This window comes from Curtobacterium flaccumfaciens pv. betae, from assembly GCF_026241855.1.
Lineage (GTDB): Bacteria > Actinomycetota > Actinomycetes > Actinomycetales > Microbacteriaceae > Curtobacterium > Curtobacterium flaccumfaciens.
Map to the genome: position 1 here is coordinate 3,540,681 of NZ_JAPJDC010000001.1, position 55,439 is coordinate 3,596,119.

General features: G+C 72.0%; 60 protein-coding genes (2 of these 60 cut by a window edge). 16 read left to right on the top strand and 44 right to left on the bottom strand.

Translation table 11 applies throughout. The features are described 5' to 3' along the window. Together ORG17_RS16660 and ORG17_RS16665 are read left to right on the top strand one after the other, a co-directional pair. Positions 1-1,383: the 3' portion of an Lhr family ATP-dependent helicase gene (locus ORG17_RS16660; RefSeq protein ID WP_214526101.1), read on the top strand. It extends 3,375 nt beyond the left edge of the window; 1,383 of the gene's 4,758 nt are visible here — the last part of the coding sequence; its start codon lies off the left edge, out of view; the stop codon is at positions 1,381-1,383. Between the two features lie 92 nt (positions 1,384-1,475). Further along, on the top strand, positions 1,476-2,255 hold the full coding sequence (locus ORG17_RS16665) for an Fpg/Nei family DNA glycosylase (protein ID WP_214526100.1): 780 nt from the start codon (positions 1,476-1,478) through the stop codon (positions 2,253-2,255). Here ORG17_RS16665 and ORG17_RS16670 read toward each other — a convergent pair. Further along, complete coding sequence (locus tag ORG17_RS16670; RefSeq protein WP_176709524.1) at positions 2,246-3,160, bottom strand: LysR family transcriptional regulator ArgP; 915 nt, start codon at positions 3,158-3,160, stop codon at positions 2,246-2,248. The two genes, ORG17_RS16665 and ORG17_RS16670, sit on opposite strands and share 10 nt — an antisense overlap. Before the next feature lie 69 nt (positions 3,161-3,229). Between ORG17_RS16670 and ORG17_RS16675 the strand changes: the two genes are divergently transcribed. Continuing rightward, positions 3,230-3,961: a LysE/ArgO family amino acid transporter gene (locus tag ORG17_RS16675; protein ID WP_214526099.1), complete on the top strand. Its 732-nt coding sequence runs from the start codon at positions 3,230-3,232 to the stop codon at positions 3,959-3,961. A gap of 104 nt (positions 3,962-4,065) precedes the next feature. Here ORG17_RS16675 and ORG17_RS16680 read toward each other — a convergent pair whose 3' ends face one another. From ORG17_RS16680 to ORG17_RS16690, 3 genes are all read right to left on the bottom strand, one after another. Then, positions 4,066-5,541, bottom strand: a complete 1,476-nt coding sequence (locus ORG17_RS16680; protein ID WP_214526098.1) for an APC family permease — start codon at positions 5,539-5,541, stop codon at positions 4,066-4,068. A 193-nt stretch (positions 5,542-5,734) separates the two neighbouring features. Continuing rightward, positions 5,735-6,607 (bottom strand): HAD family hydrolase, encoded by an 873-nt coding sequence (locus ORG17_RS16685; protein WP_110859458.1) that lies wholly within the window; start codon positions 6,605-6,607, stop codon positions 5,735-5,737. 18 nt (positions 6,608-6,625) lie between these two features. Beyond that, positions 6,626-7,447 carry an alpha/beta fold hydrolase gene (locus tag ORG17_RS16690; protein WP_051597007.1) on the bottom strand — a complete coding sequence of 274 codons (822 nt, stop codon included), beginning with the start codon at positions 7,445-7,447 and terminating at the stop codon, positions 6,626-6,628. A gap of 211 nt (positions 7,448-7,658) precedes the next feature. On the opposite strand from ORG17_RS16690, the gene ORG17_RS16695 reads away from it, so the two are divergent. Then, positions 7,659-8,225: a hypothetical protein gene (locus ORG17_RS16695; RefSeq protein ID WP_214526097.1), complete on the top strand. Its 567-nt coding sequence runs from the start codon at positions 7,659-7,661 to the stop codon at positions 8,223-8,225. A 9-nt stretch (positions 8,226-8,234) separates the two neighbouring features. Continuing rightward, complete coding sequence (locus ORG17_RS16700; RefSeq protein ID WP_138802081.1) at positions 8,235-8,828, top strand: TetR/AcrR family transcriptional regulator; 594 nt, start codon at positions 8,235-8,237, stop codon at positions 8,826-8,828. Positions 8,829-8,846: 18 nt separating this feature from the next. Here the strand turns inward: ORG17_RS16700 and ORG17_RS16705 are convergent, their stop codons facing one another. From ORG17_RS16705 to ORG17_RS16720, 4 genes are read right to left on the bottom strand one after another with little or no spacing between them, the layout of a single operon-like run. Further along, on the bottom strand, positions 8,847-9,107 hold the full coding sequence (locus ORG17_RS16705) for a type II toxin-antitoxin system RelE family toxin (RefSeq protein ID WP_017885834.1): 261 nt from the start codon (positions 9,105-9,107) through the stop codon (positions 8,847-8,849). Continuing rightward, the gene (locus tag ORG17_RS16710) at positions 9,104-9,364 is read right to left on the bottom strand and encodes a type II toxin-antitoxin system Phd/YefM family antitoxin (RefSeq protein WP_027466775.1); all 261 of its coding nucleotides are present in this window, start codon (positions 9,362-9,364) and stop codon (positions 9,104-9,106) included. The genes ORG17_RS16705 and ORG17_RS16710 overlap by 4 nt, the downstream gene beginning before the upstream one ends. Before the next feature lie 28 nt (positions 9,365-9,392). Continuing rightward, positions 9,393-9,905, bottom strand: coding sequence for a methylated-DNA--[protein]-cysteine S-methyltransferase (locus ORG17_RS16715; protein ID WP_214526096.1), 513 nt, complete (start codon positions 9,903-9,905; stop codon positions 9,393-9,395). After that, positions 9,902-11,482, bottom strand: a complete 1,581-nt coding sequence (locus ORG17_RS16720) for an AlkA N-terminal domain-containing protein (RefSeq protein WP_214526095.1) — start codon at positions 11,480-11,482, stop codon at positions 9,902-9,904. Before ORG17_RS16720 ends, ORG17_RS16715 begins: the two co-directional genes overlap by 4 nt. Positions 11,483-11,571: 89 nt before the next feature. Here ORG17_RS16720 and ORG17_RS16725 point away from each other — a divergent pair, with 89 nt between their 5' ends. Beyond that, entirely contained in the window at positions 11,572-12,156 is a 585-nt protein-coding gene (locus ORG17_RS16725) for a molybdenum cofactor biosysynthesis protein (RefSeq protein ID WP_301565265.1), read from the top strand. 39 nt (positions 12,157-12,195) lie between these two features. On the opposite strand, the gene ORG17_RS16730 is transcribed toward ORG17_RS16725, so the two are convergent. The 5 genes from ORG17_RS16730 to folE form a co-directional block, all read right to left on the bottom strand. Continuing rightward, entirely contained in the window at positions 12,196-12,738 is a 543-nt protein-coding gene (locus ORG17_RS16730) for a type 1 glutamine amidotransferase domain-containing protein (RefSeq protein WP_027466778.1), read from the bottom strand. Positions 12,739-13,387: 649 nt separating this feature from the next. Beyond that, positions 13,388-14,041 (bottom strand): HAD-IA family hydrolase, encoded by a 654-nt coding sequence (locus ORG17_RS16735; protein ID WP_214526094.1) that lies wholly within the window; start codon positions 14,039-14,041, stop codon positions 13,388-13,390. 57 nt (positions 14,042-14,098) lie between these two features. After that, the gene (locus ORG17_RS16740; protein ID WP_301565266.1) at positions 14,099-14,848 is read right to left on the bottom strand and encodes a pyrimidine reductase family protein; all 750 of its coding nucleotides are present in this window, start codon (positions 14,846-14,848) and stop codon (positions 14,099-14,101) included. Beyond that, positions 14,845-15,825 carry a dihydropteroate synthase gene (folP, locus tag ORG17_RS16745; RefSeq protein ID WP_250892045.1) on the bottom strand — a complete coding sequence of 327 codons (981 nt, stop codon included), beginning with the start codon at positions 15,823-15,825 and terminating at the stop codon, positions 14,845-14,847. Before folP ends, ORG17_RS16740 begins: the two co-directional genes overlap by 4 nt. Beyond that, the gene (gene folE, locus ORG17_RS16750; protein ID WP_214526152.1) at positions 15,822-16,433 is read right to left on the bottom strand and encodes a GTP cyclohydrolase I; all 612 of its coding nucleotides are present in this window, start codon (positions 16,431-16,433) and stop codon (positions 15,822-15,824) included. Before folE ends, folP begins: the two co-directional genes overlap by 4 nt. A 157-nt stretch (positions 16,434-16,590) precedes the next feature. Between folE and ORG17_RS16755 the strand changes: the two genes are divergently transcribed. Further along, positions 16,591-18,066: an NCS2 family permease gene (locus tag ORG17_RS16755; RefSeq protein ID WP_027466783.1), complete on the top strand. Its 1,476-nt coding sequence runs from the start codon at positions 16,591-16,593 to the stop codon at positions 18,064-18,066. Positions 18,067-18,208: 142 nt separating this feature from the next. Here ORG17_RS16755 and ORG17_RS16760 read toward each other — a convergent pair whose 3' ends face one another. Genes ORG17_RS16760 through ORG17_RS16770 form a run of 3 tightly spaced genes read right to left on the bottom strand, consistent with a single transcriptional unit; the run spans position 18,209 to position 19,514 of the window. Then, complete coding sequence (locus tag ORG17_RS16760) at positions 18,209-18,661, bottom strand: hypothetical protein (RefSeq protein WP_152377013.1); 453 nt, start codon at positions 18,659-18,661, stop codon at positions 18,209-18,211. A gap of 39 nt (positions 18,662-18,700) precedes the next feature. Further along, positions 18,701-19,045 carry a hypothetical protein gene (locus ORG17_RS16765; protein ID WP_214526092.1) on the bottom strand — a complete coding sequence of 115 codons (345 nt, stop codon included), beginning with the start codon at positions 19,043-19,045 and terminating at the stop codon, positions 18,701-18,703. Between the two features lie 4 nt (positions 19,046-19,049). Beyond that, positions 19,050-19,514: a hypothetical protein gene (locus ORG17_RS16770; protein WP_027466785.1), complete on the bottom strand. Its 465-nt coding sequence runs from the start codon at positions 19,512-19,514 to the stop codon at positions 19,050-19,052. A gap of 100 nt (positions 19,515-19,614) precedes the next feature. Here ORG17_RS16770 and ORG17_RS16775 point away from each other — a divergent pair, with 100 nt between their 5' ends. Together ORG17_RS16775 and ORG17_RS16780 are read left to right on the top strand one after the other, a co-directional pair. Further along, a complete protein-coding gene (locus tag ORG17_RS16775) occupies positions 19,615-19,881 on the top strand; it encodes a hypothetical protein (RefSeq protein ID WP_035809269.1) in 267 nt (88 codons plus the stop codon). A gap of 26 nt (positions 19,882-19,907) precedes the next feature. After that, positions 19,908-20,423: a DUF1697 domain-containing protein gene (locus ORG17_RS16780; RefSeq protein WP_214526091.1), complete on the top strand. Its 516-nt coding sequence runs from the start codon at positions 19,908-19,910 to the stop codon at positions 20,421-20,423. Positions 20,424-20,579: 156 nt separating this feature from the next. Here the strand turns inward: ORG17_RS16780 and budC are convergent, their stop codons facing one another. The 3 genes from budC to ORG17_RS16795 form a co-directional block, all read right to left on the bottom strand. Further along, positions 20,580-21,347, bottom strand: a complete 768-nt coding sequence (gene budC, locus ORG17_RS16785; RefSeq protein ID WP_027466787.1) for a meso-2,3-butanediol dehydrogenase — start codon at positions 21,345-21,347, stop codon at positions 20,580-20,582. Positions 21,348-21,534: 187 nt separating this feature from the next. Further along, positions 21,535-24,045 (bottom strand): glycoside hydrolase family 65 protein, encoded by a 2,511-nt coding sequence (locus ORG17_RS16790; protein ID WP_027466788.1) that lies wholly within the window; start codon positions 24,043-24,045, stop codon positions 21,535-21,537. 73 nt (positions 24,046-24,118) lie between these two features. Next, positions 24,119-24,886, bottom strand: a complete 768-nt coding sequence (locus ORG17_RS16795; RefSeq protein WP_214526090.1) for an HAD family hydrolase — start codon at positions 24,884-24,886, stop codon at positions 24,119-24,121. Positions 24,887-25,087: 201 nt separating this feature from the next. On the opposite strand from ORG17_RS16795, the gene ORG17_RS16800 reads away from it, so the two are divergent. Then, positions 25,088-26,443 (top strand): APC family permease, encoded by a 1,356-nt coding sequence (locus tag ORG17_RS16800; protein WP_035809271.1) that lies wholly within the window; start codon positions 25,088-25,090, stop codon positions 26,441-26,443. Positions 26,444-26,514: 71 nt separating this feature from the next. On the opposite strand, the gene ORG17_RS16805 is transcribed toward ORG17_RS16800, so the two are convergent. The 3 genes from ORG17_RS16805 to hxlB all read right to left on the bottom strand — a co-directional run bounded on the left by ORG17_RS16805 (position 26,515) and on the right by hxlB (position 28,559). Next, on the bottom strand, positions 26,515-27,237 hold the full coding sequence (locus ORG17_RS16805; RefSeq protein ID WP_214526089.1) for an alpha/beta hydrolase: 723 nt from the start codon (positions 27,235-27,237) through the stop codon (positions 26,515-26,517). A 123-nt stretch (positions 27,238-27,360) separates the two neighbouring features. Further along, positions 27,361-27,984 (bottom strand): 3-hexulose-6-phosphate synthase, encoded by a 624-nt coding sequence (gene hxlA / locus ORG17_RS16810; protein WP_027466791.1) that lies wholly within the window; start codon positions 27,982-27,984, stop codon positions 27,361-27,363. 11 nt (positions 27,985-27,995) lie between these two features. Then, positions 27,996-28,559, bottom strand: coding sequence for a 6-phospho-3-hexuloisomerase (gene hxlB / locus ORG17_RS16815; protein ID WP_027466792.1), 564 nt, complete (start codon positions 28,557-28,559; stop codon positions 27,996-27,998). Between the two features lie 110 nt (positions 28,560-28,669). Here hxlB and ORG17_RS16820 point away from each other — a divergent pair, with 110 nt between their 5' ends. Further along, the gene (locus ORG17_RS16820; RefSeq protein ID WP_214526088.1) at positions 28,670-29,515 is read left to right on the top strand and encodes a helix-turn-helix transcriptional regulator; all 846 of its coding nucleotides are present in this window, start codon (positions 28,670-28,672) and stop codon (positions 29,513-29,515) included. On the opposite strand, the gene ORG17_RS16825 is transcribed toward ORG17_RS16820, so the two are convergent. The 9 genes from ORG17_RS16825 to ORG17_RS16865 form a co-directional block, all read right to left on the bottom strand. Next, positions 29,499-30,017 carry a helix-turn-helix domain-containing protein gene (locus ORG17_RS16825; protein WP_027466794.1) on the bottom strand — a complete coding sequence of 173 codons (519 nt, stop codon included), beginning with the start codon at positions 30,015-30,017 and terminating at the stop codon, positions 29,499-29,501. The genes ORG17_RS16820 and ORG17_RS16825 overlap by 17 nt on opposite strands. Before the next feature lie 96 nt (positions 30,018-30,113). Then, positions 30,114-30,797, bottom strand: a complete 684-nt coding sequence (locus tag ORG17_RS16830; RefSeq protein WP_027466795.1) for a response regulator — start codon at positions 30,795-30,797, stop codon at positions 30,114-30,116. Continuing rightward, positions 30,794-33,286 (bottom strand): ATP-binding protein, encoded by a 2,493-nt coding sequence (locus ORG17_RS16835; RefSeq protein WP_301565267.1) that lies wholly within the window; start codon positions 33,284-33,286, stop codon positions 30,794-30,796. The genes ORG17_RS16830 and ORG17_RS16835 overlap by 4 nt, the downstream gene beginning before the upstream one ends. A gap of 130 nt (positions 33,287-33,416) precedes the next feature. Further along, positions 33,417-34,016: a K(+)-transporting ATPase subunit C gene (gene kdpC / locus ORG17_RS16840; RefSeq protein ID WP_027466797.1), complete on the bottom strand. Its 600-nt coding sequence runs from the start codon at positions 34,014-34,016 to the stop codon at positions 33,417-33,419. A gap of 2 nt (positions 34,017-34,018) precedes the next feature. Then, positions 34,019-36,118: a potassium-transporting ATPase subunit KdpB gene (gene kdpB / locus ORG17_RS16845; protein ID WP_214526086.1), complete on the bottom strand. Its 2,100-nt coding sequence runs from the start codon at positions 36,116-36,118 to the stop codon at positions 34,019-34,021. After that, a complete protein-coding gene (gene kdpA, locus ORG17_RS16850; RefSeq protein ID WP_214526085.1) occupies positions 36,115-37,797 on the bottom strand; it encodes a potassium-transporting ATPase subunit KdpA in 1,683 nt (560 codons plus the stop codon). The genes kdpB and kdpA overlap by 4 nt, the downstream gene beginning before the upstream one ends. Further along, positions 37,797-37,886 (bottom strand): potassium-transporting ATPase subunit F, encoded by a 90-nt coding sequence (locus tag ORG17_RS18425; protein ID WP_017887940.1) that lies wholly within the window; start codon positions 37,884-37,886, stop codon positions 37,797-37,799. Before ORG17_RS18425 ends, kdpA begins: the two co-directional genes overlap by 1 nt. Next, positions 37,883-38,020 carry a hypothetical protein gene (locus ORG17_RS16860; protein ID WP_155896901.1) on the bottom strand — a complete coding sequence of 46 codons (138 nt, stop codon included), beginning with the start codon at positions 38,018-38,020 and terminating at the stop codon, positions 37,883-37,885. Before ORG17_RS16860 ends, ORG17_RS18425 begins: the two co-directional genes overlap by 4 nt. 117 nt (positions 38,021-38,137) lie before the next feature. Further along, the gene (locus ORG17_RS16865; protein ID WP_214526084.1) at positions 38,138-39,082 is read right to left on the bottom strand and encodes a helix-turn-helix transcriptional regulator; all 945 of its coding nucleotides are present in this window, start codon (positions 39,080-39,082) and stop codon (positions 38,138-38,140) included. Between the two features lie 62 nt (positions 39,083-39,144). Here ORG17_RS16865 and ORG17_RS16870 point away from each other — a divergent pair, with 62 nt between their 5' ends. Further along, positions 39,145-39,564, top strand: coding sequence for a VOC family protein (locus tag ORG17_RS16870; protein ID WP_214526083.1), 420 nt, complete (start codon positions 39,145-39,147; stop codon positions 39,562-39,564). 19 nt (positions 39,565-39,583) lie between these two features. On the opposite strand, the gene ORG17_RS16875 is transcribed toward ORG17_RS16870, so the two are convergent. Further along, entirely contained in the window at positions 39,584-40,459 is an 876-nt protein-coding gene (locus ORG17_RS16875; protein ID WP_214526082.1) for a putative RNA methyltransferase, read from the bottom strand. A gap of 34 nt (positions 40,460-40,493) precedes the next feature. Between ORG17_RS16875 and ORG17_RS16880 the strand changes: the two genes are divergently transcribed. From ORG17_RS16880 to ORG17_RS16895, 4 genes are read left to right on the top strand one after another with little or no spacing between them, the layout of a single operon-like run. Further along, on the top strand, positions 40,494-41,249 hold the full coding sequence (locus tag ORG17_RS16880) for an SDR family NAD(P)-dependent oxidoreductase (protein WP_214526081.1): 756 nt from the start codon (positions 40,494-40,496) through the stop codon (positions 41,247-41,249). Between the two features lie 49 nt (positions 41,250-41,298). Continuing rightward, positions 41,299-41,919, top strand: a complete 621-nt coding sequence (locus ORG17_RS16885; protein ID WP_214526080.1) for a CG0192-related protein — start codon at positions 41,299-41,301, stop codon at positions 41,917-41,919. Between the two features lie 51 nt (positions 41,920-41,970). Further along, the gene (locus ORG17_RS16890) at positions 41,971-42,909 is read left to right on the top strand and encodes an aldo/keto reductase (protein ID WP_214526079.1); all 939 of its coding nucleotides are present in this window, start codon (positions 41,971-41,973) and stop codon (positions 42,907-42,909) included. A 37-nt stretch (positions 42,910-42,946) separates the two neighbouring features. Beyond that, positions 42,947-43,492: a GNAT family N-acetyltransferase gene (locus ORG17_RS16895; RefSeq protein WP_214526078.1), complete on the top strand. Its 546-nt coding sequence runs from the start codon at positions 42,947-42,949 to the stop codon at positions 43,490-43,492. Between the two features lie 81 nt (positions 43,493-43,573). Here ORG17_RS16895 and ORG17_RS16900 read toward each other — a convergent pair whose 3' ends face one another. From ORG17_RS16900 to ORG17_RS16955, 12 genes are all read right to left on the bottom strand, one after another. Then, a complete protein-coding gene (locus ORG17_RS16900) occupies positions 43,574-44,119 on the bottom strand; it encodes a hypothetical protein (RefSeq protein ID WP_214526077.1) in 546 nt (181 codons plus the stop codon). Positions 44,120-44,191: 72 nt separating this feature from the next. After that, complete coding sequence (locus tag ORG17_RS16905) at positions 44,192-44,404, bottom strand: hypothetical protein (protein WP_155896902.1); 213 nt, start codon at positions 44,402-44,404, stop codon at positions 44,192-44,194. A gap of 64 nt (positions 44,405-44,468) precedes the next feature. Next, a complete protein-coding gene (locus ORG17_RS16910) occupies positions 44,469-44,699 on the bottom strand; it encodes a hypothetical protein (RefSeq protein WP_214526076.1) in 231 nt (76 codons plus the stop codon). 34 nt (positions 44,700-44,733) lie between these two features. Continuing rightward, complete coding sequence (locus ORG17_RS16915; RefSeq protein WP_301565268.1) at positions 44,734-47,886, bottom strand: GH92 family glycosyl hydrolase; 3,153 nt, start codon at positions 47,884-47,886, stop codon at positions 44,734-44,736. Positions 47,887-47,932: 46 nt separating this feature from the next. Continuing rightward, positions 47,933-49,528: a serine/threonine-protein kinase gene (locus tag ORG17_RS16920; protein ID WP_214526075.1), complete on the bottom strand. Its 1,596-nt coding sequence runs from the start codon at positions 49,526-49,528 to the stop codon at positions 47,933-47,935. Between the two features lie 134 nt (positions 49,529-49,662). Next, on the bottom strand, positions 49,663-50,481 hold the full coding sequence (locus ORG17_RS16925; protein ID WP_214526074.1) for a phosphatase PAP2 family protein: 819 nt from the start codon (positions 50,479-50,481) through the stop codon (positions 49,663-49,665). A gap of 43 nt (positions 50,482-50,524) precedes the next feature. Beyond that, positions 50,525-52,210 carry a bifunctional 3'-5' exonuclease/DNA polymerase gene (locus tag ORG17_RS16930; RefSeq protein ID WP_214526073.1) on the bottom strand — a complete coding sequence of 562 codons (1,686 nt, stop codon included), beginning with the start codon at positions 52,208-52,210 and terminating at the stop codon, positions 50,525-50,527. A gap of 54 nt (positions 52,211-52,264) precedes the next feature. Beyond that, positions 52,265-52,459 (bottom strand): hypothetical protein, encoded by a 195-nt coding sequence (locus tag ORG17_RS16935; protein ID WP_017887924.1) that lies wholly within the window; start codon positions 52,457-52,459, stop codon positions 52,265-52,267. A gap of 34 nt (positions 52,460-52,493) precedes the next feature. Next, positions 52,494-53,258 carry a hypothetical protein gene (locus ORG17_RS16940; RefSeq protein ID WP_214526072.1) on the bottom strand — a complete coding sequence of 255 codons (765 nt, stop codon included), beginning with the start codon at positions 53,256-53,258 and terminating at the stop codon, positions 52,494-52,496. Positions 53,259-53,263: 5 nt separating this feature from the next. Next, positions 53,264-54,124, bottom strand: a complete 861-nt coding sequence (locus ORG17_RS16945; RefSeq protein ID WP_071245605.1) for a carbohydrate ABC transporter permease — start codon at positions 54,122-54,124, stop codon at positions 53,264-53,266. Then, positions 54,121-55,098: a carbohydrate ABC transporter permease gene (locus ORG17_RS16950; protein ID WP_027466814.1), complete on the bottom strand. Its 978-nt coding sequence runs from the start codon at positions 55,096-55,098 to the stop codon at positions 54,121-54,123. Before ORG17_RS16950 ends, ORG17_RS16945 begins: the two co-directional genes overlap by 4 nt. 9 nt (positions 55,099-55,107) lie before the next feature. Further along, positions 55,108-55,439, bottom strand: partial view of an ABC transporter substrate-binding protein gene (locus tag ORG17_RS16955; RefSeq protein WP_214526071.1) — the 3' end only. 994 nt of this gene lie beyond the right edge of the window; only the last 332 of its 1,326 coding nucleotides appear in the window; its start codon lies beyond the right edge, outside the window; it ends in the stop codon at positions 55,108-55,110.

A 55,439-nucleotide genomic window follows, 5' to 3' on the forward strand; every position in this document is an offset into this window, starting at 1 on the left:
AAGTCCCTGGCAGCCCTGCGGCACGAGGTCGAACCGGTCTCGCCGGACACCCTCGCCCGGTTCCTGCCCGCGTGGCAGCACGTGCAGACCACCGGGACCCGCGGCGGGCTGCGTGGCGTCGACGGCGTCCTGCAGGTGATCGACCAGCTCGCCGGGGTCGCCCTGCCCGCCAGCGCCTGGGAGACCCTCGTGCTGCCGTCGCGCGTCACGGACTACTCGACGAGCATGCTCGACGAACTCACCGCCACCGGCGAGGTCCTGTGGTCCGGCGGGGGCACCCTGCCCGGCAACGACGGCTGGGTGCGCCTGCACCTGGCCGACACCGCGGCGACGACGCTCGCCGAGCCCTCCGGGGACGAGACGACCGAGCTGCAGCGGGACGTGCTCGGCGCCCTGGCCGGCGGTGGCGCGTACTTCTTCCGGCAGCTGGGGCAGGCCGTGGGCAGCAGCGACGACCAGGCGCTCACCACCGCGCTGTGGGACCTGGTGTGGGCCGGGCAGATCACGAACGACACGTTCGCCCCGCTGCGCTCGATGCTCGGCGGCAAGGCGAAGAGCTCGAGTGCTCCGCGGGCTCGGGCCTACCGCGGCCGTCGGCGTCCGACGATGCCGACGCAGTCCGGGCCGCCGTCCGTCGGGGGCCGGTGGTCCTTGCTGCCGCTGGCCGAGTCCGACTCGACGGTGCGGGCCGCGGCGACCGCCGAACAGCTGCTCGAACGCTACGGCGTCGTCACCCGCGGCGCCGTGCAGGTCGAGGGCGTCCGGGGTGGTTTCGCCGGGGTGTACCGGGTGCTCTCGCGCTTCGAGGAGTCCGGCCGGGCTCGTCGCGGGTACTTCGTCGAGGGGCTCGGTGCCGCCCAGTTCGCCACCGGCCCGACCGTCGACCGGCTGCGAACCTACGCCCGCGAACTCGGCGACGACGAACGCGACGATCCGGACCGGAAGCGCGAGGCGCTCACGCTCGCAGCGACCGACCCGGCGAACCCGTTCGGGGCCTCGTTGCCGTGGCCGACGGGCGACGCAGACCACGGTGTCGCAGCCGACGACGTCGAACCCGCCCCGTCGGGGACTGCGGTCGGCAGCGGCGCCAAGACCACGCGGGGCCACCGCCCGGGCCGGAAGGCGGGCGCACTGGTGACGACCGTCGACGGCAAGCTCACCGTGTACGTGGAACGCGGCGGCAAGTCGGTGCTCACCTTCACCGACGACGCCGCCGACCTCGCTGCCGCCGCCTCCTCGATCGCCGGCATCGTCCGGACCGGGCTGCGGAAGCTCTCGGTCGAGCGGGTCGACGGGGACTTCGTGCTCGAGACGCCGCTCGGTGGCGCGCTCCGGGCCGCGGGGTTCGCGGCGACCCCGCAGGGGCTGCGGCTCCGTGTGTGAGGCGAGCCGCGCCTCCCGGTGGTGCGGCGACCACGTGCCGGACGCGACCCGTGTCGTCCGGACTGCGCGTGCGCACCCGTCGGAGGTGACCCGTGCCTGAAGGCGACACCGTCTACCGGGCTGCCCGCCGCCTGCACACCGCGCTGGCGGGCAAGGTCCTGACGAAGAGCGACTTCCGGGTCCCCGCCTTCGCGACGCTCGACCTGGTCGGCCGCACCGTCGACGAGGTCGTCCCCCGCGGCAAGCACCTGCTGCACCGCATCGGCGACCTGACCGTGCACTCGCACCTGAAGATGGAGGGCCGGTGGGACGTCTACGCGCCCGGTGACCGCTGGCGACGCCCGGCGCACCAGGCCCGGGCGATCCTGGACGCCGAGGGGGTCTCCACCGTCGGTTTTGCCCTCGGGGTGCTCGAGGTTGTGCCGCGCGACCAGGAGTCCGAGGTCGTCGGACACCTGGGGCCCGATCTGCTCGGCCCGGACTGGGACGCCGACCTGGCGCTCGCCAACCTCACCGAGGACCCCGAGCGCCCGGTCGGGCTGGCGCTGCTCGACCAGCGGGTGCTCGCCGGGCTCGGCAACGTGTACCGGAACGAACTCTGCTTCCTGCGCGGTGTGCTGCCCACGCGTCCGGTCGGGCAGGTACCGGACCCGGCGCGGACGATCACGCTCGCGAGCCGACTGATCCTGGCGAACCGTGACCGCAGTGTCCGCGTCACCACCGGCGTCGACCGCCCGGGGCGACGCTTCTGGGTCTACGGTCGCGCCGGCAAGCCGTGTCTGCGGTGCGGGACCCCGATCCGGCACGGCGAACTCGGCGACTCGGAACTCACCCTGCGCGACACCTACTGGTGTCCGCGCTGTCAGACCTGACGCGCGGGGTGCAGGCGCGACGAGGCGGTCGCACGGACGGCGTCGGTGACCCGTTCGAGGAGCGGTGACGCCAGGTTCCAGCGCTGCCACCACAGCGCCACGTCGGCGTGCCGACCCGGGGCCAGCTCGACCAGGACGCCGCGGTCGATCGCCTCGAGGCACTGCGCTTCGGGCAGCAGCCCCCACCCGAACCCGAGCGTGACCGCACGGGCGAAGTCGGCAGAGGTCGGGACGAAGTGGCGCGGGCCTCCGGGAGCGTGGCCGAGGACCTGCCGCAGGTACCCCTGCTGCAGGTCGTCGTCGCGGTCGTAGTCGACGAGCGGGACCTCGTCGAGCCGCCGGAGCATCCGCCGCTCGGTGCCGGTGTCGCCGAGGTAGCGGGCGACGAACGCCGGGGACGCCACCGCCCGGTACCGGTCGATGCCGAGCGGCACCGACGAGCAGCCCTGCACCGGATCCGCCTCGGCCGTCACGGCACCCATCACCGTGCCGGCGCGGAGCAGTTCGGCGGTGCGGTCCTGGTCCTCGCGGTGCAGGTCGAAGACCACCTCGGTGTCGGCCCGGACGAGGGCGAGGGCGTCGAGGAACCACGTGCCGAGCGAGTCGGCGTTCACGGCCAGCGGGATCGACGGCACCACCGAGGAGCCGCCGCCGAGCGCTCGGGAGGTCTCCTCGTCGAGCAGCCGGACCTGCCGTGCGTGCCGGAGCACCACTGCGCCGTCGGCGGTCGGGCGCACCGGGGTGGTGCGCTGGAGCAGGACTCGACCGACCTGCTGCTCCATGGACTTGATCCGCTGCGAGACCGCCGACGGGGTGATCGTCAGCGCGCGCGCCGCCGCGTCGAGCGTGCCGTGGTCGACGGCGGCGAGCAGCGTCTCGAGGTGCTCGCGCTGGAACCGGGTCATGCAGTTGAGCTTACGGTGCTGCAGGAACGTGAGCTGTACTACACCGGTGTCGGACCCTAGCGTCGGACCGTGACCACGCTCCTGCCCCTGCTCTCCGGCCTCGGCACCGGCCTCGCACTGATCGTCGCGATCGGTGTGCAGAACACCTACCTGTTGCGCCTCGCCGTGAGCGCCGGGCTCCGGGTGGTGGCCGCTGCCGTCGTGGTGTGCGCCGCTTCGGATGCGCTGCTCATCGTCGCCGGGGTGCTCGGGGTCGGCGCCGTGGTCGAACGGTTCCCCGTGGCGCTCCTGGTGGTCCGGTTCGTCGGTGCCGCGTTCCTGCTCACCTACGGGGTGCTCGCGGCGCGGCGTGCGCTGCGGCCCTCGGGGGACGCGATGCGCGTGGCCGACGAGGCGGCCGACGACGGCGTGGTGGGCGCCAGCGCGGGCGCCGACGCGGGGGTCGACGCGACCACCGGCACGACGGTGGCGGCGGGGCGGACGCGCACCGCGCCTCCCGGCCAGGTGGTGACCATGCGGACGGCGGTGCTGACCATGCTCGTCTTCACGTGGGCGAACCCGCACGTCTACCTGGACACGCTGGTGTTCCTCGGGTCGGTGGCGAACCAGCAGGGCGCGGACGACCGGTGGCTCTGGACGATCGGTGCCGTCACGGCGAGCTGCCTGTGGTTCGGTGCGCTCGGGTTCGGCGGACGCCTGCTGCGGCCGCTGTTCGAGAAGCCGCTGACCTGGCGGGTGTTCGACGGGCTGGTCGCCGTCGTGATGCTCGCGTTCGGCGTGCTCCTGCTCGTCGGCGCGTAGTGGCGCGCGGCGGCGGCGGCGGGTTGCAAAACACCGGTGTCCACACGTCGAACCGCGTTGTGCGGGTGTGCAACGTGCGAACACCGGTGTCTTGCGGAACCGCCCTACTGCATGCGCTGGCCGACGCGGCTGTGGCGACGGCTGTAGCCGAAGTAGATGACGAAGCCGATGACCAGCCAGACGACGAACCGGAGCCAGGTCTCGACCTCGAGGTTCAGCATCAGCCAGAAGCACAGCACCGCCGAGATGATCGGCAGCACCGGCGACCACGGCATCCGGAAGGCCCGCGGGGCGTCGGGCCGCGAACGACGCAGCACCACGATGCCGATCGACACCAGGACGAACGCGGACAGCGTGCCGATGTTGATCATGCCCTCGAGCTTGTCGACCGCGGTGAACCCGGCCAGCAGCGCCACGACGACACCGGCGACGACCTGCACGCGGACCGGGGTCTGCGTCTTCGGGTTGGTCTTCGAGAACCAGCGGGGCAGCAGGCCGTCGCGGCTCATCGAGAAGACGATGCGGGACAGGCCGAGCAGCAGCACCATGACGACGGTGGTCAGACCGATCAGCGAGCCGATGGCGATGATGCCGGCGGCCCACGGCAGTCCGACGATGTTGAACGCCGAGGCCAGCGACGGCGTCTTCTCCTCCGCCAGGCGCTGGTACGACACCATGCCGGTGATGACGATGCTGACGCCGACGTAGAGCAGGGTCACGATGCCGAGGCCGATGAAGATGCCGCGCGGCAGCGTCTTCTGGGGGTTCTCGGTCTCCTCCGCGCTCGTGGCGACCACGTCGAAGCCGATGAAGGCGAAGAACACCAGGGACGCCGCGGCGAGCAGGCCGAAGACGCCGTACTGGGCGGGCTCGGCACCGGTGAACCAGGACACGAGCGACTGGGTCCAGACGCTGCCCTCGGCGCCCTTGGCGGGCTCGGCCGGCGGGATGAACGGGGTGAAGTTGGCGGCCTTGACGAAGAACGCACCGGCGACGATGACGAACACGACGATGGCGACCTTGATGACGGTGATGACCGCCGACACCCGCGAGGACAGGCGGGTGCCGAAGGCGAGGAGCACCGTGAAGATCCCGACGATGAGCACCGGACCCCAGGTGAACGGGATCGGACCGAGCTGGATCGTGCTCGGCAGGCCGACACCGAACACCTTGAACGCTTCGCTGAGGTAGATGCCCCAGTACTTCGCGATCACGGCACTGGCCGTGAGGGTCTCGAGGATGAGGTCCCAGCCCACGATCCAGGCGAGGAGCTCACCCATCGTGGCGTAGGTGAACGTGTACGCGGAGCCGGCGACGGGGATCGTCGACGCGAACTCGGCGTAGCACATGATCGCCAGGCCGCAGGTGACGGCGGCGAGCAGGAAGGAGATGATGACGCCGGGCCCGGCGAAGTTCGCGGCGGCGTTCGCGCCGACCGAGAAGATGCCGGCGCCGACGGCGACCGCGATCCCCATCGCGGCGATGTCGAACGTCTTCAGGGAGCGTTTCAGGGACCTGCCCTGCTCCTCGGAGTCGGCCAGGGAGGCCTCGATCGACTTGATGCGGAGCTTCGTTGCCATGGGGTGGATCCCGTCATCGGCTGGCGGCGGACCTCGGAAGGGTACTGGTGTACCACTGTGTCACGCAAAGCGTCCGCCCGGACGGTGGCCCGGTCCGGCGACGGCCAGGAGGCCCGGCACCGGTCCGGCACGCACCGCTCGGTCGGCCGACGGTGCGTCCAGGGCCGCGTCGCGGGGTGCGGTTGTGCTCGCGTCAGCGGCCCGCGCGCCAGTCCGCCAGGAACCGGGCGCCAGCCTCGTCGTGGATCACGCCGTCGGGGGCGGTGAGCACCGGGTACGGCGTGGCCGGCACCCCGTCGGCGGGACGGACGTCGACGTGGGCGACCTCGTGGCCGTGGGCGTGCAGCCAGTCCGCCATGGCGTAGTCGCTGCGGGAGTCCCCCACGGTGCGCCAGGTGACCGGGAGCTCGCCGTCCTGCCCGAGGAGCTCGAGCGAGCGCTCGGCCCCCAGGTCCTTGCCACTGCGGTCGGACTCGACGTCGGTCGAGATGATCGTGGGGTCGATGCGCCACTGCACGGCGCCGTCGGCGTCGGGTCGGACGTCGTCGAGTCGGCGGACACCGAGCCCGCGACGCTCGAGCGCGGCCATGGCCTTCGCGTCGAACTCCGGCTGGCGGGCCAGGTAGGTGGCGTTCGGCACCTCGACACGCTGCTCGATCGACACCATGGCGCGCTTCGTCTCGTCGAAGAACACCAGGTCGGCGTACTCGTCGCGGACCAGCTCGCGCATCTCGTCGGCGTAGTCCCGCGGCAGCGCGAGGTCCTCGGCGACCGTCAGTTCGCCCATGCCGCCGTCGTACTGCGGACCGATCGAGCACCACACGGCACCCTTCTCGCAGACGGCGTGGACCCGGCCACCTTCGGCGAGGCCACCGGCGAGCAGCGGGCCGACGACCTCGGAGCGGATGAACGCGTCGCTGCGCCCGGTGTTGAAGACGATCGGGATGCCCTCGGCGGCGAGCGCGACGAGGTCCGCGACGATGCTCGGGATCGCGATGGTGCGGGAGACCGGGCTGGCGATGGGCCCGTCGACGTCGAGCAGGAGACCGAGGCGGGGTGCGTTCACCCGCCCATCCTCTCGCAGTCAGCTGCTGGGCGAGACGATCCGGCTCCGGACGCGGTCGATCAGGGCTCCGAGGGCCGCCGGGGCGGGGACGTGTCCCTGCCCGGGCACCTCGGTGTACTCCGAACCGGGCACCGCGTCGACGAGGGCGCGGGCCGCACGACGCATCCACTCGAGTCCGTCGCCACCGGCGCCGACGAGCACCGGCACCCCCACGGCGGCAGCGACCCGCTCGGGCACGGCGAGGCCGTTCAGCACACGGACCTCGCGGCTGAGCACGTGGGCGTCGACGACCAGGGAGCGCCAGAGCGACCCCTTGAGCCGCAGTGCCGTGACCTGGCCCATCGGGACCCCGAGCACCTGGGTCAGGAACCCGCGGACGGCCTGGGCCCGGCGGCCGGCGCCGACGTGTTCATCGAGCAGGTCGGCGAACACGACGTCGTCGGCGTGGGGGTCGACCGAGGCGCGGTACGGCGGTTCCCACAGGACTGCACCGTCGACGGGCAGTCCGGTGGCGAGCCCGTGCAGGACGACGCCTGCGCCGACGCAGATGCCGACGGCGGTGGTCGGTGCGCCGATGCTCTCGACGACGGCGCGCAGGTCGTCGACCTCGCGCTCGATCGCCCACGTCGCGGAGTCACCGCTGGCACCACGGCCACGGCGGTCGTAGGTCACCACGCGGTGGGTCGAGCCGAGCTCGGCGACCACGCGGTCGAGGTACGGGGTCCCACGGTGGTCGAAGGCACCGCCCACGACGACGACCGCCGGCCCGTCCCCTGCCTCGGAGACGGCGATGGTGGTGCCGTCGGAGGAGACGACCGTTCGGTCGACTGGAGGGAGCATGGGGTCCTTTGCGAGCTGTCGACGGCGATGCGTCGGGCCTCGGAGGGGACCGTGCGGATTACCGGTCCTCCGAGTGTCGCAGGCGTGGGAGCCCGTGTCTCCCCCCGCTTCCAGGGGCAGAACCCCACCGATCGACACCGTGGCGGTCGCCGTGCCATGCTGTTTGAGTACACCTGTACTCACACGATCACCGCCACTGCAACGGGGAACCATGACACTCATCGCCATCGTCGCCTGCGAGATCGCCTTCTGGGTCGCGATCCTCGGCGGCCTGACCACCCGGTACCTGCTGCGACGGCCGAGGACGGGTGCGGCGATGCTCGTCGCGGCACCCGTGATCGACCTCGTGCTGCTCGCGGTCGTCACGGTCGACCTGCTCGGCGGTGGGACCGCGTCGTGGCACCACGGGCTCGCGGCGATCTACATCGGCTTCTCGGTCGCGTACGGGCACCGGATGATCGCGTGGGCGGACGTCCGGTTCACGCACCGGTTCGCCGGCGGTCCGGCACCAGAACGGCTGAGTGGACGGCGGTACACGGCCCGATGCTGGGGCGACGTGCTGCGGACCGGGCTCGCCGTGCTGATCGCCGGTGGGATCATCGGCGGACTCGTCCTCGTCGTCGGCGAGCCGGAGCGCACGGACGAACTGCAGGGCACGGTCGCACTGCTCGGGGTGGTCCTGGGCGTCGAACTGCTGTGGGCGATCAGTTACACGATCTGGCCGCGCCGAGTCACCACCGCAGCCGCGGACCCGGCCGGAGCGCCGAGCCGGCCGTAGGCTGACCCGGTGCCCCGCCGTGTCGACCTCGAGGAACGGGGATCCCTGGTGGCCGCGGCCTGCCTGCGGATCCTGGAGCGGGACGGCCTCAGCGCACTGTCCGTGCGGAACGTCGCGGACGAGGCCGGCATCGCCCCGGCGTCACTCCGCCGCGTGTTCCCGACGCAGGACGCCCTGCGCGAGCACTGCCTGACGATCATCGAGGAACGGGTCACCGCTCGGCTCGCCGCCCTGCGTTCGACGGGTCGTGCGCTCGCACTGGACGTCCTCGCCCAGGTGTTGCCGCTCGATGCCGAGCGCACGACCGAGATCCTGGCGCAGGTGCAGCTCGGCGTGCTCGCGCGCACCGACGAGCACCTGGCCGCGAGTGCCCGACGCCTGAACGACGGGGTCAGCCGGGTGTGCACCCGGGCGCTGGAGATCCTGCGCGAGGACGGCAGCTTCGGTGCCGATCGCGACCTGACCGATGAGGCGGACCGGCTGCACGCGCTGATCGACGGGCTGGCGATCGAGCACACGTGGGACCCGACGGCACGTGCGCCGGAGCGGGTCCTGGCGCTCGTCGAGCTGCACGTGGACAGCCTGCGCGGCGCGATCGGCTGACGGCTGACGGCTGCCGGCTCAGCGGTCCCGGTAGACCTCGCGCCGGTGCCCAGCGTCGACGACCACCACGACGAGCTTGCCGTCGTCGATCCGGTAGATCAGTCGGTAGTCCCCCGAGCGGACTCGCCACCCGGGCCGGTTCACGAGCTTGCGTGCGGCGGGTGGCCGGGGGTGCTCGGCGAGGATCGCGAGGAGCCCCTCGATCCGCCGCCGTCCGTCGAGCGGGAGCTTGCGGATGACGCGTTGCGCGGCCGGGATGACCTCGACCGAGTACGTCACCCGAGGCCGAGTTCGCGCTTGAGGTCGTCCCACTTGACGTTCTCGCCACCGATGCGGGCACTCTCGGCGACGGCTTCGTCGTAGGCGACCAGGTCGTCCAGGTCCTCCGCCGCCTCGAGCAACCGGTCGAGGACGGCCGCGTCGACCACGGCGGCGACGCGCTTGTTGCGCCGGGTCAGGTAGACGGGTTCGTGACGGGCGTCGTCGATGATCGACGCCAGACGGCCACGGGCTTCGGAGATCGACACTTCGCTCACCTGTACATTCTAGAGCGTTTTGTACAAATCAGACGAGTGCCGTGGTGCCGACCGACTCCCGTTCGAGCAGGGACCGCTTGACGTCGAGCCCCCACGCGAAGCCCCCGAGCGTGCCGTCCGAGCGCAGCACCCGGTGGCACGGGACGAAGAGCGCCGGGGCGTTCCGGGCGCACACGCTCGCCGCTGCCCGCACGGCGTCGGGCCGGCCCATCGCCGCCGCGAACTCGGTGTAGGTCAGGGTGCCGCCGGCGGGGATCCGGCGGAGCTGGCGCCACCCCTCGGTGAAGAGCTCGGTACCGAACTGCCGGACCGGTACCTGCATGGCGTGCTCGACCTCGCCCGAGTAGAAGGCGTCGACGGCGTCGGCCGAGGCGACCACGCCGTCGAGCACGCGGTCGGGGCGGTGGCGATCGGCCAAGCGGGCGAGGATCCGCTCGACGGAGTCGGTCCACCCGGAGGCGAGGACCCTGCCCTCGGCGTCTTCGAGCACGGTGAACGGCCCGTCGGGGGTGTCCAGGGTCTGGATGGTTGCGTCGGTCATCGGTCGTCCTTCCGGGGGTCCTCGGGGGCACGGGCTGCACGGGCGCCGGCGGTCGCGGTCATCGCGCGGTCGATGATCGGTCGCCAGCAGTGCATCGTGAGGTAGCTCCGCCAGGGGGCCACCTGCTCCGACCATAGGGAGAGCTCACGCGCCGTTCCGGGCAGCCCGAGTTCCTGTGCACCGTTCCGCACGGCGAGGTCGCTGTGGAGGAAGATGTCGGGGTGGTGCCGGACCCGCAGCGCGACGTAGTCGGCGGTCCACGGCCCGATGCCCTTCACCGCGAGGAGTCCGTCGCGCAGGTCACCGAGGGACTGCCCACCGTCCACCACCAGGGACGCGTCGGCGAGCGCGGCGGCCACCCGCAGGATCGTGTCGACGCGGGCGGCCGGACCGCGCAGGACCTCGTGCCCGCGTTCGGCGATCACCGCCGCGGACGGGAAGAGCAGCCCGCCGGGCCGGATGGCGTCCGGCACCGTCGCACCGAGTGCGGCCACGAGCCGGGTCTGCGCGGTACGCGCCGCGGCCACCGAGACCTGCTGCCCGATCAGGGTGCGGAACACGATCTCGTGCGCGTCCACCGCGCCGGGGAGCCGGAGACCGGGCACGCGGGTGACGGGTCCGGCGAGCTCGGGCACGGCCCCGAGGACGGCGTCGACGGCGACCGGGTCGGCGTCGAGGTCGAACAGTGCCCGGACACGCGCCACGAGGGCCGGCAGGTCGGAGAGGTCGGCGACCCGCACGCGCAGGTCGATCCCGGTGCCCCGCCCGGCCACGTCGGGGACGGCGGCCGACGCGCTGAACCAGCCCGGGCCTCCAGGCAGGTCGACCAGCCGCCCGTACGACGTGACCCGACCGGCGGGGTCGGTGTCCACCTGCTCCGCGCCCGGCAGGGCGTGCAGCGCGTGCCAGTCGAGCAGGCCCTGCGCGTCGAAGGGTGCCCGGGCCGGCAGGTGGACGCGGAGTGCGCCGTCGCCGCCGTCTACTCCCCCGGACCGGCGTGCGCGGAGCTCGGTCGGGGTGACGGCGAAGACCTCGCGCACGGTGTCGTTGAACTGTCGGACGCTGGCGAACCCCGCGGCGAACGCGACGTCGGCGACGGGCAGGTCGGACGAGGTGAGCAGGGTCCGCGCGGTCTGCGCCCGGTGCGCCCGGCTGAGCGCCTTCGGCCCGGCGCCCAGCTCGGCCGTCATGATGCGGTTGAGCTGCCGCTCCGAGTAGCCCACGCGCGCGGCGAGCCCGGGCACGCCGTCGCGCTCGACGACACCGTCGAGGACGAGCCGCATCGCCCGGCCGGCGACGTCCTCGCGCAGGTCCCACTCGGGGCTGCCGGGGGTCGCCTCGGGCAGGCAGCGCTTGCAGGCGCGGAAGCCGGCGAGGTGCGCTGCGGCGCTCGTGCGGTAGAAGGTGACGCCCGAGACCCTCGGCGTGCGGGCCGGGCAGCTGGGCCGGCAGTAGATGCCGGTGGAGTGCACGGCGGTGACGAACTGGCCGTCGAAGCGCGCGTCGCGCGAGGCGACGGCGCGGTGCCGTTCGGCGTGCAGCGCGTCGGGCTGCGCGTCGGTGTCCGGGCTGGTCATGGACTCAGCCTGACATGCGCCGCCGACGTCGACTGGCGGGAATCGGACGGAGCAGCGCACGGCCGGGAGGCCCGGCTAGCGTTGGCCGCGTGACTCCCGCAGACGACGTGGCCGGTCTCGACGACCTGCCGTTCCGGACCGAGGTCGAGGTCGCGCTGCTGCTCGTCGCGCCGCGGCACCGGTACGAGGGGCGCCCGGCCGACGGCGCGCTGCCGGTGGCCGCGGACGATCCGGACGAGTCACGCGACCGGATCGAGCTGCGGGCCGGGCTGGGCATCGTCGGCGACCGGTACTTCGCGGCCCGGGCGCACGTGCACGCCTCGGTCACGGTGATCGGCTTGGAGGGGCTCGAAGCCGTCGGTCACGCCATCGGTGCCACCGTCGACCCCGCTGCGACCCGGCGGAACGTGTTCCTGCGGGGCGCCGACGTCGAGGCGCTGCGGGGTGAGCCGTTCTCGCTGGAGAGCGTGACACCGGACGCGGATGGCGGACCGGTCCGGTTCCGTGGCTACCGCGCGGCGAACCCCTGCGCCTGGATGGACCACGAGGTGGCACCCGGGGCGTTCCGGGCGATGCGCGGCCGGGGCGGCGTGCGGTGCGACCCGGAGTCCGACGGTGTGCTCACCCTCGGACCCGCGGTGCTCCGCACGGCCCGCCCCGTGGCGCTCGGCTGACGCGGTCGCCGGGCGGCGAGACGCTCGTCAGCGCAGTGCTCAGGCGGTGAGGGCGCTCTCGATCGCGTCGACGAACGCCGGCAGGTCGTCCGGGGTGCGGGAGGTGATGAAGCCGCCGTCGACCTGGACCTCCTGGTCGACCCACTCGGCTCCGGCGTTGCGCAGGTCGGTCTGCAGCGAGGGGAACGACGTGACGGTCTTGCCCGACAGCACACCCGCCTCGACGAGGGTCCACGGGCCGTGGCAGATCGCCGCGACCGGCTTGCTCGCCTCGGCGAAGGCCTGCACGAGCGTCGCCGCGCGGGACTCCTGGCGCAGCGTGTCGGCGTTGATGGTGCCGCCGGGGATCACGAGGGCGTCGAAGTCCTTCGCGTCGACACCGGCGATGGTGGTGTCCGGCTCGAGCGTCTGCCCCGGGTCCTTGTCGCCGACCAGCGTCTGGATCGTGCCGGTCTCCTTCGCCGCCACGGTCACCGAGGCGCCGCGCTCCCGCAGCTGCTCGGTGGGGACGACGATCTCGTCCTGCTCCACGCCGTAGTTCGTCGTGATGACGAGGACCTTCTTGCCGTCGAGGGTTGCCATGATCGCTCCTTCCGCGGCCCGGTCGTTCCGGCCGCACACCCGAGGGTCGTCGGCGTCGGCTGGGCAGGCGTGCAGGGGCGGGTGGGGGGTCCGGTCGGGCGGTCGCAACACCCCGCTCACGTCCGCCGGACGGTCGCAAAACGTCGGCTGGCGGCGGCGCAGCCGACGGTTCCCGACCACTCAGCGCAGGCCGGGCGGGGTGTCCTGACCAGCGGGCGAGGCGCCGTGGACGCGCCCACAGTCGGCCTGGAGGCACGGCGCGGGCCCGCCATGGGCCTCCAGGCCGCGAGGTCGGCGGGTCGCAACACCCCGCTCACGTCCGCCGGGCGGTCGCGAACCGTCGACTGGCGGCGGCGCAGCCGACGGTTCCTGACCAATCGGCGCAGGACGGGCGGGGAGTCCTGACCAGCGGGCGAGGCGCCGTGGACGCGCCCACAGTCGGCCTGGAGGCACGGTGCAGGCCCGCCACGGGCCTCCAGGCCGCCACCCGGCCGGTCGCAACCCCCCGCTCACGTCCGCCGAGCGGTCGCGGACCGTCGACTGGCGGCGGCGCAGCCGACGGTTCCTGACCAATCGGCGCAGGCCGGGCGGAGTGTCCTGACCGGCCGGCGAGGCGCCGTGGACGCGCCGGGCAGGACGGGCGCCTCGCTCAGCCGCGGATGCGGAAGGCGGCGCCGTCGCGTTCGAAGGTCAGACCGTCGTACCCGTGGACCCGGTGCAGGCCGGCCGTCACCGGGTGCTCAAGGGGACCGACGACGACCGTGGTCGCGCCGGAGGCGATGGCGGAATCGAGTCCGGCGGGGGCGTCCTCGAACGCCACGCAGTCGGTCGGGTCGACGCCGAGCAGGGCAGCTCCGCGCAGGTAGCCGTCGGGGTGGGGCTTGCCGTGCTCGACGTCCTCCGAGGGCACGAAGGCCTCGGGCACGGCGAACCCGGCGGCCGCCATCCGGCCCGCGGCGAGGTCACGCGGGGCGCTCGTCACGAGGGCCACCGGGACACCGAGTTCGACGAGTCGCTGCACGAAGGCGACGGCTCCGGGGATCTCGAGGATGCCCTCGGTGCTCGCGGTCTCCTCGGCGACGAGTTCCGCCGCGATCCGCTGCAGCTCGGCCAGGGGCAGGTCGGGCAGGAAGCGCCGCAGGGTGTCGATCGCCTGCCGCCCGTGCGAGAACGCGAGGATCTCGTCGGGGTCGATGCCGTTCGCGTTCCCGAACCGGGTCCAGGTCGCCTCCACCACCGCGGTCGAGTCGACGAGGGTCCCGTCCATGTCGAAGAGGACCCCGGACGCCACGATGTCGATCACGCGCCCGACCCTAGCCCACGGGCGTCAGCGCGCCCCCCGACGCCCGCGCGGGCGGGGTCAGCGCGCCCGGACGTACCGGGTGAGCAGCACGCCGCCGGCGCCGAGCAGCACGTGCGCCGGTCGCATCGGCCGGAGTTCCGGCGAGGACCCCCGGGCGATGCGCGGCCCCGCCCCGCCCTCGAGCGACGGGTCGATCGTCAGGGTCAGCTCGTCGACGGCGTCCGCGGCGATGAGTGCTCCGAGGAACGACGGCCCGCCCTCGCAGTGGATCATCCCGAGGCCACGGTCGGCCAACAGCCCACGGATCCGTCCGGCGTCCACCGAGTCCGGGTCGTCGCCCGCGCTGCACGCCACGACGTCCGCGACCTCGGCGAGCGCCCGGGCCTTCGACGACGCAGCCGCCGTCGCCGAGGTCAGGACGATCGGGCGCACCGGCGCCTCGGTGAACACCCGCGACGTCGGGTCGAGCGACAACGACCCGGTGACGATGGCGAACACGGGGTGGTCCGGCATGCCGTGGGCCCGCCGCCAGACGACATCGGTGTCGTGCAGGACCATCGGCCCGTAGCCCTCGTCGCGGACCGTGCCGGCGGCGACGAGCACGACGTCGGCCACCCGCCGGAGCAGGTCGAAGACGCGCAGGTCGTCGTCGCCGCCGAGCGACCCGGACACACCGGCGGCCGAGGCCGAACCGTCCAGCGTGGCGACGAAGTTCACGCGGAGCCACGGGGCCCCGGCGTCGGCGGTGTAGAGGTCGAGCAGGTCATCGTCGGACAGGTCCGCGATCGACGGGGGCAGGACGTTCACGTGTTGTGCCTCGATTCCACGGGGGTGCGCCATCCGAGCGTGGCCTCGACCATGCGCATCGCGTCGACGCTCTCGGCGACGTCGTGCATGCGGACGATCCGGGCGCCGAGCATCGCGCTCACGGTCGCCACGGCGAGCGATCCGGAGAGCCGTTCACCGCGGGGGCGGCCGAGCGACTCCCCCACGAAGTCCTTGTTCGACACCGCGGCGAGGACCGGGTAGCCGAGCGCGACGACCTCGGGCAGTCGACGGGTGAGCTCGAGGGTGTGCACGGTGTTCTTGTGCAGGTCGTGGCCCGGGTCGACGATGATCCGCGACTCGGGGATGCCCGCGGCGAGTGCCCGGTCGACCCGTTCGCGCAGGAACGCGACGACCTCGCCCGCGATGTCGCCGTACTGCGGCGGCGCCGGCAGGGGCCGTCGGGGTTCGGCGAGAGAGTGCGTGATGACGACGGTGGCCTCGGAGTCGGCGACCACGGCGGCCATCCGCGGGTCGGACAGGCCGGTGGTGTCGTTGACGACGGTCGCCCCGGCCGCGATCGCCGCCGCGGCGACCTCGGGACGGAAGGTGTCGACGCTGATCACGACGTCGGACTGCTGGGCGAGCTGCTCGACGACGGGCACGACACGGTCGATCTCGTCGGAGGCGGGCAGCTCCGGGCCGGGGGCGAACTTCACGCCGCCGATGTCGACCCAGTCGGCGCCCTGCTCGGCGGCGCGCACCGAGGCGGCGACGGCCCGGTCGAGCTCGAAGGTGGCGCCGCGGTCGTGGAACGAGTCGGGGGTGCGGTTCACGATCGCCATCACGGCGATGCGGTGGTCGAAGTCGATGGTGCGGCGGCCGAACGTCCGGACCGGGTGGCGCAGGTCCGGCACGACCCAGCCGGGTCCGGCCGCGCCGGTCGGTGGGCCCACGACGCCGGTTCCGGCGCGACGCGCCAGCGGCGTGCCGGCCGTGCCGTCGGGGAGGCCCGTCATGCGTCCGCCCCGGCACTCGCGTCGTGCCCGGCGTCCGTCGCACGCCCCGCGCCGATGAGCGCGATCGCCTCGGCCCGTCCCGCCGTGTCGGCCAGCGAACCGGTCGCGGCCACCGTCACGGTCGTCGAACCGGTCTGGCGCTCCCCACGCGTCGTGACGCACTGGTGCTGGGCGTCGAGGACCACCAGGACGCCCTCGGCGCCGAGCCCCTCGGCGATGGTCGCGGCGACCTGTTCGCCGAGCCGCTCCTGCAGCTGCGGACGGGAGGCCACCGCGTCGAGCACCCGCGCCAGCGTGCCGAGCCCGATGAGGCGATCGCCCGGCGCGTACGCCAGGTGCGCGACCCCGAGGAACGGCAGCAGGTGGTGCTCGCAGACGGAGCGGAACTTGACGTCGCGGACGATGACGAGCCGACCGCGCTCACCGTCCTCGGCGTGCACGGTGCCGTCCCGGGCGATGGCGACCGCGTCGGTGCCGATCCCGGAGAAGAACTCGGCGTACGAGTCGGCGACACGGGAGGGGGTGCGGGTGAGTTCCGGGCGGTCGGGATCCTCGCCGATGGCGAGCAGCAGCTCGCGGACGGCGGCCTCGACACGGGCGCGGTCCATGGGTGACGTCACCCGCTCATCCAACACCAGCCATGGCCGGAGAACGCGGGCAGACGCCCAGCGCGAGGTGCGCGATCCGCGTGGAACGGGCCTCCCGGCTGTCACAACCTGTGAGACCGGTGTGACACGCCCGAAACCCAGCGTCCTTTAAACTCCCGTGGTGAGCGCCCCGCAGACCGACACCACGCCCCGGAACCGCTTCGCGACCGGCCTCGATCGATTCTTTTCCATCACGCAACGCGGATCGTCGATCCCCCGCGAGGTCCGCGGTGGCCTCGTCTCGTTCGTGACGATGGCGTACATCGTCATCCTGAACCCCCTCATCCTCGGCGGGTTCAGCGCCGACCAGGCCGCCAAGGACGTCAGCGGCGGATGGCTCGAGAACGCTCAGGTGGCCGCGGCGACCGGACTCGTCGCCGGCGTCATGACCATCGCGATGGGCATCATCGCGAACCTGCCGTTCGGCATCGCCGCGGGGCTCGGGATCAACTCGTTCCTCGCCGTCAGCGTCGTGCACCAGGTCACCTGGGCCGAGGCGATGGGGCTGGTCGTCATCAACGGTGTGATCATCGTGATCCTCGCGTTGACCGGCATCCGGACGATGATCTTCACCGCCGTCCCGGCACAGCTCAAGGCAGCCATCACGGTCGGCATCGGCCTGTTCATCGCGTTCATCGGGCTCGTCGACTCCGGCTTCGTGCGGTCCTCCGGGCTCGCGTCGCCGCCGCTGCAGCTCGGCGAGGACGGCTCCGTCGGCGCCCTGCCGACCATCGTGTTCCTGATCGGCCTGATCATCATCGGCACGCTCATGGCCCGCCGGGTCAAGGGTGCGCTGCTCATCGGCATCGTCGCGACCACGATCATCGCGATCATCCTGCAGGCGATCTTCCAGGTGCCGACGTCGGTCGACTCGAAGACCGGCTGGAACCTCAACGCCCCCGGCCTGCCGAGCGCACTGTTCGCCGTGCCGGACCTGTCGCTCGTCGGCCACGCCGACGTCTTCGGTGCCTTCACCCGCATCGGCCCGCTCGCCGCGTCGATGCTCGTCTTCACCCTCGTCTTCACGAACTTCTTCGACGCCATGGGCACCATGACCGGTCTCGCCAAGGCCGCCGGTGTCGCGAAGCCCGACGGCACGTTCCCCCGCCTGAAGTCGGCGCTCGTCGTCGAGGGCGTCGGCGCGATCGCCGGTGGTGGCGCGTCGGTGTCGTCGAACACGGTCTTCATCGACTCGGCTTCCGGCATCGGGGAGGGCGCCCGCACGGGCATGGCCTCGGTCGTCACCGGCCTGCTGTTCCTGGCGTCGATGTTCCTCACGCCGCTCACCCAGGTCGTCCCGCTCGAGGTCGCCGCCGCCGGGCTCGTCGTCGTCGGTGCGCTCATGGTCGCGCAGGTCGCGGACATCTCGTGGTCGGACTTCGGCTCGGCCCTGCCGGCGTTCCTGACGATCGTCGTCATGCCGCTGACCTACTCGATCGCGAACGGCATCGGCGCCGGCTTCATCAGCTGGGTGCTCATCAAGCTGCTGTCCGGCCGTGGCCGTGAGGTCTCGTGGCTGCTCTACGTCGTCGCCGCGGGCTTCCTGCTGTACTTCGCGCGGGGGCCGCTGGAGGCGCTGCTCGGCGTCGGCTGAGGCTTGCTCGGGCGGGGCCTGTCACAAGACGCCGTCGTGTCATCGAGACGCCGCCGATTCCGGCGGCGTCTCGACGTTTCTGGGGCGTCTCCGCAAGATGCCGGCGTCTTCCGCAGGCCGGCGTCGGCCTGGAGGCCCGTGGTCAGTCCGGCAGGTCGCTCGGCGTGGCCTCGTGGTGGCGCTGGTCCTGGGTGCGACGGTCTTCCTTCATGCCCGCCTCGAACAGGTGGCGACGGCCCTGCACGAGCTCGTCGCGCGCCGTGCGCTCGAGCTCCTTGGCGAGGGCGTAGTAGCCGTCGTCGTAGTCCTCGACGATCTGGAACGTCCAGCGGCCCGCGATGACGTTGCGGCCCACGAGTTCGGTGTCGATGCGTTCGGCGAGTTCGATGTGCCCGGCCTTCCGCAGCTGCTCGACCGCCTCACCGAGGTTCAGGTCAGCGGTGCCGGTCAGTCGGTGGAACCCGTAGAGCAGACCGCGGGCGTGCTCGATGACCTCGACCGCGGCGGACAGGCTGCCGAGCGCCTCGACCGTGGCCTCGGACACCCCCTCGGGAACCTGGTGCTGCGCGTCGGGGCCCTGTGCGTCGTTCGTCATGGGTCCCGTCTACACGACGGCTGCCGAGGCCGAGCGCAGTCACTTCGTCTGGTTGGGGTGGTGGGTGTGCACGTCGGTGATGCACACCACCCGGTCATCCACGTCGACCGTGAACCAGATCCGGGCGCCGCGCTTCAGCTCGAACTGACGACGCGTCCACTCCCGGCCGGAGTGTCGAACCACACCGAGTTCCCCGCGCAGGGCGTGGCAGGACAGGTCCTCGGTCAACGGATCCGTGGTCAGCCGATCCCACGCGGCAGCGACTGCGTTCCGCTGCACCCCCACCACGTCGCGCCACCCCTGTTCCGCGCCGCGCGTCCCGAAGACGATCGTGTACTCCGTCGAACGGATCGGCCGGGGGACCCCGCCGCGCCGGCCCGCCACCGCGTCAGGGCTTCTCGACGCGGATCGGCTCAGCGAGGATCTCCGGCTCTCCGGTGTCCCAGCCCGCTGCGATCGCCTCGGCGCTGTTGCGCCACGCCTGCATCTCGAGCAGGAGCCTGCGCGGCTGCCGGAGCGAGAACGAGCCACGGGCGACGTCGACGATCTCCCGGGCGAAGCGCTGCTGGTCTGCGGCGCTGAGGAGCTTGATCCACGGGTACGGGATCGCCAACCGATCGTGGAGTGGCAGTTGCTCGTTGAGCGTCACCGCTGCGATGAGCTGCGCCGCGATGTCCAGGACCGCGTCGTCGTCGTCGGACCGTTCCTTCGTGGTGAGGACGAGGGGCTTCCCGTCGCGACGGGTGACCTCGAGCGGGGCTTCTTCCGCGGCGGCGAACACCTGCTTGGCGTGGCGGGAGAGGTCAGAGGACTGCACCGACCGTCGGGATCGGGGCGGAGCAACGAGCGTCATGGATCGAGCCTATTCAGAACGTGTTCTGAACGCAACGGTCGGTTGCGACGTCGGAGGTCGACACCTACCATTCGAACACACGTTCGAACGAGGAGACCCGATGATGATCACCGACACGGCCGCCACGGTGTGGTGGGCCGAGGGCACGCCGACCCGGCTGGTGTGGGCCGGCCGGCGCTGGCGGGTGAGCGACACCCCCACCCGGCTGACCGTGACGCGCGCTGAACTGCCCACCGCGATCACCCATGCGCCCGAACGCACGGTGGGCTGGCGGTTCCAGGCGACCAGCGACGACGACGGCGAGGCCCTGGTGGTCGACATCGTGCCGCAGGGTGCCGGCTGGGGCGTGGCCCGGACGTGGACGTGAGCGGCCCGGACCGCTACCGTCCGGACATGGACAGGTGGGTGGCGCTGCTGCGCGGCGTCAACGTGAACGGCATCACGATCCGGAGCGCCGAGCTCGCGGAGCTCTTCCGAGGGCTCGGGTTCGACGACGTCCGCACCGTGCTCGCCTCGGGCAACGTCGTGTTCTCCGCCGACGTGCTCGCCGAGCAGCTCAAGACGTCGATCGAGCAGGGGCTGCGCGACCGGTTCGGGTACGACGCCTGGATCGTGCTCGTCCGGCACGACGCCCTCGCGGCCGTGATCGACGGTTTCCCCTTCGCGCGTTCCGACGAACGACACGACTACGTGGTGTTCGGGTCCGACGACGGTGCGCTCGACGCGTTGGTCGGGGACCTCGGACTCGACGAGTCGGTCGAGCGGGTCGCCCGCGGGAACGGGGTCGTCTACTGGTCCTGCCCGAAGGGTTCGAGCACCGACACGGTGTTCGCCAAGCGGGCCGGCGCCGCACGCTTCAAGCGCACGACGACGACCCGCAACACGAACACCCTGCGGAAGCTCCTGTGACGCTCGGCACCCTGCACCACGTCGAGCTCCGCACCGCCGACCTCGACGCCGCCGCCGGGTCCTGGGGCTGGCTGCTGGCGGCTCGGCCCGTTGTACGTCGTCCTCGAATCGGCGCCACTGGACGGCGATCACGACCGCCGCCGACGCCGGGGTGGCTCAGGCCTGCGGCGGCTGCCCGTTGCTCGCCATGGTGCCGCCGTCCACGGGTAGGACCGCACCCGTGATGAACGAGGCCGCGTCGCTGGCCAGGAACAGGATCGCCTCGGCGACCTCGGCAGAGCGACCCCCGCGGCCGAGGGCGATGCGCTCGGTGAACTTCGACTGCAGGGCCTCGTCCTCCGCCTGCTCCTGGGTCAGGTCGGTCCAGATGAGTCCCGGAGCGACGGCGTTCACGCGCACGCCGAACTGCCCGTTGTCGAGCGCAGCGGCCTTGGTGAAGTTCGTCACGCCACCCTTCGCCGCGTTGTAGGGGCTCATCCGCCAGTCGGCGTCCTCACCGGAGACCGACGACGTGTTGACGATCGACCCCTTCGTCTCGCGCAGGAACGGCAGGGCCGCCCGGGTGCCGTAGAACACACCGGACAGATCGGTCTCGATGACCCGGCGCCACTCGTCCGTGCTGATGTCGGTGATGTCGCCCGAGCTGAAGGTCCCGGCGTTGTTCACCAGGACGTCGAGGCGGTCGAAGCGGTCGATCGCCGCCGAGACGACGGTCTCCCAGTCCTCCGGGCTCGCCACGTCGGCGTGCAGGGCGACGACCCGGTGCGTCGGCAGGGAGTCACCCACCGCGCGGACCTTCTCCTCGACGCTGTCGGTCAGCACGACCGATGCGCCCTCGTCGATGAACGCCCGCACCGTCGCCTCACCGATGCCGGACCCCGCGCCCGTGACGATCGCGACCTTGCCCTCGAACCGGTTGCCCATGATGTCTCCTCTCGTTGCACGAACCGTGCCCGGGGAGACGCCATCGACCCGAGGGGCACGGCAGACCACGGTGCCCCGGGCCGACTGGACGCGTTCGGAGGCGCCGGGAACACCCCGGGGACGCAGGTCGCCCCGGCACCGCGAGGCGGAACCGGGGCGACGTGCGACTGCGGCGCAGGGACCGGCGTCAGCCGGTCGAGTCGTCGAGGTCGAAGTCGCGCTCCAGGGAGATCGTCGGGATCGACGCGGTGATGACCGAGCCGTCCGCCCGCAGCGTGCCCTGGATGTCGCTGGTGGTCGGGGCGTGCCCGGACATGCGCGGCCCGTGGTGCGGCAGCGGCACCACGGTGGGCTCCCCCGCCTCGATGTCCCACTGCTGGTTGTGCACCCACACCGTGAAGCCCGAACCGGTCTCGACCGTGAGGGTCATGGCTTCCTGCTCCAGGTCCACCCGGACCCGCGACCCGCGCACCGTCAGACGGTAGGACAGACGGTCCCAGTGCTTCGGCAACCGCGGGTTGAAGGTCATCCGACCGCCGTGGTCACGCATGCCACCGAAGCCGTTGACGAGCGCACCCCAGATGCCACCGGTCGACGCGATGTGCACGCCGTCCGAGGTGTTGCCGTGCAGGTCCGCCAGGTCGACGTAGAGCGCGGTCTGGAAGTACTGGTCGGCGAGGTCGTGGTACCCGACCTCGGCCGCCATGATCGACTGGACGACCGCGGACAGCGTCGAGTCACCGGTGGTGAGCGCGTCGTAGTAGTCGAAGTCGCGACGCTTCTCGGCCGCCGTGAACTCGTGCCCCTGCAGGAACAGCGCGAGCACGACGTCGGCCTGCTTGAGCACCTGGAACCGGTAGATCACCAGCGGGTGGTAGTGGAGCAGCAGCGGGCGCTTGGACTCCGGGGTGTTCTCGAGGTCCCAGAGTTCCTTGTCGAGGAACTGGGCGTCCTGCGGGTGGATGCCGCGGTGCGGGTCGAACGGGATCTCCATCGACTCGGCGGCGTGCTCCCACTCGACGAGCTCGTCCGGCTGCAGGCCGGTCCGGCGCACCATGCGGTCGTACTCTTCGGCGTCGTCGGCGGCGAGCTCGCGGCAGGCGTTGACGGCGAACCACAGGTTCGCCCGCGCCATGACGTTCGTGTACAGGTTGTCGTCGACGACGGTCGTGTACTCGTCCGGCCCGGTGACACCGTCGATGTGGAACTTCTTGTCGCCGTTGGACCGCCAGAACCCGAGGTCGGCCCAGAGCCGGGCGGTCTCCACGAGCACGTCGATGGCGCCGCGCTTCAGGAACTCGCGGTCGCCCGAGGCCCGGACGTACTGCATGAGCGCATGCGAGATGTCGGCATCGATGTGGTACTGCGCGGTGCCGGCGGCGTAGTACGCGCTGGACTCTTCCCCGTTGATCGTCCGCCACGGGAACAGGGCACCGCGCTGGTTCAGCTCGCGGGCCCGAGCCCGTGCCGCGTCGAGCATGTTGTAGCGGAAGCGCAGGGCGTTCCGGGCGACGATCGGCGCCGTGTACGACAGGAACGGCAGGACGTAGATCTCCATGTCCCAGAAGTAGTGGCCGCCGTAGCCGGAGCCGGTGACGCCCTTCGCGGCGATGCCGTGGCCGTCGGTGCGGGCGGTGGCCTGCGCCAGCTGGAAGAGGTTCCAGCGGACGGCCTGCTGGATCGCGGGCTGACCGGCGATCTCGACGTCGCTGCGGGCCCAGTAGTCGTCGAGCCAGTCGCGCTGCTTCGCGAAGGTCTCGTCGACGTTCTCGGCGTGCGCGCGGTCCAGCGTGCGGTCGCACCGGTCGGCGAGCTCGCGCACGGGCACCCCGCGGGAGGTGTGGTAGACCACGTGCTTCACGAGCCGGATGGGCTGCCCCGCGCGGGCCTGCACCCGGTAGACGTGCTTCGCCAGGTCGTCCTCGATCGACGACGACTCGTCCCAGCTGTTCTCGGTCTCGATGTGGTGCTCGACGCCGACGCAGATCGTCATGCCGGAGCTGGAGGCCTGGTACCCCAGGACCGAACGGCCCCCGGTGCTGCGCTTGAGCTTCGGCACGAGCACCCGCTCGGTGAACGACTCGGCCTTGCGCGGGTCGAAGGCGTTCGCCGCGGCCCGCATGCCGGCGTGGTACTCGTCCTGCACGTCCTGGCGGTTGAGGATCTGGCTGGACAGCAGGATCGAGGCGTCCGCGTCGAGCACGGTGACCTCGTAGTCGATGACGGCGAGGTGCCGGTCGGTGAACGACACGAGTCGACGTGCCCGGATGAGCACCCGCTTGCCGGACGGCGTCGACCACTCGGTCTCGCGGAACAGGTAGCCGCCGCGGAACTCCAGCCGACGCGTGTGCCGGAGGATGTCGGCTTCGGCCAGCACGAGCGGCTCGTCGTCGACGTAGAGGCGGATGACCTTGGCGTCGGGCGCGTTGATGATCGTCTGCCCGGTCTTCGCGAAGCCGAAGGCGTCTTCCGCGTGCCGGATCGGCCAGGTCTCGTGGAACCCGTTGATGTACGTGCCGTACTGCACGCCGCCACGGCCTTCGTCGAGGTTGCCGCGCAAGCCGAGGTACCCGTTGCCGACGGCGAAGTTCGTCTCGGCGACGCCCTGCTCGTCGGGGGTGTACTCGGTCTCGACGAGGGCCCACTCGTCGATCGGGTAGCGGACGCGGTCGAGGGGGTCCGAGGTGATGGGGTTCATGCTGCTCCGTGGGAAGGGAGGGAGATGGGTGCGTCGGTGCGGCCGGCAGGCAAGGAGTGCCCGGCCGGGTGGCCTACGTCGTGCTGGTGGCCGGTGTGGGCAGCTCGTCGATGAGTTCGGCGAGGTCGGACACCACGACGTCGGCACCGTGCTCGCGCAGGGCGTCCGCCCCGGCGCCGCGGTCGACACCGACGACGAGACCGAACGAACCGTTGCGGCCGGCTTCGACCCCGCTGGTGGCGTCCTCGACCACGACGCACTCGGCGGCGGTGAGCCCGAACCGTGTCGCCGCGTCGAGGTAGGTGTCGGGCGCGGGCTTGCCGGTCAGGCCGTCCTGGCGCGCGACGAGCCCGTCGACGACCACCGGGAACCGGTCGAGGATGCCCGCCGTCCGGAGCACCGAGGTGGCGTTCGCCGAGCTCGAGACGACCGCGACGGACAGTCCGGCGGCGATCGCGGCGGTCAGGAACCGCAGCGAACCCGGGTAGGGCTCGACGCCGTGCTCGTCGAGCTCGGCGGTGAACTCCGCGTTCTTCCGGTTGCCGAGCCCGCACACCGTGTCGGTGTCGGGCGCGTCGTCGGGGGTGCCCTGCGGCAGGTCGATGCCGCGCGACTCGAGCAGCGAGCGCACGCCGTCGTAGCGGGGCTTGCCGTCGATGGAGGTGAAGTAGTCCTGCTCGGTGTACGGCGCGACCCCGTGCGCTTCGAGGTACGGCGTGAACAGTCGACTCCAGGCCCGCATGTGGACGTCGGCGGTCGGGGTGAGCACGCCGTCGAGGTCGAACAGGAGCGCCCGCTGGTCACTGAGTCGAGCGGGCGTGCGGTGGTCCTGCGTCGTCATCTGCGGTCCTCCGGGGACTGGTGGTGGACGTGTGGCTCCCGACGAGTCTAGGACCGCTCCAGTCCGGACGTTCCGACGCGCCGCACCCTGTGGAGAGAGTTCCCCGACCGCTCCGCTGTGCAGGGAGGACCCCGGCCACGGCGCACCTGTGAGGCCTCTGATACACACCCCGGCACGCTGACCCGGACGAAAGGCACCACCATGACCAGCGACACCACGGCCGCACCCCACGACGGCACGCAGTCGAAGCTCCGCCAGGCGATCACCGGCCCGCTGCTGTTCCTCTTCATCCTCGGCGACGTGCTCGGCGCCGGCATCTACGCCCTGATGGGGACGCTGGCGAAGGACGTCGGCGGTGCACTCTGGGCACCGCTGGTGCTCGCGCTCCTGCTGGCACTGCTCACGGCGGGCTCCTACGCCGAACTCGTGACGAAGTACCCGAAGGCCGGCGGTGCCGCGGTCTTCGCCGAACGCGCCTACAAGGCGCCCATCGTCTCGTTCCTGGTCGGGTTCAGCATGCTCGCCGCCGGCGTCACGAGCGCCGCCGGCCTGTCGCTCGCCTTCGCCGGCGACTACCTCGGCACGTTCGTCGACCTGCCGCCCGTGCCCACCGCGATCGTCTTCCTCGCCCTGATCGCCTGCCTGAACGCCCGCGGCATCTCCGACTCGCTCAAGAGCAACGTCGTGATGACGATCATCGAGGTCTCCGGTCTCGTCATCGTGATCGTCGTCGTGGCCGTGATGCTCGGCGGTGGCGGCGGTGACGTCTCCCGGATCGGCGCGTTCCCGTCCGAGGCCAACCCGGCCCTGGCGACCCTGAGCGCCGCGATCGTCGCCTACTACTCGTTCGTCGGCTTCGAGACGTCCGCCAACATCGCGGAGGAGGTCCGCGACCCCCGCCGCGTCTACCCGAAGGCCCTGTTCGGCGCCCTCGCCACGGCCGGCGTCGTCTACGTCCTCGTCGCCCTCGCCAGCGCGATCGCCCTGCCCGCTTCGGAGCTGTCCGAGTCCAGCGGCCCGCTGCTCGCGGTCGTCTCCGCCACGGGCGTCCCGATCCCCGACTGGGTCTTCAGCCTCATCGCCCTGGTCGCCGTCGCGAACGGCGCGCTGCTCACGATGATCATGTCGAGCCGCGTGACCTACGGCATGGCCGAGCAGCGGCTCCTGCCCGCCCTGCTCGCGAAGGTCCTGCCGAACCGGAAGACCCCGTGGACCGCCATCGTCGCCACCACGATCGTCGCGATGCTCCTGACCCTGGTGGGTGACGTGGGCGTGCTGGCCGAGACCGTCGTGCTCCTGCTGCTCTTCGTGTTCATCAGCACCAACGTCGCCGTCCTGGTGCTCCGCCGCGACCACGTCGAGCACGACCACTTCCGGGTCTGGACGTTCGTCCCGGTGCTCGGGGTGCTGTCGTGCATCCTGCTGCTGACGCAGCAGAGCGGTCAGGTCTGGCTCTACGCCGCGATCCTGCTCGCCGTCGGCGTGGTCCTGTACTTCGTCGCCCGGTTCACCGGGCGCCGTTCCGGACGCGACCACGAGGCGGGCGTGATCCACTGACGGCACGTCCCACGGGCCTCCAGGCAGACCGTCTGGAGGCCCGTGGTGCGTCCGCCGGTCCGCCCGCGTGGTCAGCGCAGGTCGCGCACCCAGGCCTCGATCGCGTCCGAGATCTGCTGGCGGGCATCAGCACGGCTGATGGTCGCCGTGCGGTCGCCCGGCTGGTCGCCGTAGGCGCCGAAGTCGGCGTGGTTCGACCCCTGGATCTCGGTCATGGTGGCGGTCGACGGCAGCTTGTCCCGCGCGGCGTCGACCTTGGCCGGGGTCGACAGGCCGTCACGCGAACCGGAGACGCTCAGCACGTCGATGTACGAACGGCTGATGTCGTTCGCGCAGTAGCTGCCGAGCAGCAGCAGGCCGTCGGCGTCCTGGGCGAGCTGGCACGCGCGGACCCCGCCGAGGGAGTGCCCGCCGACCGCCCAGCGGGTCACCGAGGGTGCGTGGGCCTCGAACGTGGCGAGCGGCCGGGTGTCGAAGAACGCGAGGTTCAGCGTCGGCTTCGTGACGACCACCGTCGTGCCGTTGGCGACCACCTGCCGGAACGTGGCCATGTAGGCGTACGGATCGACCTTCGCGCCGGGGATGAAGACGATCCCGACCCCGTCGGCCTGGCCGGTCGGGGTCATCACCACCGAGTCACCGGCGTCCCGGACCGCGATCCGGTCGTCGCGCCAAACCTGCAGGGCGGCGCTGCGGGTGCCCTGCATCACGATGTGCGCCCAGACGAGGAACACCACCGCGATCAGCACGACGACGGCGACGATCCAGGTTGTCCAGCGCAGCGCTCGGTTCATGTGGCCACCGTACGGCGCATCCGGACGGCGGCGTTCGCTTCGTGAGCAGGAATGGTCGGGTGCGACGTGCACACCCGACCATTCCTGCTCACGATGTCGCCCGGGAAGGGCGACCGGGACGCGCTACTTGATGGCGGCGCGAATCTCGGCGGCTGCTGCGCCGACGTCCGAGGCGCTGTAGATCGCGCTGCCGGCGACGGCGATGCGGGCACCGGCCTCCTGCACCGAGGCGACCGAGGACGCGTTCACGCCACCCGCGATCGAGAACGGGACGCCCGACTCCTTGCCGGCGTCGAGCAGCGTCGAGAACGTGAAGCCCTCTTCGGCCTGCTCGTCGAGCCCGGCGTGGACCTCGACGAACTCGGCGCCGAGTGCGACGACCTCGCGGGCACGGGCGGCCTTGTCGGAGACGCCGATCAGGTCGACGACGATGCCCTTGCCGTGCTTCTTCGCGGCCTTGACGGCGCCGACGATCGTCGAGTCGCCGGCGACACCGAGGACGGTGACCAGGTCGGCACCGGCCGAGAAGGCGATGTCGGCCTCGAGCTCACCGGCGTCCATGGTCTTGAGGTCGGCGAACACGATCTTGTCGGGGTGTGCTTCCTTGATCGCGGTGACGGCGGACAGGCCGGCGCTCTTGATCAGGGGCGTGCCGAGCTCGAGGACGTCGACGTGCGGCGCGGCCGCGGCGGCGAGCTCGAGGGCGGCTTCGGTGGTCAGGGTGTCCATGGCGAACTGGAGCTGCATGGGTGTGCCTTTCATTCGAGGTTGGCGTGACGGGGCCAGAGGTCGTCGGCGGACTGCCCGCCTCGGGCCCACAGGGCGTGGAACACGGCGTCGCCCACCAGGGCGACGGCCTGTTCGAAGAGGCCACCGGCGTACTGGGCCGAGGCGGTGCCGGAGCGGTCGGTCTTCGTCGCGGCGGGCAGCACGATCGTGACGTCCGCCAGCTCGGAGAGCGGGGAGTCGTCGGTGGTCGAGAGCGCCACGACGGATGCGCCGACCTCGTGCGCGGTGCGCGCGGCCTGCACGATGCCGGTGGTCGTACCGGAGCCGCTCGCCACGAGGAGCAGGTCACCCGGTCTGATGGCCGGGGTGGTGACCTCGCCGACGACGTGCGCGTCGAGGCCCAGGTGCATGAGGCGCATCGCGGTCATGCGGAGGGCGAGTCCGGAGCGACCGGCGCCGTGGACGAACACCCGGTCGGCGCCCTCGATGAGGTCGAGTGCGCGCTGGGCCGGGGCGTCGTCGAGGCGGGCCGCCAGGTCGCCGACCTCGCGGACGACCAGGTCGAGCGCTGCGGAGACGGTGGTTGCTGCCATGCCCTCGATCCTTCCGTCGCGCGCCTCGGCACGCCGCTACCCGCCCCGGCAGGGACCCCATCCCATCGGGTGGGCCCGTCCGCTCGGGTGGGACGGGTACGGTCGCGTCCATGGACGCATCGGTCGACACCCTGGAGGCCCGGGGCGGCTCCGCCATCCGGCTCGCGGCCGCCGAGCACGCCCGCGCGGTCGCCGAGCAGGCGGATCGGCACGCGCTGACCCTCGAGTCCGTCCTCGCCGTGCTCCGGTCGTCGCGGGTCACCGACGCGGCCGCCCGGGCCGAGGCCGTCGAGATCGCCTCGGCCGCCCTCGTCGACCTGCGCACCGTGACCGATCAGCAGCGGAGCACCCTGCTCGAACCCGTCACCGGCGCGTTCTCGCGGTTGCGCGCCGACCTGCGGCCGCTCGTGCGCTTCGGGGACCTCGACGTGCAGTTCGTCGAGCCGCCGGCCACCGGCCGTGCGCTCCCGGGTGACGTCGCCCACGCGGCCCGGGCGATCGTCCGGACCGCGGTGCTCGCCCTGGTCGACGACGGTGCGGCGAAGCGGGTGCGCATCCAGTGGGACTGCGACGGCCGGAACCTGCTCATGCAGCTCCGCGACGACGGCTCCGGGACGCTCGACGTGCACGACGACGCCATGCGGCCGATCGCGGAGCGGGTCGTCACGCTCGACGGGCGGGTGCAGGTCGCGAGCACGCCCGGCTGGGGGTCCGTGCTCGACATCTCACTGCCGCTCGACCCGCGGCCGACCGAGGTGGACGCGGTCGACGACGGCGACCTGACCCCGCGGGAGCGCGACGTCCTGCGGCTCGTCGCGACCGGTGTCGGCAACCGGGAGATCGCCGAGGGACTCGGCATCAGCGTCAACACCGTGAAGTACCACGTGGCGAACCTGCTCCGGAAGCACGGCGCCCGGACCCGGGCCGAGCTCGCGGCGTTCAGCTCCCGGGCGTGAACCGACGGGATCGCGACGAGGCGTCCCGACGAGACCGCGACAACGGGTACCGACGGTCGAGCGCGGGCTCGACGACGGTCGCCATCAGGAACTGGGAGAGCAGCCGCCCACCCGCCCAGTAGATGGGGATGACGAAGATCGCGGCACCCGGCCAGATGCGCGAACCGATGAGCGCCAGGGTGCCGAGCGTCACGACGATGCCGACGCCGGAGTACAGGTACTGCCAGCCGCGCGAAGCAGCGTCGCGCTGCGCCTGCTCGCGCTCGGCGCGCTCGTCGAGACCGCGCACCCCGGGGTCGAGCGACGCCGGCTCCTCGGTGGCGAACAGGTCGCGCACGGGGACCTCGAGGGCCGTGGCCACCGCGGACAGCGACTCCAGGCTCGCGTCGTTGCCGCTCTCCATCCGTTGCACCGTCCGCACGGCGATGCCGCTCGTCTCGGCCAGTCGTTCCTGGGTCCAGCCCCGCAGTCGTCGGAGTTCACCGATCCGCATCTCGTTCATGTCCTGAACAGTAGGGAACCGCGGAACGGCACACCACGACAGGGACCCGCCACCGACACGACAGCTTCCCGCCAGTTCCCCGACAGCGGTGGTCCCCTACGCTCCGGGGGCGAAGCGGTACCCCATGCCGGACTCCGTCACCAGGTACCGCGGGTGCGCGGGGTCGGGCTCGAGCTTCCGCCGCAGCTGCGCCATATACAGCCGCAGGTACCCGGAGTCGTTGCCGTGCGTCGGCCCCCAGACCTCGGTCAGCAGCATCTCGCGGGTCATCAGGCGGTCGGGGTTCGTGACCAGGACCTCGAGCAGGCGCCACTCGGTGGGCGTCAGGCGGATCGCCGGACCCTCGGCCGGGGTGACCTGCTTCGCCACGAGGTCCACGAGCAGCGGTCCGATCGCGATCGTCGGGGTCTCCTCCGACGCCACCACCCGTCGCCGTCCGAGTGCCCGCAGCCGGGCGAGGAGCTCGTCCATCTGGAACGGCTTCGTCACGTAGTCGTCGGCACCGGCGTCGAGCGCGTCGACCTTGTCGGACGAGTCGGTGCGCCCGGAGAGCACGAGGACCGGCACCTGCGACCAGGCCCGGACGCCCTCGAGCACGCCGATGCCGTCGAGCCGGGGCATGCCGAGGTCGAGCAGCACCAGGTCGGGGCGCTCGGTGATGACGGCGTCGATCGCCTCGCGCCCGTCCCGAGCCGTGACGACGTCGTACCCGCGCGCCGAGAGCGTCACCGAGAGCGCGCGGACGAGCTGCGCGTCGTCGTCAGCGATCAGGACCTTCATCGGATCTCCACTCCCACGTGCCCGGCGATCGGCAGCCGCACCACGACGGTGAGCCCACCGCCCGGGGTGTCGTCGACCTCGATCGTGCCGCCCATGCCCTCGGTGAACCCACGCGCCAGGGCCAGGCCGAGCCCGAGGCCGGTCTCGTTGTCGGTGTCACCGAGTCGCTGGAACGGCTGGAACACCTCGTCGCGGCGGTCCTCGGGGATGCCTGGGCCGTGGTCGGCCACGCGGAGTTCCACCCCGCCGGCGAACGCGCTCGCGGCGACCCGGACGTGGGTGCCGTCCGGGGCGTACCGGGCGGCGTTGGCGAGCAGGTTCACGACGACGCGCTGCAGCAGGACCGGGTCGGCGAGCACCGGTGGCAGATCCGCGGGCAGGTCGAGGTCGACGTCGTCCGGGCCGAGCTCCAGCTCGTCGAGCGCGGGGGCGACCACCGTCTCGAGCGCGATCGCCGCCGGGGTGACCGCGAGGACACCGGCTTGGACCCGACTGACGTCCAACAGGTCTGCCAACAGCACCGCCAGCTGACCGAGGCTCTCGTCGGCGGTCGCGAGCAGCGCCTCCCGGTCGGCCCCGGACAGGTCGATGTCGGGCGCACGCAGCGTCTGCACGGCGGCGGAGGCCGCGGCGATGGGGCGGCGCACGTCGTGGCCGACGGCCGCGAGCAGCGCGCTCCGGACCCGGTCGGCGGCGGCGATGCGCTCGGCACCGACGGCGGTGCGTGTCAGTTCGCGGTGCTCGACGGCGGCGTCGAGCTGCTGCTCGACGACACGCAGCAGCCGGCGCTGGGTCGGGTCGTCGGGCGCACCGGCGAACTCGAGCACGGCACCGGACGCCAGCGTCGTCGACGCGTCCGGCGTCGCACCGAACTCGCCGGAGGTCGCCGGCACCTCGTCGCCCTGGCGGATCCGGACGCCGGCGAAGCCGAACGCCTCCCGTGTGCGGTCGAGCAGTGCCTGCAGGGCGTCGTCGCCGCGGAGCACGCTGCCGGCGATGCCCATCAGGAGCCCGGACTCAGCCGAGGCCCGACGGGCAGCACGCGACCGCCGGGCGGACCGGTCGACCACGAAGCTGACCAGCACCGCACTGATCACGTACATGACCAGGGCGAACAGGTGCCACGGCTGCTGGACGGTGACCATGTAGAGGGGTTGCACGAAGAAGTAGTCGAGGCTCAGCCCGGACAGCACGGCCGTGAAGACCGCCGGCCACATCCCGCCCACGAGCGCCACGACCAGGACGAGCAGCTGGTACGCCAGTACGTCCACCGTGATGGCGTCCGGGTCGCTGCCGATCGACAGCACCCAGGTGAGCAGCGGCCCGACCAGGACCGACAGCACGAACCCGGCGACCACCCGGCCGCGGGACAGGCTGCCGCCGAGCTTGGGCAGGGTGATCCCGCCGCCGGCGCGCTCGTGCGTGACGACGTGCACGTCGATGTCGCCGGACTCGCGGATCACGGTGTTGCCGATCCCCGGACCGGTCATGGCGGCCGCGAGCCGGCTGCGGCGGCTGACCCCGATCACGATCTGGGTGGCGTCGATCGACCGCGCGAACCGCACCAGCGTGCTCGGCACGTCGTCGCCGACGACCTGGTGGTACGTGCCACCGAGCTGCTCGAGCAGGGTCCGCTGCTTGCCGAGTGCGCCGGGGTGCCGGACGCGCAGGCCGTCGTTCGTCGTCACGTGCACGGCGGCGAGTTCCCCACCGGCGCTGCGGGCGGCGATGCGGGCGCCGCGGCGCAGCAGGGTCTCACCCTCGGGGCCGCCGGTCAGGGCGACGAGCACGCGCTCCCGGGTCTCCCACCGGTGCTCGATGCCGTGCTCGGCGCGGTAGGCCTTGAGCGCGTCGTCGACCTCGTCGGCGAGCCAGAGCAGGGCGATCTCGCGCAGTGCGGTGAGGTTGCCGAGGCGGAAGTAGTTCGACAGCGCGGCGTCGATCCGGGCCGCCGGGTAGACGAGCCCGTCGGAGAGCCGTTCGCGCAGCGCTGCCGGGGCCAGGTCGACGACCTCGATCTGGTCGGCCGCACGCACCACGGCGTCGGGGACGGTCTCGCGCTGCACGGTTCCGGTGATCTCGCGGACCACGTCGCCGAGGGACTGCATGTGCTGCACGTTGACGGTCGAGATGACGTCGATGCCGGCGTCCCGCAGCGCTTCGACGTCCTGCCAGCGCTTCTCGTTCGGGCTCCCCGGGGCGTTCGTGTGCGCGAGTTCGTCGACCAGCGCGACCTCGGGTGCCCGGGCGATGACGGCGTCGAGGTCGAGGTCGTCGAGGTCGACACCCCGGTGCGAGACGGTGCGGCGGGGCACGACCACGAGCCCGTTCACCAGTGCTGCGGTGGCGGCGCGCTCGTGCGTCTCGACGACGGCGACGACCACGTCGCGACCCTCGTCGAGCAACCGACGCCCCTCTTCGAGCATCGTGTAGGTCTTGCCGACACCGGGCGCCGCACCGAGCAGGACCCGCAGCTTCCCGCGCTTCACGTGCTCATCCTCTCGCGTGCGGGGGTCGGCGCGGGGGCTGCGCACAACCAAAGTGACCTCGCGCCGCGCGATTCCGCGGTTCCGCGCGACTTCGGTTGTGCGCAGCGCACTCGCGCCGGGCCGCCCACGCTCAGGACGCCTTCGCCAGCGCCAGGTTCAGCGCGAGCACGTTCACCACGGGCTCACCGAGGAACCCGAGCTGCCGCGACTCGGTGTGCGACGCCACCAGCTGCCGCACGGTGTCCGCTGACAGGCCGCGCGCCGAGGCCACACGGGCCACCTGCTGCGACGCGTAGGCGGGGCTGATGTCCGGGTCGAGCCCCGAACCGGAAGCGGTCACGGCGTCGGCAGGCACCTGCGCGGCGGAGACCCCGTCGGCCTTCGCCAGCGCCGCACGACGCTCCTCGACGGCCTTGAGCAGGTCGGCGTTGTTCGGCCCGAGGTTCGAGCCGGAGGACGCTCCCGCGTCGTAGCCGTCCCCGGCGGCGGACGGCCGCGACTGGAACCAGCGGTCGGCCTGCTTGCCCGTGAACGACTGCCCGATCAACGAGGAACCGACGACCTTGCCGGACGAGTCCGTGACCATCGAACCGTTGGCCTGGTCGTGGAACGCCGCCTGGCCGACGCCCCAGACGGCGAGCGGGTACCCGACGCCCAGGACGACGGTGGCGACGAGGGTGAGGCGGATGGCCACACCGGCGGAACGGAAGGTGGAACGTGCAGATGCCATGACTAGAACCCCGGGATGAGACCGACCACGAGGTCGATCAGTTTGATGCCGATGAAGGGGACGACCACGCCGCCCAGCCCGTAGACGAGCAGGTTGCGGCCGAGGATCGACGACGCTGCGGCTGCGCGGTACTTGACGCCACGCAGGGACAGCGGGATGAGCGCCACGATGACGAGCGCGTTGAAGACGACCGCCGACAGGATCGCGGACGACGGGCTGTGCAGCCCCATGATGTTGAGCGCCGCGAGCCCCGGGAACGCGGCCTGGAACATCGCCGGGATGATCGCGAAGTACTTCGCGACGTCGTTGGCGATGGAGAAGGTGGTCAGGGCGCCGCGGGTGATGAGCAGCTGCTTGCCGATGCGGACGACGTCGATGAGCTTGGTCGGGTCGGAGTCGAGGTCGACCATGTTGCCCGCCTCCTTCGCCGCCGTCGTGCCGGTGTTCATCGCGACGCCGACGTCCGCCTGCGCCAGGGCCGGGGCGTCGTTGGTGCCGTCACCGGTCATGGCGACGAGGTTGCCGCCCTCCTGCTCGCGCTTGATGTACGCGAGCTTGTCCTCCGGGGTGGCCTCGGCGAGGAAGTCGTCGACGCCGGCCTCGTGGGCGATGGCGGCCGCGGTGCGCGGGTTGTCGCCCGTGATCATGACCGTGCGGATGCCCATCGACCGGAGCTCGGCGAACCGCGACGCCATGCCGTCCTTGACGACGTCCTTCAGGTGCACGACACCGAGCAGCGTGACCGCGCCCGTCGACGAGCGGCGACCGACGACGAGCGGGGTGCCGCCCTGGTCGGAGATCTCCGCGACGGTCGCGTCGATGGCCGACACCACACCGGCTTCGGTGGTGTCCGCCCAGGCGAGCACTGCCGCAGCAGCGCCCTTTCGGATCTGCGAGCCGTCCGGCAGGTCGAGACCCGACATGCGCGTCTGCGCCGTGAACGGCACCTCGACGGCGCCGTCGGGCAGACCGACGGCGGCGCCGTCCTCGCGCGCCAGGTCGACGATCGAGCGCCCCTCAGGGGTCGAGTCCGCAGCACTCGACAGGGCTGCCGCTTCCATCAGCGAAGCCTCGCTCACGCCCGGCACGGGCACCACGCGGGATGCCCGTCGGTTGCCGTAGGTGATCGTGCCGGTCTTGTCGAGCAGCAGCGTCGTGATGTCACCGGCGGCCTCGACCGCGCGGCCCGACATCGCCAGCACGTTGTGCTGCACGAGCCGGTCCATGCCGGCGATGCCGATCGCGGAGAGCAGGGCTCCGATGGTGGTCGGGATGAGGCAGACGAGCAGGGCGATGAGCACCGGCACGCTGACCGTCGCACCGACGAGCCCCGCGATGGGCTGCATCGTCAGGCAGACGATCACGAAGACGATCGACAACGAGGCGAGCAGGATGTTCAGCGCGATCTCGTTCGGCGTCTTCTGCCGTGCCGCACCCTCGACCAGGCGGATCATCCGGTCGATGAAGGTCTCACCCGGCGTCGAGGTGATGCGCACGACGATCCGGTCCGACAGCACCCGGGTGCCGCCGGTGACGGCACTGCGGTCACCGCCGGACTCGCGGATGACCGGCGCGGACTCACCCGTGACGGCCGACTCGTCGACCGACGCGATGCCGTCGATGACGTCCCCGTCGCCCGGGATGACCTCGCCGGCGACGACCACGACCACGTCGCCCTTGGCCAGGTCGACGGACGCGACCTCCTCGGTCTGGTTGCCGGTCGCGGCCGCGTCGGTCGTCGCGTACCCGAGCACCCGGCGGGCGCTCGTGGTCGAACGGGTCTTCCGCAGGGTGTCGGCCTGCGCCTTGCCGCGACCCTCGGCCACCGACTCCGCCAGGTTGGCGAAGACGACGGTGAGCCAGAGCCAGACGGCGATGGCGATCGTGAACGCGGACGGCTCGGCGACGGCGGCCGCCGTCGTCAGCGCTGCGCCGACCTCGACGATGAACATGACGGGGTTCCGCCACATGAGTCGCGGATCGAGTTTCCGCAGGGCGCCCGGGAGGCCCGCCACCAGTTGGCGGGGTCCGAATGCGGACGAGCGGGTGGCCGGTTCCACGGCGGTGCGCGGTTCCGACTCCGTGGTCACGGGGGTGGTCATGACAGTCCTTCTGCGAGCGGACCCAGTGCGAGCACCGGGAAGTAGGTGAGTGCGGTGACGATGACGGCGACGCCGCCGAGCAGCCCGATGAACAGCGGGCGGTGGGTGGGCAGCGTGCCGGCGGTCTCCGGCACCCGGTCCTGCGCGGCGAGGGACCCGGCGAGCGCCAGGACGAACACCATCGGCACGAAGCGGCCGAGCAGCATCACGACGCCGAGCGAGGAGTTCATCCACGTGGTGTTCGCGGTGAGCCCGCCGAAGGCCGAGCCGTTGTTGTTCGCACCCGAGGTGAAGGCGTAGAGCAGCTCGGTCAGCCCGTGGTTGCCGGGGTTGAAGATCGACGTCCCGAGCACCTGTTCGCGGACCCCGGGGATCACGAGCGAGAGTCCGGTGGCCAGGAGCACGAGCGTCGGCGTGACGAGGATGTACAGCGCCGCGAAGGTCATCTCCTTGGCGCGGATCTTCTTGCCGAGGTACTCCGGGGTGCGACCGACGAGCAGGCCGCCGATGAACACCGTGATGACGGCGAGCACGAGCATGCCGTACAGGCCGGATCCGACGCCGCCGGGGGTGACCTCGCCGAGCATCATGTTGACGAGCGCCATCATCCCGCCGATCGGGGTGTAGCTGTCGTGCATCGCGTTGACCGCCCCGGTGGACGTCGAGGTGGTCGCGGTCGAGAAGAGCGTCGAACCGAGGATGCCGAAGCGGCTCTCCTTGCCCTCCATCGCGGCCCCGGCAGCGTGTGTGGCGACACCGCCGCCGCCGAGCTCGGCGATCGACATGACCGACAGCGACACGAGGAAGATCGCACCCATCACGGCGAGGATCGCGTACCCCTGGCGGTCGTCGCCGACCAGTCGCCCGAACGTGCGCGGGAGCGAGAACGGGATGACGAGCATCAGGAAGATCTCGACGAGGTTCGTCCATGCCTGCGGGTTCTCGAACGGGTGCGCCGAGTTGGCGTTGAAGTAGCCGCCACCGTTCGTGCCGAGTTCCTTGATCGCCTCCTGCGAGGCGACGAACCCGTCGGGGATGTGCTGCGTGCCACCGATGAGCGTGGTGACGTCGGTACCGCTCCCCCACGACTGGACGACCCCACCGGCGACGAGGATGATCGCGAAGACGAACGCGCCGGGCAGCAGCAGACGGCCGAGGCCGCGCACGACGTCCACCCACACGTTGCCGAGGGTGCCGGACTTGCGACGGGCGAACCCACGCACCAGGGCCACGGCGACCGAGAGACCGACGGCCGCGGACAGGAAGTTCTGCACCGCCAGGCCGGCCATCTGCACCGAGTAGCCGAGGGTGACCTCGGGCGAGTACGACTGCCAGTTCGTGTTCGACACGAACGACGCCGCGGTGTTGAACGCGAGCGAGGGTCCGACAGCGGGCAGCCCGAGGTCGCCGGGCAGGACGACCTGGATGCGCTGCAGCAGGTAGACGAGCAGGAGCCCGGTGACGCTGAACAGCAGCACGCCGCGCAGGTAGACGGGCCAGGACTGCTCGGCGTCCGGGTCGACCCCGATCAGCCGGTAGACCCCGCGCTCGACCCGGTTGTGCCGGACGGGCGTGAAGACCTTCGCCATCCAGTCACCGAGCGGGCGGTACGCGACGACGAGCAGCAGGACGAGGGTGGCGACCTGGGCGATGCCCGCCCAGAGGTCCGCGGCGCCCACTAGAAGCGCTCCGGACGCACGAGCGCCCAGACGAGGTACACGACTGCGGCGATGCCGAGGACGGCGGCCGCGATGGTGATGCCGATCACAGCCGTTCCACCCCCTTGGCGATCAGTGCCACCACGCCGAACACGGCGAGGACACCGGCGACGACGAACACGTCGAACACGAGGGACTCCAGAAGATCTGCGGTGTCCGCGCCGGGTGACGCGGACGGCACCATGTGTGGTGCCGAGACCGATGCTGGGTCCTGCGCTGCGCCTCCAGGCCGCTCCTAACGGATCCCTGACGCCGCCCTGGCGGACGCATGCACGCTCCTAACGCGCGTGACCGAGGTGGCTCAGTCGGCCGCGGTCGCGAGTCGAGTCGACAGGTCACGAACGGCTCGGCGCAGCGCGTCCGGCCCCTCGACCCGGATCGGCACGGCCAGCCCGGCGATGACTCCGGCGAGCCCGTCCCACGACCACGATCCGAGGGTGACGCTGGCCCGGTCGTCCTCGAGCTGCTCGACCACGGCGTCCTCGGGCAGGTACGGCGCGATCCGCCGCGCATCGCCCGCCGTCGTGGTCACCGAACCGGTGCACGGCCACACGTCGTCGACCGCCGACCCCTTGAACCGCGCGGACACGAACGCGGCCGCATCGCCACCGGGGATCGGTCGCGGCGTGAAGGGGACGCGGGTGCGCATCCGGGGCGTGATCCGGTCGATGCGGTGCGTGCGCCAGTCGTCGCGGTCGACATCCCGGTCGAGCAGGTACCAGCGACCGTTCCGGGCGACGACGGCGTGCGGTTCCACCCGGTGCGGGGTCTCGTCGTCGCCGTACCCGAAGCGGAAGACCTCCTGCAGGTGGACGGCCTCGCTCACCGCCACCAGGACCTCCGGGTCGGTGGTGGTCCGGCTCGCCGCGGTCACGGCCTGCACCGCGTCGACCCGGGACCGCAGCCGCGCGGGCATCACCTGCCGAACGGTCGCCAGGGCGCGGGCCGCCGACTCGGCGACGTCCGCCCCCGAGGCCGGCGCCACGGCGAGCGCCAGGGCGATCGCCACCGCCTGGTCGTCGTCGAAGAGCAGCGGGGGCAGGTCGGATCCGGCCTCGAGCCGGTAGCCGCCGGCCGGTCCGCGGAGCGCCTCGACCCGGTACCCGAGCCCGCGGAGCCGATCGACGTCGCGGCGGACGGTGCGGGCACTGACGTCGAGCCGCCCGGCGAGCTCGTCGCCCGGCCAGTCGCGGTGCACCTGGAGCAGGGAGAGCAGCGCGAGCATCCGTGCGGAGGGTCCGGCCATGACGTCCATCTTCGTCCGAGAAGCGGACACGATCTGACCGCATTGCCCGACATCCTCGTCCCATGAGCATCGAGACGACTACCCACCTCAACTTCGACGGCGACGCCCGCGCGGCGCTCGACTTCTACGCATCGGTCTTCGGCGGCGAGGTCGCCGCCGCCACCTACGGCCAGATGGGTGCCCTGGACGACCCGGCCTGGGCGGACCGGATCGTGTTCGGTCAGGTCTCCACGGCCGCCGGCTTCCGCGTCATGGCCTTCGACGTCTGGCCCGGGCAGCCCTACGACCAGGGATCGAACGCCTTCTACGTGTTCGTGCACAGCGACGACACCGCCGAGATCCAGCGGTACTGGGCCGCACTGTCCGACGGCGCCGAGGTCCGGCAGCCCCTGGAACCCTCGGCCTGGGCACCGTTGGCCGGGCAGCTGCGCGACCGCTTCGGCGTGGTCTGGCAGCTCGACGTCGCCCCCGCTGGCGACTAGTCGGTCCTCACGGTCGCGGTCAGCGCGTCGGCGTCCACGTCGACACGGTGACCGCGGCCGTCACCGTCGCCGGCTCGAACACGGTGTCCGCCGCGACGTGGTGGTGACTCGGCCCCATGTGCACCACGTCGTGGACGTCCTCCGCCGACAGCTCCATGGTCCACGTCAGGTCCTCGGAGGACCGCAGCGCGAACGACGGCGTCAGGGAGTCGTGCAGCCGGCGCTCCTTCTCCGGGTCCACGCTGATCGTCGCCTCGGCGAGCTCCGCCAGGTGGCCGGTTCGCGGGGTCACCACCGCGAGCACGCCGTCGGCGTGCAGGACGCGGGCGTACTCGGTCTGGTTGCGGGGTGCGAAGACGTCGAGCAGGACGGCGGCAGCGCCGTCGACGACCGGGAGGCGCTCGGTCACGTCCCCGACGACGGCCCCCGCCCGCGCGTGGGCGCGTGCCGCACGCCGGATCGCGACGGCCGACAAGTCCAACGCGACCCCGAGACGTGGACCAGGCCGACCGCCGGCCGGAGCAGACGCGTCCGGCGCGGCCACGGGCCTCCCGTCCGGAACGTGCGCCGCGTCCAGCGCGTGCGCCAGGTAGGTGCCCGGGCCCGAACCGACGTCGAGCACGACGCCGGGCGCGGTGGCGTCCGCGACGATCGCGGCGAGCGCCCGCTCGACGGGCGCATAGTGGCCGCGCCCCAGGAACCGCAGCCGCGCGTCCACCATCTCCGGGGTGTCCGCGGTGAGTGCGCGGCGCTTCGCGGGCAGGAGGGTCAGGTGGCCCTGCTTCGCCTCGTCGAACCGGTGCCCGTTCGGGCAGCCGACCTGGCCGCCGTCGACGCGACCGAGGGGCTCGGCGCACACGGGGCAGGCGAGCATCGGCAGCAGGTCGTCACGCACCGGCCCAGCGTACGGGCCTCGGTAGCCTGACCGGATGTCGCTGCAGCAGCTCTTCGGCCTCGACGGCCGCACCGCACTCGTGACGGGAGGCAGCTCCGGCATCGGCCGAGCGATCGCCGCCGCACTCGCCGACGCGGGTGCCCACGTCCTCGTCGCCGCCCGGACGCCCGCGACCATCGACGCCACCGTCGCCGGCATCCGCCAGGCGGGCCGCTCGGCCGACGGCATCGTCGCGGACCTGGCCTCCCGCGCCGGAGCCCACGCACTCGCGGACTCTGCTGGTGACGTGGACGTCCTGGTGAACTCCGCCGGGATCAACCTGCGGCCGCCGATGCCCGAACTCGACGAGGCCACCTGGGACGCCACGATGGCCGTCAACCTCGACGCGCCGTTCGTGCTCGGGCAGCGGCTCGCACCCGGGATGGCGGCCCGCGGGTACGGACGGATCGTGTCGATCAGTTCGCAGCAGGCCCACCGCCCCTTCGCCGCCAGCGGCGCGTACGGGGTCTCCAAGGCCGGCCTGGAGGCGCTGGCCCGGTCCCAGGCAGAGGCCTGGTCCGTGCAGGGGGTCACCTCCAACGTCCTCGTCCCCGGTTTCGTGCGCACCCCGCTCAACGAGCGGCTCGGTTCCGACCCGGCGACGGTGGCGGCCCTCGCCGCACGGACGCTGGTCGGCCGGAACGGGCTGGCGTCGGACTTCGCCGCGGCGGCGGTGTTCCTCGCCGGGCCCGGGTCGGCCTACGTCACCGGGCAGTCCATCGCGGTGGACGGCGGGTTCTCCGTCCACTGACCCCGAGGTGCGCCGACGGCAGTGTGCTGCGCGGCAGTACGGTCAGGACATGGCAGTCATCGAGCAGGCAACGCTCCGCCCCTCCAAGGCCGAGGCGCTCGCCGCCTGGCTCCCCGACCAGGCGTGGAGCGGCGTCGTCGAGGGATCGCCGCTCCAGGTCGTCGGGCAGTTCCGGTTCGACGACCCCGCTGGCCAGGTCGGCATCGAGGTGCTCCTCGTCCGCACCGACGACGGCCGGGTCCTGCAGGCGCCACTGACCTACCGGGATGCACCACTGCCCGGCGCCGACGCGTTCCTGGTCACCGAGATGGACCACTCCGTGCTCGGGCGACGGTGGGTGTACGACGCCGTGGGCGATCCGGTCCATGCCGACGTCCTGCGCCGGGCGATCGTCACCGGCGGGCACGAAGCCTCGCTCGAGTTGGCCAACGGTGCCGGACAGCGGCCGAAGGACGCCTGGGCCCGCGGGAGCGGCTCGGCATCCGACTCCCCCACGATCACCTCGGTGCGAGCGACCACTGCGGACGCCCTGACGTCGATCGCGACCGACCACGGCACGATCGTCATCGCTCGGGTCGTCGGCACGGACCTGCCCGAGGGCGAGACGCTGACCGGGACGTGGACGGACGGCTCCGAGGTGCTCGCCGTCCTGCTGCCCGAACGCGCCTGAGGTACTGGCAGGGCCTGCCTGCACCGGGGACCGACTGGCAGGATCGAGGGCGTGAAGACACTGGAGTTGCCACAGACAGACCTCACCGCCTCCGACGTCGTCGTCGGACTGATGCGGATCAACGACATGAGCGACGAGGACATCCGTTCGCTCTACAGCGCCTCGCGCGACGCGGGCGTCAACATGTTCGACCACGCCGCGGTGTACGGCGAATGGCACGGCTGCGAGCAGCGGTTCGGCGCGGCGGTCACGCTGTCGCCCGCGGAACGCGCCGAGATCGTGCTGCAGACCAAGGTCGGCATCCGACCGGCGCCGAAGGGCGCCTACTTCGACTTCTCGTACGAGCACATCCTCGAGTCCGTGCACGAGTCGCTCGAGGCGCTGCAGACCGAGTACGTCGACGTCCTGCTGCTGCACCGCCCCGACGCCCTGGTCGAGCCGGAAGAGGTCGCGAAGGCCTTCGACGAGCTGCACGCCGCCGGCAAGGTGCACCACTTCGGCGTCTCGAACCACACCCCCGGCCAGGTCGACCTGCTCAAGAAGCACGTCCGCCAGCCGCTCGCGTTCAACCAGGTGCAGCTCAGCATCACGCACGCCAACGTGATCTCGCAGGGTCTGACAGCGAACATGGGTGGCCTCGAGCAGTCGGTCGATCGCGACAACGACATCCTCAACTACTCACGCATCAACGACGTCACGCTCCAGGCCTGGTCGCCGTTCCAGAAGGGCTTCTTCGACGGCGTCTTCCTGGGCGACCGTGAGCAGTACGCCGAGCTGAACGACGTGCTCGAGGAGGTCGCAGCGGCGCACGGTGTCACCCCGACCGGCATCGCGGTCGCGTGGATCACCCGCCACCCCGCGCACTTCCAGGTCGTCCTCGGCACGACGAACCCGCAGCGTGTGCGGGACTCGGCCGCCGGCTCGGACGTCGAGCTGTCGCGCGAGGAGTGGTACCGGATCTTCACCGCGGCCGGACACACCGTTCCCTGAGCAGGAACGGCCCGGTCGGGTCGGGCAGGGTGGGGTCGTGCTCCACGATCTCGCCCTGCCCGTCCGCCTGACCACACGCTCCGGCGAGGTGACGCTGCGGAACGCCACGGAAGCGGACCTCGACGCACTCATGACGCTGTTGTCCGACGACCCGATCAGCGCCGCGCGTGGAGACGTCGCCGCACCGGCGGACCGCCCGCAGTACGCCGAGGCACTCCGGTCGATCGTGGACGACCCGGCGAACGCGCTGCTCGTCGCCGAGGACCCCGACGGGCAGCTCGTCGGGACGCTGCAGCTCACCCGGATCCCCGGCATGGCTCGTCGTGGCGCCACCCGACTGCTCGTCGAGGCGGTGCGGGTCAGCAGTGCTCTGCGATCCGGCGGCATCGGGAGTGCCCTGATGCGCTGGGTGACCGACGTCGCTGCGCCGGCCCTCGGGACCCCGCTCGTGCAGCTCACGTCCGACGCTGCACGGACCGATGCGCACCGGTTCTACGAGCGCCTCGGCTTCACCGGCTCGCACGTCGGGTTCAAGTACCGGGTCGTCGACCCTTCCGCCATCCCGCCTGATATGTCACACTGAGACCAGTCGCCCCATCGAGGTGGGTGCGGAAGTGATCCCCGGGAGCTCCTGCGGTATAGCGGGGCCCGGGGATTCGCGCGTTCACCGACGGTGTTCGTGGACGCTCAGCACATGGCCCAGCTGCTCGAGGTAGGCCGTTTCCCCTCGCCGAGCCAGCGCGACCACGCCGCACACCGCGTCCGCCGCCCAGAGAAGTGGCTCGCGGCCACCCGGCAGGTGCTCGAACGCCAACCCGTGCACCAACTTGCGTGATCGCAAGGCGTCGAGGTGCGCACGATCGTTCCGGTCCGAGGGCCCGCGAGATTCGAGGACGACTCGATCGACATCGCCCGCGCGGAGTTCCAAGATCAAGTGCTCAAGAGCGAGACGGCGACGACGCTCGCTCCGGACGGATGGGTCGGTCACGCTCACGACCCCGATGGCTGCGAACGGATGGTCGCACAGCATCCCGACGATCCCGGTGCGGTGCCGGGCGTCGCTCTCGGACCAGTGCAGCTTCCGCGCCGATCGCGGCTTGATGGCGCAGAGCGAGTCCCGGAACCGCTCAGCATCGCTGTCGGCAACTGTGACCGCCCCGAGGATGTACGCGCCGGGGTCACGTTCGTCTCCGGGCTCGGATTCGTCCACGTACGCCGTCGGTACCATTCCGGAATACTACCGGTCGGATGGGACCGCGCGGCCGCTGCAGCCGGGCGCGCGCTAGTCGTCGGAGTCGGCGCCAGCAGACCTCGGCGTCGGCACGTTCACGTCGACCGGGGACACCCCGGCGGGATCGGCCGAGGCGCCACCCACGACGTCGAACGAGATCCCGAGCATCGCCGGGTCCTCGTCGAGTTCGAGCCCGTCCTGACGGACCTTGTCCTCCGGGATTGCACGGCCACCAGACGGGTCCCACGAGTTCGCGATCGACATGCGCACGAGCATGCCCGAGCCGCTTGGCAATCGCCCAAGAAACCCCGGAGGAACCCCGGAACGGTCAGAGGTCGTCCGGGTGCAGCCGCTCACCGGCCTGCGGACGCCGGAACACCGGGCCGCCGCCGGCCTCGTCCTCGTCGTGGTGGCTGACGGGCGAGACGCTCGGGTCGACGGAGTCGTCGCCGACGTCGGCGCCGCGGTTCTCCTCCATCTCGAGCTCGGACTCGTCACTGCCGTCCACGGGGATGGACCGGCCCTGCTGTTCGGGATCGAACGGTGCGCTCATCGACATGGGGCGAGCATGCTCCCGCTCGGTGAACGCCGGGTCAACGCTGTCCGTCGGCCGCGATGAGTTCGAGCTGCGTCAGTGCCAGGTCGGTGCCGGCGGTGAACGTGAACGACGAACCCCCGCCGAGGATCCGGAACACCCGGGTCTGGCCGGCCCACGTGAACTCCGCACCGTCGACCGCGGTGACGGCGTCGTCGAGGCCGACCTGCCACGAGTAGGACCCCGGCGATGCCACCGTCACGGTGTACAGCGAGGCGGCGGCGCACGCCACGTCGAAGCACACGGACTCCCCCGCCGCGAGCGCGGTGACGGTGCGGCCGGTGTCGTCGGTGAGCGCCGAGGCCCCGACGGGCAGGACGTCCACCGGGGCGTCCCGGTAGCCGTGCACGTCGGAGGCCGAGACGGGGCGGGTGTCCGACGCCCATCCCTGCGGTTCGTCGGACAGTGTGAACTCGATCCGCGACGCGGCCACGACCACGCTGTGCGGGATGGTGACCGAGGTCCAGGGCGAGCCGTCGACCGTCACCGACGCCACGTACGCGCCTGCGGTGCCGGCGGCGATCTCGATGACGGTGGGCGATCCTCCAGGTTGCCGCAGCACCGTCCTGCGGACCGACGGCGGCACGAGCACGTAGGTGCCGGTCGACGGCGCCAGCGGGTACAGCCCGATGGTCGCGAAGACGTACCAGGCGCTCATCTCACCGTTGTCCTCGTCGCCGGGGTAGCCCTGGCCGAGGTCGGACCCGACGAACAGGCGCTCGAGCGATTCGCGGACGATGCGGTGCGCGTCGTCGTGCCGTCCGGTGAACATCGCGAAGAAGGGGATGTGGTGCGCGGGCTGGTTCGACAGCCCGAGCATGCCCATCCGGACGTCGCGGGCCTCGGTCATCTCGTGGATCGGGAAGCCGTACGAGCCGGAGCGCGCCAGGGCCCCGGTCTCGGGGGTCGCGAAGAACGCGTCGAGAGCGGCGTCGAAGCGCTCGGGCCCGCCGTGCAGGTCGACGACGCCGGCACCGTCGTGCGGCGCCGTGAACGCGGTGCCCCACGCGTTCGTCTCGGTGTAGTCGTTGCCCCAGTCGCGCGGGTCGAACTCGGTGCCGACCCGCCACGAGCCGTCCGGGTCGCGGCCGATGAAGAACCCGCGCTCGGAGTCGAAGACGTGCCGGTACTGCAGCGACCGGCGGGCGAACCACTCGGCCTCGGCCTCGTAGCGGGACAGGTCGGCGGGCGTCCGCGCCCGTGACGCGAGCAGGCCCGCCATGACGGCCAGACCCCAGTCGTTGATGGCCGCGTCCAGGGTCCACGACATCCCCTCGTGGGTCGCCGTGTCGACGTGGCCGCGGAAGGCGCCCGGGAGGCTCCCCTTGCGTCCGACGCGCTCGTCACGCGGCGGGACGGTCGCGTTCCGCACCGCGCTCCGGTACGCCTCGGCGAGGTCGAAGCCGCGCACGCCCTTCACGGCCAGGTCGGCGAAGACGGTGTCGCTCGTGGTGCCGGTCATGCAGTCCTCGGCACCGGGGGCACTCCAGCGGGGCGTCCACCCGCCGTCGTGGTGGTGCTCGACGAAGCCCTGCGCGAGTTCGCCCGCGGTCTCGGGGGTCAGGAGTCCGAGGAGCGGCCAGGCCGTGCGGTAGGTGTCCCAGAAGCCGTTCGTGGTGGTGAACGGGCCCTCGACGATCTCCGGCCCGGGCTCGTCGCGGATCGGGTCCGCCAGCACGTCGCCGTACGGGGAGCGGTGCCGCGGGGTGCCGGTCAGGGCGGTCTCCCCTGCACGGTTCGGGTAGAGGAACAGCCGGTACAGGCCGGAGTACAGGCTCGTCAGCTGGTCGGGGCTCGCGCCGTCGAAGGACAGCGTCGCGAGCTTCTCGGTCCACAGCGCCTCGGCACGGGAGCACATGGCGTCGAACGAGCCGGCATCGTCGAGGTTCGCGCGGGCGTCCTCGATCGAGACGGTCGAGATGCCGAGCAGGACGTCGACCGGGCCGCCGGTGCCCCCGGGTTCCCCCACGGACAGCCAGCCGCGCAGCTCCTGCTCGCCGATCGTCGTGTGGTCGGCGGTGACCCCGGCGACCCGCAGGTGCACGTGGTGCGGCGGGGTGCCGGGGCGGTCGTCGAGGACGGCCTCGACCACGGCCGTGCCGTCGGTGATCGTCACGGAGACGTCGGACACCCGGCCGTGGTGGTCGAGCACGACGCTGCGGGTGCCGGTGAACCGGAACCCGAGGGCGAACTCCCCCGCGGTCAGCTCTGCCGTCACACCGTGCTCGAGGGCGACCCGGTAGCGGTGCGGGCCGTCCTGCTCGTCCTCGTGGTCGAACCCGAGCGCGCGGGCGGACCGGTCGACGTCGGGGGTGTCGAGTGGCGAGGGCATCACCTGGAACACCCCGCGGTCGCCCATCCACGGCGACGGGATGTGACTCGTCGCGAAGGCCTGGATCGCCGGGCGGAGCCTCCCCTGGTCGTCGAGCCGGTCGTGCTCCTGGTACGCGTACGGCCAGCGGTTGCTCGAGGCGTCCGTCATCGGCAGGCCGAACACCCCGCCGTGCGGGACACCGACCAGCGGGGCGTTGTTGCCGCGGGAGAACCGGGAGGACGCCTGGGTGCCACGGGTCGTCCGGACGTGGCCGAGCGGGGTCGTCGGGGTCGGACGCGCAGGACCGATCCGGACGGCGTCGAGCCAGCCGCGCAGTGCGGGACGCTCGCCGTCGGCGGCCACAGGCGGTGCGTCGGAGCCGAGCCGGGCCTCCAGGCGGTCGACGACCAGCCCCGCGAACGGCGTGAGGTCGACCGCGCGACGGTTCCACTGGTCCACCCACTGCTTGCGGGCCGCGTCCTGCGCGTCCGGGGTGACCGCGTCGCCGTACTGGTCGCGGACCCCGGCGTGGTCACGCAGCCGCGAGCCGTCGGTGAAGACGACGTCGACGGCGAAGGCCGTGGCGTCCCAGAAGTGCGGCAGGTCTGCTTCCGTCGGTTCCGACGCCCCGTCGGGCAGGGTCCGCTCGGGGAACCAGACCCAGGAGAGCTCGTCGCCGGTGGCGATGGTGCGTCCAGTGAAGCCGGGGACGATCGCCTCGGCCACCGACGTGCCCGCTGGTCGTTCGACGAGCCAGCCCTCCGCGGAACCGAACCCGACACCGTTCCGAGCGGCCACGGCCGTCGTCGGACCACCGCTCCGTTGCAGTTCTCGCACGGGGCGAGCCTATTTGCTCCAGGGACTGGACGAAAACCCCGGCGTGTCAGTCCTTGTTGTGCCCCGGGGCGCTGCCGGACTTGCCGGGAGCGGTGTCCGACGTGGTGTCGACCGCGCCGGTGCCGGCGGCGCCCGTGCCGTCCTGCGGCTCCTGCACCGGGTTCGAGGCCGGGGTGCTCGGCTCCGGGCCGACGGGCGGGTCCTGCGTGGGCTGCTCCGGCTGGGTCGGTTCGCTCGGCTGCTCGCTGGGTTCCTCGGCGGGCTGCGACGGCTGCTGCTCCTGTGAGGGCTGCTGCTCGGCCGGTTCGCTCGGCTGCTGCTCCTCGCCCGGGTCCTCGGACGGCTGCTGCTCGGTCGGCGCGGTCGACGTGGTGTCCGTCGGGGCCGGGGTGCCGTCGTCGTCGCCGTTGAGGGCGAACACCGCGACCCCGATGCCGATGAGCACCAGGACGATCACGATGATCGCGGCGATGAGTGGTCCGCGCTTCTTCTTCTCCGGCTGGTCCTCCGGCTGGTCGCCCCGGCCCGGGCGGGGCGTGACCGGTGGCGGGGTCGGCCCGCTCGGGCCCGATGCGCCGCGGTCGGCTGTCTGGGCGCCGAGGACGGTCGTCGAGACGTCGTCGGCGGGGTTCGGGCGCTGGGTGTCGAGGACGCGGGTGGCGTCGTCGCCCGGACGCGCGCCGCCGTTCGGCAGTTCGCTCGCCGGCATCGCCTGCGTCCGGTCGTCGGCGTTCGCCGCTGCGGCGGCACCGGCGCCGACCGCGGCCCCCGCAGCGCCGGCTGCCGCGGCCGTCACCGCACCGGGCGCGCCGGGTAGCAGCTGCGTCGCGTTCGTCGGCTCGTCGCGACCCAGCGCGCGCAGGCGCTCGGCGGCCTCGGCAGCCGTCGGTCGCTCCGCCGGGTCCTGCGCGGTCATCACGTGCAGCAGGGTGCGCCAGGCCGTGGGCAGCTGCCGGTCGATCTCGGGCGAACGGGTGAGCCGGGCGGTGGCCGACTCGACCGCACTGCCCGGGAACGGCTGACGACCGGTCATGCACTCGAGCAGCACGAGCCCGAGCGAGTAGACGTCGGCCTTGCCGGTGATCTCCTTCGCCAGGACCTGCTCCGGGGCCAGGTACGCGGCCGTCCCCATCACGGTCCCCGTCCCCGTCACCCGAGAGGCGTCGCGGAGCAGGGCGATCCCGAAGTCGGCGAGCTTGACGTGCCGACCGTCGCTCTCGAGCAGGACGTTCGCGGGCTTCACGTCACGGTGGACGATGCCCTGCGCGTGCACGGCGGCCAGACCGTCGGCGACCTGCGCACCCAGGCGGGCGGCGGTCGCGGGGTCGAGCGGGCCCTCGCGCAGACGGGTCGCCAGGTCACTGCCCGGCACGAGTTCCATGACGAGGTACGAGTCGCCGTCGACGTCGTCGAGTGCGGCGTCGTAGAGCGTGACGAGCTCGGGGGCCCGCAGCGTCGCGAGGGTCTGGATCTCCGCCTCGGCGCGGGCGCGCTCACCGCGGTCGACGGGGCCGATGCGGAACACCTTGACCGCGACCTCGCGGCCGAGTTGCTCGTCGACCGCCCGGTACACGGACGCCATGCCACCGTGTCCGAGCGTGCCCGTGACGCGGTACCTGCCGCCGAAGACCCGTTCTTCCATGCCCGGCAACCTACCGGTCGCGGCTGACGGCGCTCTGCCGTTCGGGGCGCCGGGGCGGGCCCCGGCGGCGCGGGCCCTGGCGACTTCGTGAGCAGAAGATGTCGGGTGCGGGCGAGCGACCCGACGTCTTCTGCTCACGAAGTGATGCGGTCGACGCCCGGCGCGGGCTCGGCACCGTGGTGGAGCGCCGTCAGGTACAACCGGTGCGCCGTGATCACGAGGGCGAGCCAGGCGAGTCCGAGCGCCCACGCCGCCAGGACGTCGGTCAGCCAGTGGTGCCCGAGGAACACCCGCGACGCCCCGACCGACAGCACGAACAGGGTGCCCACGACGATCGTCCACACCCGGGTGACGACGCGCGACTGCCGCAGGAGCAGCAGGTACACGATGGTGCCCACGATCACCGTGGAGTTGAGCGTGTGGCCCGACGGGAACGACGGCGACGTCTCGTACGGCGGCACCGCGTCGGACAGCGGCGGACGGGCGCGACCGATCAGGTCCTTGCCCGCGATCGTCATGAGCAGCGAACCACCGCTCGCGGCGACCAGGAGCACCAGTGGCGTCCACGCACGGCGCTGGATCGTGAAGCCGACCAGGAATCCGAGCGCGACGATCGGCATCCCGATCGTGCCGGCGATGTCGGTCCACCAGGTGACGAGCGTGTCCGCCGTGGGTGATCGGAGTGTGAGCGCCCAGTCGAGGACGGGTCGGTCGAGCACCGCGACGTCGTCGGCTTCACGGACGGCGTCGTAGACCTCGGAGGCGATCCACGTGGCGAGGACGGCGACGCCCAGGCCGATGGCGAGGGTCAGCAGCAGGACGGGCATGGCGCCGAAGCGCTTGCCGAGCGCGGTCCACGCACCGGCGACGCTGCGGCCGGCACGGGAGCGCCAACGGGTCAGGTCGACTTCGCCGACGGTGCGGTCGGCGGCGTCCCCGTGTTCGGTGTGCATCCGTCCACACTGCCCGAAGCCGCCGGGAGTCGTCCCGGCTGCCTCAGTCCTTCGCCTCCGAGTACGCCCCGACCACCCCGACCGACAGCGGGAACGTCACCGGGAAGTCCTGGAACAACAGCCGTCCGGCATCGACGGCGGCCTCCCGGATCTGCTGCGCCACCCACTCCGCGTGCTCCGCCGGGGCGTGCACCACGATCTCGTCGTGCACGAAGAACACCAGGTGCGGCCCGTCCGTCACGGCTCCGGGGAACCGCGCGAGCAACCGCGACCGCAGGGAACCCATCCACGCGAGCGCCCACTCGGCCGCGGTCCCCTGCACCACGAAGTTCCGGGTGAACCGGCCCCAGCTCCGGGCGCGGGACTCGACGGCACGCTGCATCGCCGGGGTCCCCTCGACCGTGTACGCCTGGTTCCGGGCCTCGAACCACGAGTCCTCGGGCACCGGTGGCGTCCGGCCGAGCAGCGTCGTCACCGGCTCGCCGCGCTCCCCCGCACGCGCGGCCCGTTCCACCATGTCGAGCGCCTGCGGGAACGCCCGGACCAGGCGTGGCACGAGCCGGCCGCCCTCGCCCTGGGTCGCCCCGTACATCGCACCGAGCATCGCCACCTTGGCCTGCTGCCGGGTCTCGACCGCCCCCGACGCCACCACGCCGTCGTACAGGTCGCGCCCGTCGCCGGCCGCGGCCATCGCCCGGTCGCCGGACATCGCGGCGAGCACCCGGGGCTCCAGCTGCGCGGCGTCCGCCACGACGAGCTTCCACCCGGGGTCGGCGATGACCGCGCCGCGGATGCCCTTCGGCAACTGCATCGCTCCCCCGCCGTCGGCCGCCCAGCGCCCGGTGACGACACCACCGACGACGTACTTCGGGTGGAACCGTCCGTCGCGGATCCAGTCGTCGAGCCAGGTCCAGCCGTTGGCGGTGAGCAGTCGCGCCAGGCGCTTGTACTCGAGCAGCGGCTCGATGACGGGGTGCTCGATCTCCTGCAGCTCCCACTTCCGCGTGCTCGTGACCATCAGGCCGGCCCGGCGCAGCGACTTCAGGACGTCGGCGGGTGAGTCCGGGTTGAGCCCGGGGTCGTCGAGGCGCTCGCGCACGACGGCGGCGATCTCCTCGAGGCGTCGCGGTCGCACCCCGTAGGGCACGCGCGGCCCGAGGGCGTCCTCGAGCAGCCGCTCGTGCACGTCGGCACGCCACGGCAGCCCGGCGTGCAGCATCTCGGCCGCCACGAGCGCACCGGCCGACTCCGCGGTGAGCAGCAGGCGGAGTGCACCCGGAGCGCTCGACCCCGCCACCGCGGCGAGCTGCGCCCGGAACTCCGCCACTGGATCGACCTCGTCGTCGGGCGCAGCGGCGGTGAACAGGGCGTCGTCGAAGAGCTGGGCCTGCGTCGGCCGGACCACGCGGGGTTCCGCGACCGGGGCGTCCAGGGCGTCGGCCGGCCGAGCGGCGAGCGCGGATCCCCGTGCAGCGAGCGCAGCCCGCAGGACACGACGACCGAGGCGCAGGTCGACGCAGCGTCCGACTCGCCCGCCAGCGGCGAGCACGGCCGGGTACCAGCGGGCGGTGTCGTCCCACACCCAGCGCACGCCCGGTGCGTCGTGGGCCGCGACGAAGGCCGGGAGGCCCGGCTCGTCCAGGCGGATCGGCTCACCTCCGGCGGTCCCCGCGTCGGTCAGGGGCGTCGCGAGGACGCCGCCGTCGACGCGGCGGAGGACGAGGTGCACGACACGATCATGCCGTGCCCCACCGACCCCGGTGGACCAGGGCCGGAACGGGTGTCACTCGCCGGGTCGGACCGCCGCGGTGTCGGCGACGTCGATGCGGACGTCGCCGTCCTCGGCACGGGAGACCTCGACCCGCGGGTCGGCGTCGTGCTCGTCGGATCCGGACATGCGGCGGAACGTGTCCTGTCGGCGTTCCTCGAACGTCATGTCGACGCCGTCGTCGAGGTGGTCGTGGTCGGGCTTCGTCATGCCGTGCACGGTACGCGGCCGCAGCTGCGGGCGGTCATGCGACCGGTGCCGTGCCGGTCCGCTCGGTCCAGTGCCCACCGCTCGCCCACCGGTCGAGCACCGCCGCGCGCAACCGACCGGACGGCGCCGCGGACCGTGCGGTCGCCAGCGGCACCCCGAAGACGAACTTCGCGACACTGACGTCCCCCTCGGTCGCGTCGTGCTCCCCCGGCGGGACGAGACGGAAGCGCCGGGCGAAGCGCACGAGGTTGGCATCGGGACCGAGCGCCGCCGGCAGGCCCGGATCGAGCATCCAGGAGCGGCACTGCCACCGGTCCGCAGCGAGCTGCGGTGCGAGGCCGCGCAGGACCTCGGGTGCGCGGGCGAACGAGCGGTCGCAGGCCACCGGGTCGAGCGGCCCGGTCTCCGGCACGTGCACACCCCAGGCCGGCGTGCCGTCCGCCAGGTGGTCGCCGAGTTCGAACTGGAGGCGCCCCACGGCAACCACACGCCCGGTCACCACGGCGACGAGCCACTCCACCCCGGTGCCGTGCAGCCCGTAGCGCGCGAGCTTGCGGTCGACGTCGGCGACGGATGCCTCGGCGAGCGCGCGCGGGAGTCCACGCTCCGCGAGGACGTCGGCGGTGTCCGGCACCGCGGCGCGGAGTGCCGCCACCAGCCGCGCGTCCCGCTCCGCGGCCCCGGCGTCGGCGACGGTGGCGGCCAGTGCGGCCGCCACCGTCGCGGAGTCGTCCGGTGACCCCACGGCGGCGGCGAGGACCGCGACGGACGCGGGACGGGCCTCCCGGCCGGGGGTCACGGTGGTCACTTCAGACCGGACGACGCGAGCCCGTCCATCACCCGACGCTGCAGCACGACGAACATGATGAGCACCGGTGCCATCGCCATCAGGCTGGCGGCCATCAGCACCGGGTAGTCGATCGTGCGGTCGCTCGACAGCGTCGCGAGGCCGGCGGCGAGCGGCATGTCCTCGGCGCGGGTGGAGACCACGAGCGGCCAGAGCAGCTCGTTCCACGACCACAAGACGGTCGTGATCGCGAGCACGCTGATCGAGGGTCGGGCCAGGGGAAGCATGATCCGCCAGAACGTCTGGAACGGGTTCGCACCGTCCATCCGCGCTGCCTCCTCGAGCTCGGGCGGCATGTTCAGGAACGCGGTCCGCATCAGGAACGTGCCGAAGGCGCTGAACAGCCCGGGTGCGACGATCCCCATCAGGGTGTCGAGCCAGCCGAGCCCCTGCACGATCTGGTACTGCGAGATCAGGTAGACCTGCGAGGGCACGAGCAGGATCGACAGCACGATCGCGAGCAGGGCTGCCCGACCGCGGAACCGCATCCGGGCGAAGGCGTACCCGGCGAGCGTGCACAGGACGATCTGCGCGAGCGTGCGGATGATCGTGACGTACACGGACGTGCCGAGCTGGCTGAGGAACGGCAGGCGTTCGAAGACCTGCGCGTAGTTCTGCCACTGCAGCTCCCCCGGCCAGAAGACCGGCGTGACGGACTGCACCTGCGCGTTCGTGGAGAGCGACATGATGATCTGCCACAGGAACGGGAACGCCATCGCGAACCCGCCGATGCCGAGCACGACGTGGATCCACCAGTGGCTGCCGCCGCGTCGGCCGGGCCGACGTGCGGTCCGAGGCGGTGTGACGGTGGCGGTCATCCCTGCACCCACTTCCGTTGGACGCGGAACTGCACGAGCGTGACGATGCCGATGAGCAGGAAGATCACCATCGCGATCGCGGCCGCGAAGCCCTTGTCGTTGTCGATGAATCCGGCACTGTAGAAGTAGAAGACGAGCGACATCGTCTTCGGGATCACCGGGTTGGTGCTGCCGAGGATCGCGTACAGCAGGTCGAACAGCTGGAAGCTCGAGATCGTCGTGACGATCACCACGAAGAAGATGCTCGGGCTGAGCAACGGCACGGTGACCGAGCGGAACTGCCGCCACCGGCTCGCGCCGTCGAGTTCCGCGGCCTCGTAGAGTTCCGGCGGGATGTCCTTGAGCCCGGCGCCGAGGATGATCATCGAGAACCCGAGGGACGACCAGAGGCCGACCAGGCTCACCGCGATCAGCGCGAAGCCGGGGGTCGAGATCCAGTACGGGCCGTCGATGCCGAAGTTCCCGAGGAACCAGTTCACGATGCCGTAGTCGCCGTTGTACATGATGCGCCAGACCAGGGCGATCGCCGCGGGCATGGCGACGTACGGCAGGAAGAAGAGCACGCGGTAGAACTGGGCGAACCGCAGCCCCGGGGTGTTCAGCAGACTGGCGAGCCACACCGCGATCGGGATCCCGGCGAGGACGATCACGGTGTAGATCACCGTGTTGAGCAGCGACTGGTAGAGCTGCGGGTCACCGACGAGTCGGACGTAGTTGGCGACGCCGGTGAACGTGGCGCCCCCGAAGACGCCCCAGCTGGTGAACGAGTACCAGAACGTCTGGATGATCGGCCAGATGTAGAAGGTGCCGACGCCGACGAGCAACGGGAGCACGAAGAGCCACGGCCACCAGCCGTCGGTCCGTCGTGGCGCTCGGCCGCCGTCGGCGCGCGGCGCGGGGGCGCCCCGCCCGGACGAACGTGTCGTCCGGGCGGGGGTGGCTGCGGCCGGGGGCCGCTCGGTGTTGATCGTCACGCGCGGGTCCTACTTTTCCTTGGCGAGGGCGGCGTCCATCTTCTGTGCGAGGTCCTCTGCCACCTGGTCGACGGGCTTCGACCCGTCGAAGGCGCTCGGCAGCAGGGTGGTCTCGAGGGTGTTCCAGGCGGCCGTGTTCTTCGACACCGGCAGCGGCTTCGCGTAGTCCACCGCGTCGAGGAACACCTGCAGGTCGGCATCGGGCATCGTCTTCGTGAAGGCACTCTGCGTGCCCTCGTACGCCGGGATGACCGCGCCCATGTCGCCCTGCTGCTGCTGGGCCGTCTTGCCCGCGAGGTAGACCTGCAGCGCCTGGGCGGCTGCCTTGTCCTTGCTCGCCT

What these genes read in the sequence shown, in the direction of transcription:
- ORG17_RS16670 (WP_176709524.1), bottom strand. Translation starts at nt 3,160, where the DNA reads ATGACCCGGTTCCAGCGCGAGCACCTCGAGACGCTGCTCGCCGCCGTC.
- ORG17_RS16680 (WP_214526098.1), bottom strand. Translation starts at nt 5,541, where the DNA reads ATGGCAACGAAGCTCCGCATCAAGTCGATCGAGGCCTCCCTGGCCGAC.
- ORG17_RS16690 (WP_051597007.1), bottom strand. Translation starts at nt 7,447, where the DNA reads ATGCTCCCTCCAGTCGACCGAACGGTCGTCTCCTCCGACGGCACCACC.
- ORG17_RS16695 (WP_214526097.1), top strand. Translation starts at nt 7,659, where the DNA reads ATGACACTCATCGCCATCGTCGCCTGCGAGATCGCCTTCTGGGTCGCG.
- ORG17_RS16715 (WP_214526096.1), bottom strand. Translation starts at nt 9,905, where the DNA reads ATGACCGACGCAACCATCCAGACCCTGGACACCCCCGACGGGCCGTTC.
- ORG17_RS16720 (WP_214526095.1), bottom strand. Translation starts at nt 11,482, where the DNA reads ATGACCAGCCCGGACACCGACGCGCAGCCCGACGCGCTGCACGCCGAA.
- ORG17_RS16730 (WP_027466778.1), bottom strand. Translation starts at nt 12,738, where the DNA reads ATGGCAACCCTCGACGGCAAGAAGGTCCTCGTCATCACGACGAACTAC.
- folP (WP_250892045.1), bottom strand. Translation starts at nt 15,825, where the DNA reads ATGACGGGCCTCCCCGACGGCACGGCCGGCACGCCGCTGGCGCGTCGC.
- folE (WP_214526152.1), bottom strand. Translation starts at nt 16,433, where the DNA reads ATGGACCGCGCCCGTGTCGAGGCCGCCGTCCGCGAGCTGCTGCTCGCC.
- ORG17_RS16760 (WP_152377013.1), bottom strand. Translation starts at nt 18,661, where the DNA reads ATGACGAACGACGCACAGGGCCCCGACGCGCAGCACCAGGTTCCCGAG.
- ORG17_RS16770 (WP_027466785.1), bottom strand. Translation starts at nt 19,514, where the DNA reads ATGACGCTCGTTGCTCCGCCCCGATCCCGACGGTCGGTGCAGTCCTCT.
- ORG17_RS16775 (WP_035809269.1), top strand. Translation starts at nt 19,615, where the DNA reads ATGATGATCACCGACACGGCCGCCACGGTGTGGTGGGCCGAGGGCACG.
- ORG17_RS16780 (WP_214526091.1), top strand. Translation starts at nt 19,908, where the DNA reads ATGGACAGGTGGGTGGCGCTGCTGCGCGGCGTCAACGTGAACGGCATC.
- budC (WP_027466787.1), bottom strand. Translation starts at nt 21,347, where the DNA reads ATGGGCAACCGGTTCGAGGGCAAGGTCGCGATCGTCACGGGCGCGGGG.
- ORG17_RS16790 (WP_027466788.1), bottom strand. Translation starts at nt 24,045, where the DNA reads ATGAACCCCATCACCTCGGACCCCCTCGACCGCGTCCGCTACCCGATC.
- ORG17_RS16795 (WP_214526090.1), bottom strand. Translation starts at nt 24,886, where the DNA reads ATGACGACGCAGGACCACCGCACGCCCGCTCGACTCAGTGACCAGCGG.
- ORG17_RS16800 (WP_035809271.1), top strand. Translation starts at nt 25,088, where the DNA reads ATGACCAGCGACACCACGGCCGCACCCCACGACGGCACGCAGTCGAAG.
- ORG17_RS16805 (WP_214526089.1), bottom strand. Translation starts at nt 27,237, where the DNA reads ATGAACCGAGCGCTGCGCTGGACAACCTGGATCGTCGCCGTCGTCGTG.
- hxlA (WP_027466791.1), bottom strand. Translation starts at nt 27,984, where the DNA reads ATGCAGCTCCAGTTCGCCATGGACACCCTGACCACCGAAGCCGCCCTC.
- hxlB (WP_027466792.1), bottom strand. Translation starts at nt 28,559, where the DNA reads ATGGCAGCAACCACCGTCTCCGCAGCGCTCGACCTGGTCGTCCGCGAG.
- ORG17_RS16820 (WP_214526088.1), top strand. Translation starts at nt 28,670, where the DNA reads ATGGACGCATCGGTCGACACCCTGGAGGCCCGGGGCGGCTCCGCCATC.
- ORG17_RS16825 (WP_027466794.1), bottom strand. Translation starts at nt 30,017, where the DNA reads ATGAACGAGATGCGGATCGGTGAACTCCGACGACTGCGGGGCTGGACC.
- ORG17_RS16830 (WP_027466795.1), bottom strand. Translation starts at nt 30,797, where the DNA reads ATGAAGGTCCTGATCGCTGACGACGACGCGCAGCTCGTCCGCGCGCTC.
- kdpC (WP_027466797.1), bottom strand. Translation starts at nt 34,016, where the DNA reads ATGGCATCTGCACGTTCCACCTTCCGTTCCGCCGGTGTGGCCATCCGC.
- kdpB (WP_214526086.1), bottom strand. Translation starts at nt 36,118, where the DNA reads ATGACCACCCCCGTGACCACGGAGTCGGAACCGCGCACCGCCGTGGAA.
- ORG17_RS16860 (WP_155896901.1), bottom strand. Translation starts at nt 38,020, where the DNA reads ATGGTGCCGTCCGCGTCACCCGGCGCGGACACCGCAGATCTTCTGGAG.
- ORG17_RS16865 (WP_214526084.1), bottom strand. Translation starts at nt 39,082, where the DNA reads ATGGCCGGACCCTCCGCACGGATGCTCGCGCTGCTCTCCCTGCTCCAG.
- ORG17_RS16870 (WP_214526083.1), top strand. Translation starts at nt 39,145, where the DNA reads ATGAGCATCGAGACGACTACCCACCTCAACTTCGACGGCGACGCCCGC.
- ORG17_RS16880 (WP_214526081.1), top strand. Translation starts at nt 40,494, where the DNA reads ATGTCGCTGCAGCAGCTCTTCGGCCTCGACGGCCGCACCGCACTCGTG.
- ORG17_RS16885 (WP_214526080.1), top strand. Translation starts at nt 41,299, where the DNA reads ATGGCAGTCATCGAGCAGGCAACGCTCCGCCCCTCCAAGGCCGAGGCG.
- ORG17_RS16905 (WP_155896902.1), bottom strand. Translation starts at nt 44,404, where the DNA reads ATGTCGATCGCGAACTCGTGGGACCCGTCTGGTGGCCGTGCAATCCCG.
- ORG17_RS16910 (WP_214526076.1), bottom strand. Translation starts at nt 44,699, where the DNA reads ATGTCGATGAGCGCACCGTTCGATCCCGAACAGCAGGGCCGGTCCATC.
- ORG17_RS16920 (WP_214526075.1), bottom strand. Translation starts at nt 49,528, where the DNA reads ATGGAAGAACGGGTCTTCGGCGGCAGGTACCGCGTCACGGGCACGCTC.
- ORG17_RS16925 (WP_214526074.1), bottom strand. Translation starts at nt 50,481, where the DNA reads ATGCACACCGAACACGGGGACGCCGCCGACCGCACCGTCGGCGAAGTC.
- ORG17_RS16935 (WP_017887924.1), bottom strand. Translation starts at nt 52,459, where the DNA reads ATGACGAAGCCCGACCACGACCACCTCGACGACGGCGTCGACATGACG.
- ORG17_RS16945 (WP_071245605.1), bottom strand. Translation starts at nt 54,124, where the DNA reads ATGACCGCCACCGTCACACCGCCTCGGACCGCACGTCGGCCCGGCCGA.